General features: G+C 53.7%; 39 protein-coding genes. 25 read left to right on the forward strand and 14 right to left on the reverse strand.

Annotated elements, in window-relative coordinates:
* Positions 1 to 66: 66 nt before the first annotated feature.
* The gene (locus ACFPOF_RS19535; protein ID WP_378135681.1) at positions 67 to 330 is read right to left on the reverse strand and encodes a hypothetical protein; all 264 of its coding nucleotides are present in this window, start codon (positions 328 to 330) and stop codon (positions 67 to 69) included.
* A gap of 393 nt (positions 331 to 723) precedes the next feature.
* Here ACFPOF_RS19535 and ACFPOF_RS19540 point away from each other — a divergent pair, with 393 nt between their 5' ends.
* From ACFPOF_RS19540 to ACFPOF_RS19560, 5 genes are all read left to right on the forward strand, one after another.
* Positions 724 to 1,251 carry a sigma-70 family RNA polymerase sigma factor gene (locus tag ACFPOF_RS19540; RefSeq protein ID WP_378135683.1) on the forward strand — a complete coding sequence of 176 codons (528 nt, stop codon included), beginning with the start codon at positions 724 to 726 and terminating at the stop codon, positions 1,249 to 1,251.
* Positions 1,214 to 1,570 (forward strand): hypothetical protein, encoded by a 357-nt coding sequence (locus ACFPOF_RS19545; RefSeq protein ID WP_378135685.1) that lies wholly within the window; start codon positions 1,214 to 1,216, stop codon positions 1,568 to 1,570. The genes ACFPOF_RS19540 and ACFPOF_RS19545 overlap by 38 nt, the downstream gene beginning before the upstream one ends.
* A complete protein-coding gene (locus tag ACFPOF_RS19550; RefSeq protein ID WP_378135687.1) occupies positions 1,548 to 3,824 on the forward strand; it encodes a hypothetical protein in 2,277 nt (758 codons plus the stop codon). Before ACFPOF_RS19545 ends, ACFPOF_RS19550 begins: the two co-directional genes overlap by 23 nt.
* Before the next feature lie 73 nt (positions 3,825 to 3,897).
* Positions 3,898 to 5,133 carry an MFS transporter gene (locus ACFPOF_RS19555; protein WP_378135689.1) on the forward strand — a complete coding sequence of 412 codons (1,236 nt, stop codon included), beginning with the start codon at positions 3,898 to 3,900 and terminating at the stop codon, positions 5,131 to 5,133.
* Positions 5,134 to 5,237: 104 nt separating this feature from the next.
* Positions 5,238 to 6,374: a response regulator gene (locus tag ACFPOF_RS19560; RefSeq protein WP_378135691.1), complete on the forward strand. Its 1,137-nt coding sequence runs from the start codon at positions 5,238 to 5,240 to the stop codon at positions 6,372 to 6,374.
* A 69-nt stretch (positions 6,375 to 6,443) separates the two neighbouring features.
* On the opposite strand, the gene ACFPOF_RS19565 is transcribed toward ACFPOF_RS19560, so the two are convergent.
* Both ACFPOF_RS19565 and ACFPOF_RS19570 read right to left on the reverse strand, forming a co-directional pair.
* Entirely contained in the window at positions 6,444 to 7,775 is a 1,332-nt protein-coding gene (locus ACFPOF_RS19565) for an ABC transporter permease (RefSeq protein WP_378135693.1), read from the reverse strand.
* Positions 7,762 to 8,478, reverse strand: a complete 717-nt coding sequence (locus ACFPOF_RS19570) for an ABC transporter ATP-binding protein (protein WP_378135695.1) — start codon at positions 8,476 to 8,478, stop codon at positions 7,762 to 7,764. Before ACFPOF_RS19570 ends, ACFPOF_RS19565 begins: the two co-directional genes overlap by 14 nt.
* A 226-nt stretch (positions 8,479 to 8,704) precedes the next feature.
* Between ACFPOF_RS19570 and ACFPOF_RS19575 the strand changes: the two genes are divergently transcribed.
* Entirely contained in the window at positions 8,705 to 9,529 is an 825-nt protein-coding gene (locus ACFPOF_RS19575; protein ID WP_378135697.1) for a hypothetical protein, read from the forward strand.
* Between the two features lie 100 nt (positions 9,530 to 9,629).
* Here the strand turns inward: ACFPOF_RS19575 and ACFPOF_RS19580 are convergent, their stop codons facing one another.
* A complete protein-coding gene (locus ACFPOF_RS19580; RefSeq protein ID WP_378135699.1) occupies positions 9,630 to 10,499 on the reverse strand; it encodes a VOC family protein in 870 nt (289 codons plus the stop codon).
* Positions 10,500 to 10,678: 179 nt separating this feature from the next.
* Here ACFPOF_RS19580 and ACFPOF_RS19585 point away from each other — a divergent pair, with 179 nt between their 5' ends.
* From ACFPOF_RS19585 to ACFPOF_RS19610, 6 genes are all read left to right on the forward strand, one after another.
* Positions 10,679 to 11,602, forward strand: coding sequence for a S66 peptidase family protein (locus ACFPOF_RS19585; protein WP_378136060.1), 924 nt, complete (start codon positions 10,679 to 10,681; stop codon positions 11,600 to 11,602).
* Positions 11,603 to 11,669: 67 nt separating this feature from the next.
* The gene (locus ACFPOF_RS19590) at positions 11,670 to 12,233 is read left to right on the forward strand and encodes a LemA family protein (RefSeq protein WP_378135701.1); all 564 of its coding nucleotides are present in this window, start codon (positions 11,670 to 11,672) and stop codon (positions 12,231 to 12,233) included.
* Between the two features lie 2 nt (positions 12,234 to 12,235).
* Positions 12,236 to 13,027, forward strand: coding sequence for a TPM domain-containing protein (locus ACFPOF_RS19595; RefSeq protein ID WP_378136062.1), 792 nt, complete (start codon positions 12,236 to 12,238; stop codon positions 13,025 to 13,027).
* A gap of 154 nt (positions 13,028 to 13,181) precedes the next feature.
* Positions 13,182 to 16,232, forward strand: a complete 3,051-nt coding sequence (locus ACFPOF_RS19600; protein WP_378135703.1) for a hybrid sensor histidine kinase/response regulator — start codon at positions 13,182 to 13,184, stop codon at positions 16,230 to 16,232.
* Positions 16,229 to 17,380, forward strand: coding sequence for a response regulator (locus tag ACFPOF_RS19605; RefSeq protein WP_378135705.1), 1,152 nt, complete (start codon positions 16,229 to 16,231; stop codon positions 17,378 to 17,380). The genes ACFPOF_RS19600 and ACFPOF_RS19605 overlap by 4 nt, the downstream gene beginning before the upstream one ends.
* Before the next feature lie 98 nt (positions 17,381 to 17,478).
* Positions 17,479 to 17,841: a response regulator gene (locus ACFPOF_RS19610; RefSeq protein ID WP_378135707.1), complete on the forward strand. Its 363-nt coding sequence runs from the start codon at positions 17,479 to 17,481 to the stop codon at positions 17,839 to 17,841.
* 101 nt (positions 17,842 to 17,942) lie between these two features.
* Here the strand turns inward: ACFPOF_RS19610 and ACFPOF_RS19615 are convergent, their stop codons facing one another.
* Positions 17,943 to 18,827, reverse strand: coding sequence for an AraC family transcriptional regulator (locus ACFPOF_RS19615; protein WP_378135709.1), 885 nt, complete (start codon positions 18,825 to 18,827; stop codon positions 17,943 to 17,945).
* Between the two features lie 141 nt (positions 18,828 to 18,968).
* Here ACFPOF_RS19615 and ACFPOF_RS19620 point away from each other — a divergent pair, with 141 nt between their 5' ends.
* Together ACFPOF_RS19620 and trxB are read left to right on the forward strand one after the other, a co-directional pair.
* On the forward strand, positions 18,969 to 21,617 hold the full coding sequence (locus tag ACFPOF_RS19620) for a family 78 glycoside hydrolase catalytic domain (RefSeq protein ID WP_378135711.1): 2,649 nt from the start codon (positions 18,969 to 18,971) through the stop codon (positions 21,615 to 21,617).
* Between the two features lie 151 nt (positions 21,618 to 21,768).
* Complete coding sequence (gene trxB / locus ACFPOF_RS19625) at positions 21,769 to 22,698, forward strand: thioredoxin-disulfide reductase (protein WP_378135713.1); 930 nt, start codon at positions 21,769 to 21,771, stop codon at positions 22,696 to 22,698.
* A gap of 430 nt (positions 22,699 to 23,128) precedes the next feature.
* On the opposite strand, the gene ACFPOF_RS19630 is transcribed toward trxB, so the two are convergent.
* Positions 23,129 to 23,830, reverse strand: coding sequence for a response regulator transcription factor (locus tag ACFPOF_RS19630; protein WP_378135715.1), 702 nt, complete (start codon positions 23,828 to 23,830; stop codon positions 23,129 to 23,131).
* Positions 23,803 to 24,204: a Fur family transcriptional regulator gene (locus ACFPOF_RS19635; protein ID WP_378135717.1), complete on the reverse strand. Its 402-nt coding sequence runs from the start codon at positions 24,202 to 24,204 to the stop codon at positions 23,803 to 23,805. Before ACFPOF_RS19635 ends, ACFPOF_RS19630 begins: the two co-directional genes overlap by 28 nt.
* Before the next feature lie 156 nt (positions 24,205 to 24,360).
* Between ACFPOF_RS19635 and corA the strand changes: the two genes are divergently transcribed.
* Positions 24,361 to 25,317 carry a magnesium/cobalt transporter CorA gene (corA, locus tag ACFPOF_RS19640; protein WP_378135719.1) on the forward strand — a complete coding sequence of 319 codons (957 nt, stop codon included), beginning with the start codon at positions 24,361 to 24,363 and terminating at the stop codon, positions 25,315 to 25,317.
* A 78-nt stretch (positions 25,318 to 25,395) separates the two neighbouring features.
* On the opposite strand, the gene ACFPOF_RS19645 is transcribed toward corA, so the two are convergent.
* Positions 25,396 to 27,075, reverse strand: coding sequence for a hypothetical protein (locus ACFPOF_RS19645; RefSeq protein WP_378135721.1), 1,680 nt, complete (start codon positions 27,073 to 27,075; stop codon positions 25,396 to 25,398).
* A gap of 199 nt (positions 27,076 to 27,274) precedes the next feature.
* Between ACFPOF_RS19645 and rfbF the strand changes: the two genes are divergently transcribed.
* Together rfbF and ACFPOF_RS19655 are read left to right on the forward strand one after the other, a co-directional pair.
* Positions 27,275 to 28,054 (forward strand): glucose-1-phosphate cytidylyltransferase, encoded by a 780-nt coding sequence (gene rfbF / locus ACFPOF_RS19650; RefSeq protein ID WP_378135723.1) that lies wholly within the window; start codon positions 27,275 to 27,277, stop codon positions 28,052 to 28,054.
* Positions 28,033 to 29,862, forward strand: a complete 1,830-nt coding sequence (locus ACFPOF_RS19655; protein WP_378135725.1) for a thiamine pyrophosphate-binding protein — start codon at positions 28,033 to 28,035, stop codon at positions 29,860 to 29,862. The genes rfbF and ACFPOF_RS19655 overlap by 22 nt, the downstream gene beginning before the upstream one ends.
* 26 nt (positions 29,863 to 29,888) lie before the next feature.
* On the opposite strand, the gene ACFPOF_RS19660 is transcribed toward ACFPOF_RS19655, so the two are convergent.
* Positions 29,889 to 30,383, reverse strand: coding sequence for a YcxB family protein (locus ACFPOF_RS19660; RefSeq protein ID WP_378135726.1), 495 nt, complete (start codon positions 30,381 to 30,383; stop codon positions 29,889 to 29,891).
* A 29-nt stretch (positions 30,384 to 30,412) separates the two neighbouring features.
* The gene (locus tag ACFPOF_RS19665) at positions 30,413 to 30,601 is read right to left on the reverse strand and encodes a hypothetical protein (RefSeq protein ID WP_378135728.1); all 189 of its coding nucleotides are present in this window, start codon (positions 30,599 to 30,601) and stop codon (positions 30,413 to 30,415) included.
* 154 nt (positions 30,602 to 30,755) lie between these two features.
* Here ACFPOF_RS19665 and ACFPOF_RS19670 point away from each other — a divergent pair, with 154 nt between their 5' ends.
* Together ACFPOF_RS19670 and ACFPOF_RS19675 are read left to right on the forward strand one after the other, a co-directional pair.
* Entirely contained in the window at positions 30,756 to 31,301 is a 546-nt protein-coding gene (locus ACFPOF_RS19670) for a hypothetical protein (protein ID WP_378135730.1), read from the forward strand.
* Positions 31,301 to 31,648, forward strand: a complete 348-nt coding sequence (locus ACFPOF_RS19675) for an Ig-like domain-containing protein (protein ID WP_378135732.1) — start codon at positions 31,301 to 31,303, stop codon at positions 31,646 to 31,648. The genes ACFPOF_RS19670 and ACFPOF_RS19675 overlap by 1 nt, the downstream gene beginning before the upstream one ends.
* A gap of 39 nt (positions 31,649 to 31,687) precedes the next feature.
* Here the strand turns inward: ACFPOF_RS19675 and ACFPOF_RS19680 are convergent, their stop codons facing one another.
* The 3 genes from ACFPOF_RS19680 to ACFPOF_RS19690 form a co-directional block, all read right to left on the reverse strand.
* Positions 31,688 to 32,491, reverse strand: a complete 804-nt coding sequence (locus ACFPOF_RS19680) for a DUF4367 domain-containing protein (RefSeq protein ID WP_378135734.1) — start codon at positions 32,489 to 32,491, stop codon at positions 31,688 to 31,690.
* Positions 32,484 to 33,059: an RNA polymerase sigma factor gene (locus tag ACFPOF_RS19685; protein ID WP_378135736.1), complete on the reverse strand. Its 576-nt coding sequence runs from the start codon at positions 33,057 to 33,059 to the stop codon at positions 32,484 to 32,486. The genes ACFPOF_RS19680 and ACFPOF_RS19685 overlap by 8 nt, the downstream gene beginning before the upstream one ends.
* Before the next feature lie 427 nt (positions 33,060 to 33,486).
* On the reverse strand, positions 33,487 to 34,410 hold the full coding sequence (locus ACFPOF_RS19690; RefSeq protein WP_378135738.1) for a hypothetical protein: 924 nt from the start codon (positions 34,408 to 34,410) through the stop codon (positions 33,487 to 33,489).
* A 227-nt stretch (positions 34,411 to 34,637) separates the two neighbouring features.
* On the opposite strand from ACFPOF_RS19690, the gene ACFPOF_RS19695 reads away from it, so the two are divergent.
* The 6 genes from ACFPOF_RS19695 to ACFPOF_RS19720 all read left to right on the forward strand — a co-directional run bounded on the left by ACFPOF_RS19695 (position 34,638) and on the right by ACFPOF_RS19720 (position 41,019).
* Positions 34,638 to 35,678: a LacI family DNA-binding transcriptional regulator gene (locus tag ACFPOF_RS19695; protein WP_378135740.1), complete on the forward strand. Its 1,041-nt coding sequence runs from the start codon at positions 34,638 to 34,640 to the stop codon at positions 35,676 to 35,678.
* 127 nt (positions 35,679 to 35,805) lie between these two features.
* Complete coding sequence (locus ACFPOF_RS19700) at positions 35,806 to 37,158, forward strand: ABC transporter substrate-binding protein (protein WP_378135742.1); 1,353 nt, start codon at positions 35,806 to 35,808, stop codon at positions 37,156 to 37,158.
* 295 nt (positions 37,159 to 37,453) lie between these two features.
* Entirely contained in the window at positions 37,454 to 38,347 is an 894-nt protein-coding gene (locus tag ACFPOF_RS19705; protein ID WP_378135743.1) for a carbohydrate ABC transporter permease, read from the forward strand.
* Entirely contained in the window at positions 38,337 to 39,164 is an 828-nt protein-coding gene (locus ACFPOF_RS19710) for a carbohydrate ABC transporter permease (RefSeq protein WP_378135745.1), read from the forward strand. Before ACFPOF_RS19705 ends, ACFPOF_RS19710 begins: the two co-directional genes overlap by 11 nt.
* 26 nt (positions 39,165 to 39,190) lie before the next feature.
* On the forward strand, positions 39,191 to 40,291 hold the full coding sequence (locus ACFPOF_RS19715) for a Gfo/Idh/MocA family protein (RefSeq protein WP_378135747.1): 1,101 nt from the start codon (positions 39,191 to 39,193) through the stop codon (positions 40,289 to 40,291).
* Entirely contained in the window at positions 40,288 to 41,019 is a 732-nt protein-coding gene (locus tag ACFPOF_RS19720; RefSeq protein WP_378135749.1) for a ThuA domain-containing protein, read from the forward strand. The genes ACFPOF_RS19715 and ACFPOF_RS19720 overlap by 4 nt, the downstream gene beginning before the upstream one ends.
* Here ACFPOF_RS19720 and ACFPOF_RS19725 read toward each other — a convergent pair.
* Positions 41,020 to 41,451: hypothetical protein (locus ACFPOF_RS19725; protein WP_378135751.1), on the reverse strand; the 432-nt coding region annotated here is incomplete at its 5' end.

Consider the following 41,451-nt stretch of genomic DNA (forward strand, 5'->3'; position numbering starts at 1 on the left):
CATGTGCGCCGAAAGGCGTTCATGGCTGTTTTTTGCAAAATTTGGCTGCGTGAGGCTATCAACTTTTTACAGCTTAGCGATGCCCGCTGGAACGTCCGCCAGATTTACCGCAAGAGCGTCCTTTGGAATGCCCGTCTGATTTGCCGCAAGAGCGTCCTTTGGAATGCCCGTCTGATTTACCGCAAGAGCGTCCCTTGGAATGACCTCCTGATTTACCGCAGGAACGTCCCTTGGAGTGTCCGCTGGAGTGACCTTTGCTGTGATTGCTTTTGTGCTCGTTGCCGTTTTTCTTATGGTCGCATCCGCAAGAACTGCTTTTTTTGCATTCACAATTGTATGTTTCGTGTTTGACGCAGTAAACCGGGCTACAATGTTGGGACTGTCCCCAGAAACCGCCCCAATATTTCGTTTTCGCGACCATGCCTTGGGAAGAGCTTGAACGACGTGGGCTTGTACTCATTTTATCAACACCTCCCATGCAGAAGATGATTTAGTGTATGACAAGAAGTTGAAGATCGTTTGAGACAAGCATAGCGGCCATCGAAAAAAGGCTAGTACTTGGTGGTTCAGCCCGCATACAGACCACGGACTGTGTTTATTCATACATGACTGGAAAATTTTCTGTAAAATGCAACCGCAACTCCTGAGCAAGCATCTTAATGTTGGAGGGGAGGGAGCCGTCTGGATCTTTATAGCGGGTTATTGAACGGAGAAGAGGCAGCATTGCGAACGCTGATGGAACGTTACGGCGATGAATTGACGCGAACCGCCTATTTGCTCACCCGCGATCGACAGGCTGCGGAAGAGGCGACAATGGATGCTTTTGTTCAAGCATTCGGCCGCATTCGTCAGCTTAAACATCCGGATAAGCTTAAAAACTGGCTCCTGCGTATCGTCGTTAACCGATGTCGGATGAAAATGAGAACTTGGAACTGGCGGCGTGTGTTTCCTTTCGCAGACGTTGATCGCTTATCGGGCGCGACGGCAACCGATCCGGAAAACTTGCTTCTGGAGGAATGGCGCAACGAACGTTTGAGCGAAGCGATCCTTCGGTTGGACTATAAATATCGGGAACCGATCGTATTGCATTACTTTAACGAGATGACAGTCTCCGAGATTGCTGAACAGACATTCGAGAAGGAAAACACAATTAAGTCGAGGCTAGCGAGGGCCCGGGCGAAGTTGAAGTCATTGCTGGAAGAGGAGGACGGGAATGAATCCGGAGAAAACGCTGGAGCAAACGCATATTAGCCAACGGTTGGACGAAGAGCTGAATATCGTAAAGTTTACGAGAGCAGAGGAGACGATTAGGCGGACTCACCCCCGCACGCGCCGAGATCGGCTTCACGCTTGGTGGAACAAGGAACTCCGCGTTCCTCTTCTCCCGATCGGCGTTGGCTTCGTCGTCGCGATGACGTTGTTCGTCGGCATTCGACTGAAGGAGATTTCGATCCGGGGCGAGGTACCGCTCTACGAGCGGCGAGAGCTCGTGCAAGCGGGCGGCAATATGTATTGGAAAGACGAATATGAGAAGGCGGTGGCGTTCCGTGACGGCAACACTCAAGGTTAAGCATCTCGTATTGCTCTTCGGTGCACTTCTCGCCGTCTTTCTGTTGCTTCAATATTGGATCGTTCCAAAGGTGCAAATGTCGAACGTGAAGAAGGAATTCGTAAGCGGAGCCCCGACGGGCAAAGCGGCTATGAAGCGCGCGATCGATCGTGCTTCAGGCGGCGAGAAATGGTCTCTTATTCGTAAGTATGTCATCGAGAACGGGAACGATTTCAATCTGGCCAGCTTCGACGTTACGGTCGGCGGAGGATGGTATTACGCGGGAGGCGTTACGACGCTTCCCCACGCGCCGCGTTGGACCGAAGAAGAGAAGGTCGAATTTTTGAAAGCATACGTCGACGGAGGCCCAGTCGACGGTTACCTATCCCGGGCGGCGAGGCAACTCGGATTCGCATTCGAGAAAATGGGACGCGATGACGACGCTTTGGGCGCACTCGAAATCGGGGAGAAGAGACTCGAAGAGAGCGCAGATGGCACTGCACAAGCGCGTGTGCTGAAGCTTGATCGGGCGAAAATCCATGCGCGGAATTTCGAATATGCCAACGCGACGAAGTTACTAGACGAGTTGGCGGCCAGCGCGGACTTGGAGCATCCGGATAACGAGACTGAGATTGCAAGGCTTCGAGCTCGAATCTTATTGGAACTAGGTGAAGCGACCGAAGCCTACAAGCAAATTGCCGTACTTCGGGAAACAGAGATCAAACAAGGCGAAGAAAAAAAGAAAAACTATCCTGAACTCGAAGAAATGAAATCGGTATCGCTCATGACTTTGACAGAGATGGAAGCGCTGCTCGCTGGAGCAACGGAGAACGAAGGATCATCGGCGATCGTTTCCGGCGTTGCCCAGAAGAGCGACGGGAGCCCGCTAGTCGGCATCGGTGTGTATTTACGGCAAAGCAGCGATAGTTCGCATAGCTTGCTGGAGAACGAACCCTATCAGACGCTGACGGACGCCAAAGGCCGTTATTCCTTCAGAGGGGTTGTGTCCGGCAGCTATCAACTCGCAATCGGCGTGTCCTACGAGCAGATTGACGGTTGGACGTATCCGGTGATGAACAACGATTGGATAGATATCCGTGCAGGGCAAACGTTGGAGCAAAACATTACATTAAAGCCGTTAATCGGCATTCAGTCTCCTGTCAACAATCAAGTCATTAGCGGGGGGACGATCAAATTCAAATGGGAGCCGGTCGGAGGCGCGGCCTATTACGCGCTGAACGGCACTTTTCCGTATGAAAGCGGCGGATTTTCGAACCCTCGAATCGTTTCTCACATCAAGGGTTCCGAAGCGGACATCCCGCTGGAGCAAATTTACGAATCGTTCGGAGGATTTAGTTATCGGACGATCGATGGTAAGAACGTGCCTGACCCTACGGGACTATTAGGTTTTGCGAATCCCGAGAGCCGACTCTCCTGGTACGTGGAAGCTTATGACAAGAACGGCAGGCTAATCACGAGAAGCAATGGATACAGACTGGACGAGAAAACGATGGGTCCGCTGCCTTTTTTCTATTTGAAAGCTCGCGTGTTAACGGCAGCGGATCGACTGTTGTTGGACGGCAAGCTGGACGAGGCGCTGGCCTCTTACAAGAAGGAATACGAATCCAACTCAAGCGACCGGTATAGCTTGCAAATGATTATACGTTTATATGATGTGGACGCGTCGATCAACCGTACGGGGAAATGGCCAGAAGAGGCTTTCGGCTATGCGGAAAAATTGATCGGGCAAGACGACACGGGAAAGTATGCCTTAATGCTTTTCATGCAGAACTTCGAAATCGAAAATTGGAAAAAAGCCGAGCAGTACTACAGCATGTACCGACAATCCGAACTTGGACAGGCGGATGAGGGTTATGCGCAATCCATGTACGCGAAAGCTCTATTGAAGCAAGGCAAGTTTAAAGAAGCGTACGAACTATTTGCGCAAGCGCTGGAGGCGGATTACTCTCACCGATTCGTCGGTTATTCGATCGCGTTACACCTCGTCTTTTCCGATACGTTCGACTCGGCGATCGCGATAGCCGAGAAGTACCCGGAACGTGATTATTATGAAAGCAGTAAGTCGGATTGGAGCAAAATGACGAAGGCATTGCAGGTCGAAGAGGCTAGGGAAGGCGGCGATTATCGGGATCAATTGAGGAAAGCGATCAGGCTTGCTTTTGAGGGTGACCAGAGACAAGATGAACTTGGAGTGCTGATGGCTTCTCATCCAGCCATGAAATCGTTTGTTCAGGCTGTCGAGAACATCCGTTAATCCGGTCTTTCTTGACTTCGCCAAATAGCATATCTACACTGATAGGCAGAAGAAAGAATCGGAGGGTGCGCCATTGGCTTCGTTCGCGGGAACGTCAAAGGCGGCATCGGATTCGGCCACGAAAGTTGCCTTGCCCGTTTTGCTCGCCATCAGTTTAGTCCACATGCTCAACGATTCGATGCAGGCCGTCGTGCCCGCGTTATATACAATCCTTGAGGATTCTTTGAAATTGTCTCTTACGCAAGTTGGTTGGATCGGGTTCATGCTGAATATGACCTCATCCGTCATGCAGCCCGTTGTAGGCGCATATTCCGATAAGCGCTCGCGGCCTATGATGCTGCCAATCGGAATGGGGTTGAGCCTTGTCGGGATGTGCGGTATCGCTTTATCGCCCGGTTTCTGGTATTTGCTGCTGTCGGTCGTTTTCGTCGGACTAGGGTCGGCTATTTTCCATCCAGAAGGCTCACGGGTCGTGTACTTTGCCGCAGGAGGACGACGCGGGTTCGCCCAGTCTGTCTACCAGGTCGGGGGCAACGCGGGCAGCTCGCTCGCGCCGCTTATGACGATTTTCGTGTTTGTGCCCCTTGGCCAGTTCGGTGCGATCTGGGGCACGCTGTTCGCAGCGCTTGCGATCGCTGTCCTTCTTGGCGTAGTGCCGTGGTACAGACGTAAGCTTGCAGAATGGGACGCATCGCGTGGCGCCGCCGTCAAGTCAGGACGCTCTGGAGTAGCGGTGCAGGAGATGTCGAATCATCCGCGGGTTAAGTTCGCGATGGGATTGCTTGTTTTTCTAGTGTTCGCGCGCTCCTGGTATCATACGGGTGTAAGCAGCTTCTACCAATTTTACTTAAAGGACGATTACGGTTTAACGAAGCAGCAGGCGCAAATTCCGGTGTTCCTGTTCCTCGCGGCCGGTGTGCTTGGCACGTATTTCGGAGGCGTTCTTGCGGATCGTTTCGGCATGAAAAAAATGATCGTTTTCTCGATTCTCGGAGCGTCGCCGATCGCGATTGCATTGCCGCATTTGCCGTTAATGTGGGTGTATCCCGCAATTACGCTGCTCGGTTTTGTTATTCTATCGGGATTTTCCGTCGCAGTTGTGTATGCGCAGTTCCTAATGCCCAGAAGCGTAGGCATGGCTTCAGGCTTGACGACGGGACTTGCGTTCGGAATGGGAGCGATCGGCGGCGTGGCGCTTGGGAACGCCGCAGACGCCTATGGCCTGCATGCGGTCATGTTGGCGTGCAGCTTCCTGCCGCTGTCCGGCTTCCTGGCTTTCCTTCTGCCATCGGACCGCAAAAGGCATTAATCCGAAAACCCTTTAAACAACCTCTTCTGCAACCGAAGTAATGGAAGAGGTACTTCCGACAAGGCGGAAGAACACGATGTCGCGAGAGAAGGAGGGGGAGACGGATGAGATTGATTTTGTTGGATGACGAGCCGCTGGCGCTTCGCAGTTTGGGGGCGCAATTGGGCAAGATCGACGAAATCGAGATCGTCGGCAGCTTCATCAATCCCGTAGAAGCTCTTGCGCAAGCCGAATCCCTCAAGCCGGACGCGGTGTTCGTTGATATCGACATGCCGCAGCTAAGCGGACTCGAATTCGCTGACAGGCTGCTCGCCATGGATGATTCAATCACTGTCGTATTCGTTACTGCCTATGACGACTACGCGATTAAAGCTTTCGAGCTTAACGCTCTCGATTATTTACTGAAGCCGGTTCACCCTTCAAGATTGGCCCTGACGGTATCAAGATTACAGAAGCAGATGGTTTCAGGGACGGTTAGCTCCGGATTGCATGCAAAGCCGTTATCTTTTAAAACAGCCATACAAACCTGTCCATGCCTTGTCGTTGAGGACAAAGGCGGCGAGCCGCTCTCCTGGAGAACGGTGAAAGCGAAGGAACTGTTTGCGTACATGGTTCATAAACGCGGACAGCCGGTACGCAAGGAAACGCTTCTTGAACTGCTATGGCCCGACGTCGATGAGAAAAAAGGTTACGCGCAAATGTACACGGCAATCTATCAGCTCCGCAAATCTTTCAAAAAATCGGACCTTGGTATCGATCTTGTCAACAGCGGTGACGGTTATTTGCTCAAAGAAGACAGCGTGACGATCGATGCGTTCGAGTGGGAGAAGGAACTGAGGGCACTTCAGGAATTGGACGCCGATACCGAGGAACGCCATGCTTCCGTTTTCTCGTCGTATCCTGGAGATTACTTGTTGGAACATGATTACGATTGGGCGGAAGGAGAACGCCAACGACTCCGTAACTTGCGTTATCGGCATGGTCTGGCATTGTGCCGTTACTGGTCCGAGACCAATCGGGGCAAGGAAGCCGCAGACGCCTACGAGAAGCTGCTTACGGAGTTCCCGTACGCGGAGGAGATTTATGAGGCGCTGATCGTACTATACGATCGGGAAGGTTATGGTTCTTTGGCTATGCGGCAATACGAAGCACTGGAGATCATGCTGCACTCCGAGTTCGGCGAGGCGCCATCCGAGGCAGCCCGGAAGCTGTACGAGCAACTGCGTGACAAGCAGCAATAATAGAATCCGAGATAAATCGATAAAGCCGGACGCACGCGTCCGGCTTTGTCTTTATTTCTTTTAACCTTGTCACACGTCTCTGCGTAAGGCGCGAAGAACGTCGACCCGGGTCGCTTTCTTAGCCGGGCGTGATCCCGACAGCAGCGCGACGATCAGCGAGATGGCGCAGGCAGTCAGCGCCAAGTACGGCGGAATCCAAGAGAAGCGGAAATCTTCGGGAACCTTCTCGTTCATAAAGCTTTGAATAACGATGGGCAATCCCAAATTTACAGCTGCAGATACAATATAAGCGACGATGGTGCCGATGCAAGCGCCGAGCAGGCCGATCATGCTGCTCTCCAGCAGGAAAATGCGGCGGATCGAAGACGGATGCGCACCTATCGCTTTCATAATGCCGATGTCCTGGGCCCGTTCGGTGACGGCCATCGTCATCGTATTAAATATGCCGATCGAGGCGATGAGAACAGCGATCGTACCGATGAAACCGAGTCCGATTTTCATGATCAAGAACACCAGATTCACTTGTTTCAGTTCGTCTGCAATCGAATGGCTATAGTAACCTTGTTTGCGAATTTCTTCGGCAATGCCTTTCACATGGTTTACTCCGTCCGCAATAACCTGAACTTGATTATAATTGCGCGGATCTTGCAAGCCTGGCGGCTCTTCTACCGAAGCGTCCTTCCCTTTCGAGGGAATGCGCTGCGCACCCCATTGCGTTGCTGTAAACGCCTCGATCTCCTTGAGCAACTCATTACCGATATAGACCGCAGAATCCGTCTTCCATTCCCGGGTCGGCTTCTCCGTGACGCCAACGATTGTCGCTTCGAAAGTTTTTTTCGTCTCTTTGCCGTCCTTGTCGAACTGGCTCCCTTGGAGCTTGATTGACTTGCCGATCCATGCTTTAGCAGCAGGCGGCTCATCTGATGGTTTCGCATCGGGAGACTGGCGGATGTTATATCCGATAACGACTTCGTTGCTCGCAGCCGGCAAGCGTCCAGCGCTCAGGCTGAAACCGGCTTTCTGCTCCGCGTTAAAGTCAACGTTGATCGTTGCGCTTGCACTCGCTTCGGTACCGTCAACGGTTACTTGAATGGATTGCTGAATGTAATTGCGGTAAGTGACGGTTTTAACGTGTTCAACGGAACGCAAGTAGTCAATATTCTTATCGCCTATCTGTTGGTCGATCCGGTTACTCGCTTCGATGCCGTAGATATCGATGGCGGTGACCATACGATCTCCGACGACTTTGTCCACGATGCTTTTTTGCAGGCCGAAACCGACGGAGGCGAGCACGATAAGGAAGGAGCAGCCCATGGCAGTGGCAAGGACGGTCATGAACAGCCGCGTTTTGTTTTTCTTCATATTTTGCCGGACGAACCGGAACTGGTCAGTGAACTTCATGGGCGTACAAACCACCTTTCTCCTTGGCATGCATTAAATAGCCGTCTTTTAATGTTAATGTACGGTGGGCGACGGAAGCGACTTGATCGTCATGGGTAATAAGGACAAACGTCGTGCCGCGCTCTTTGTTGAGTCCGCGAATCGTATCGAGCAATTGCCGTTCATTATCGCTGTCCAAGCTGCCTGTCGGTTCGTCCGCCAGCACGATTGGAGGATTAAGCATGAGCGACCTTGCGACGGAGACGCGTTGCTGCTGTCCACCGGACAGTTCGCCCGGGTAATGATCAGCGAATTCGGCGATGCCGACCTGCTCCATCAACTCCATCACGCGAGCTTTGCGCTTGGAGACGGGGGTTCCGCGCAGGACGAGAGGGAGCTCTGCGTTCTCGTAGGCGGTCATGCCCGGGATAAGCTGAAAGCTTTGGAACATGAAGCCGAGGTGGGCCAGACGAAAGTTTGCCCATTCTCCTTCGCTTAATCCGGTTACGTTGCGGCCTGCAACGTGGATTTCGCCTGAGGTGGGACGAATATAACCGGACATCAGATTTAGTAAGGTCGATTTGCCGGAGCCGCTTCGCCCGACGATCGCGACGATTTCTCCCGGCTCGACGCGGAGGTCGATATCGTGCAACACCGGCACGACGCGTTCTTTGCCTTTTTTGCCGATCGCGAACCGGTGGTTAATTTGATGAAGCTGGATCAAGGTATTTCCTCCATTCGGGTTCGTTGAATAGTGATGATTATACAAGCCGGTTTTTAATAAAAGGGTAACAACTCCTAAAGAAATTCTTAAGATTGCCTGGTTGGCGGCGTTCAGCAAGTTTTCAGCGCATCCTTAGCTGGAATTAAGCTTCGCCTCATCGGCGGTTCAGTTTTCATGACCATACTGGGCTTGTAACACTATTTTCCTGCCAAGGAGGCATAACGAAATGAAAAACAAAGCGAGAACTTTAGGCGCAACGGCAGTGTTGGCGCTAATGATTCCGATGTCCGCTTATGCGGCGACGCTTACCGGCAGCACCGACTCTTCATCGTCCGCTGACAAAAGCAAAGCAGCGCTCACGCAAAAAGGCGAAGCAGGCTGGGCGAAAGGCGCGTTCGGACGCGGCGGACAGGCGATTGGGCAAGAAGTGCTTGATTTACTTAAGCTGGATAAGGCGGCATTCGAGGAAAAAGTAAAGGCGGGATCGACGCTTGCCGAAATCGCCGAGCAACAGGGAGTAACGAGGGAGCAACTGAAGGCGACGTTGACTGCGGCGTTCGATAAGCGTCAAGCGGAACAGAAGAAGGAGTTCACCGACAATTTGGACAAGCAGATCGACGGCAAGCTGCCGATTGGAGCGGAAGGAGGCCATGGCAGAGGCGGCATGCGGGGCGGTGCTGCCTTGGACTTGACGGCAGTGGGAAAAGTGCTCGGATTGACCGCGGACGAACTGAAGACGCAGCTTGAAGCGGATAAGTCGCTGGCGGACATCGCCGCGACCAAGGACGTAGACGTGCAAAAGCTGATCGATGCGCAAGCGGCAGCGATCAAGGCGTCTATTCAACAAGAGGTGAAAGACGGCAAGCTGACGCAAGCTCAGGCTGACGAACGGCTTCAAGACGCGGCCGCGATCGCCGAGAAAATCGTGAACGGCAAACACTTTGGCGCCGGTTTCGGTGAAGGCCGCCGGCATGGCGGGCACGGGGAGCGTTCGGGCGCCGCTCCGCAGTCGGATGCAGGAGAATCGACCGGCTCAAGCACTAACTCTTAAGCGAGTAGGGTTATCCCTATTTACGTGCGAAAGGACTTCAAAATCCACAACAACGTGGAATTTGGAGTCCTTTCTTTCGTAAGAATTCAGTTCCAAGTGTTTAATTCCCAGCGGCGCTCAATCGCACGGAGTTGCCGGCGGGATCTTGTACGAGCCAGTATCCTGCATGCTCGGAGACAGGGATGCCGACTTTGCCGAGTCGATCTAAAGTGGTTTGTAATTGTTCGGCGGACGGCAGCACAATCGTATAGTAAGCAAGTCCAGTACCGTTCTCCGGCGGGCGAGGGGCTCCGGCGCCGGCCCAAATATTCATGCCGATATGATGATGATAACCGCCGGCTGAGACGAAGTTAGCGCCCATGCGGCGTGACATGTCGGCGACAAGGTCAAAGCCGAGCACATCGCAGTAGAAAGCTTTTGCAGTTGCCAGATGGTCAACATGAAGGTGGATATGTCCGAGTATCGTATCTGCAGGTAACCCGGTCCAAGGCTTGTCGCCCGCAAGAGCGAGCAGCCCCTGAATATCGACCGCTTCCGTTCCCATTTCAATGTTGCCGGCTTCATCTGTCCTCCATTCCGACCGCGGGCGATCACAATAAATTTCAATTCCATTCAGATCGGGGTCGGACAAATATAGCGCCTCGCTGACAAGATGGTCGCCCTGACCGATGCGGATGCCGGATTCTGCGAGCTTGCGAAGCGTAATGCCCAGCTGTTCTCTCGTCGGTACGAGAATCGCGAAATGGTACAACCCTGTTGCCGATCTCTCAGGCACGAGGATGGCATCCGGGATCTGTTCCAGTTCGAGGAACACGTTGTTCCCGTCTACCGTTAGCTGAGCGACGTTCCCTTCCCGCCCCAATACTTTAAATCCGATAACGTCCGTGTAAAATTTCACCGACCGATCCAGGTCGCGCACCTTCAGCTTTAATTTCCCAAGCTTCGTATCTGCATGAATGGAATAGGACATCGAACCATTCCTTCTTTCCCTTTAAGTTTATTACTTATTGTAAGTAACAATACATAATTATTGGGGCGAAGTAAAGCATGGAAAGTGCAGATGTTGATTTAAATCGGTTCGAGCTGATATTCTTCCCTGATTTCACATATAAATAGCGAGAGCGGAAGCAACCGGGCGGGGGGATTCATCTGGCGATCAAACCTATGGCTTTAAAGCGAGGCGATACGGTCGGTATTGTAACGTTGGGCAGCCCACTCTCCCGGGAGACGATCGATGAAAGGGTTGCGTATTTGGAGGCGATGGGGCTGAACGTTGTGCTTGGTCAGTACGTGTACGACGAGAACGGTTTTTTGGCTGGTACGGACAAGCAACGTGCGGACGATCTGATGAACATGTTCTCGAACGACGACGTCAAGCTGATTTTGCCGGCGCGCGGCGGCGTAGGCGTGGCTGGGATATTGCCGTACCTTGACTACCGTTTCATCCGATACCATCCGAAAATCGTCAGCGGCTACAGCGACGTGACTGCATTGCTCAACGCGATCGCGCAATTGTCCGGCGTCATAACACTGCATAGCCTGCTGCTGATCGACTTTCAACCAAGCACGCCTTCGTACAACTTTGAACAATTTTTCGAGGCGGCGTCATCAGTCCAAGTTCCCCGGCCATTACTTAATCCCGAAGGTACGCCATTACAAGGAAAAGTGAAAGGAATCGCCAGCGGGCCAATCGTCGGCGGAAATTTGACGTCTTTTACGGGCACTCTCGGCACGCCGTTCGAAGTGGACACGCGGGGAAAAATTGTGTTGCTCGAAGAAGTGCACGAGCCGATCAACACGGTGTATCGGTATTTCGAGCAATTGAAGCTGGCGGGTAAGTTCCGCGATTGCAACGGTATTCTTATGGGACAGTGCACGAACTGCCAAGAGGCTTACGGCAAATCTTACGATGCTTTTATCGACGAGTTTATCGTACCGCTCGGCAAACCGCTGATCACGAATTTGGCGTCCGGGCACGGGAAGTATAAAATGGCTATCCCGATAGGCGCATATACGACGATGAACGCTTATGAAGCGACGATTACGCTGCTGGAGCCGGCAGTTGGCTATTGAGTTATGAAACCCGGCAGAACCTTTTTCCGTACAGGATAGAAGTAAGCTATTTAATGGAGGGACAAGCATGAAACGTTCAACAGTTATCGCTTTAGTGATCGGAGCGCTCGCGATCATCCTTGTCATGTCTGCCGTGAGCTCATATAACGGGCTCGTCTCGTCTGAGACGGCGGTCGACAACAAGGAAGCGCAGATCGATACGCAGCTGCAGCGCCGGGAAGACGTCATCCCGAATTTGGTCAGCACGGTCAAAGGATACGCCGCGCATGAGAAGGAAGTGTTCCAATCGATCGCGGACGCCAGAAGCAAGCTGGCAGGCGCGGGAACGACGGAGGAGAAGTCCGAAGCGAATGCCGAGCTTGAAGGGGCGTTATCGAGATTGCTTGTCGTCGTGGAGAATTACCCGAACTTGAAGGCTGACGCTCAGTTTACCCGCCTGATGGACGAGCTGTCCGGCACGGAGAATCGAATCGCGGTCGCTCGCCAAGATTATAACAATTCGGTTACGACTTACAATACGAAAATCAGGAAGTTCCCCGCTGCTCTGTACGCTTCGATGTTCGGGTTCGAAAAGAGAACGTTCTTCAAAGCGGCTCCCGGAGCGGAAACCGTTCCGGAAGTTAAGTTTTGACGATGATCGCTTATCGCCGCGGATTTAGTGTCGCCGTCTGGCTGTTACTGCTGCTAACGTCGACAGGCGCCGCATTGTTCACGGAAGCGCGGTCGGTGATCGCCGCTTACGATTACGGCGTATATGTGCAAGATGATGCAGCCATTTTGTCGCGTCAAGCGAAAGACGAGCTTTATGGCCGCGCTGTATGGCTGCACGAGCAGTCGGGAACAGCTCAAGTCGGGGTTGTTACTGTCAAATCGCTAAAAGGAAAAACGCTGGAAGAAGTCGCGGTCGACCGGTTCCGCGCGATGGGACTCGGAGGCAAGGAGCGGAACGACGGCGTGTTGCTGCTTTACGATGCCGAAACGAGGCATGTTCGGATCGAAGTCGGTTACGGGTTGGAAGGACGGATTCCGGACGGCAAGGCAGGGGCGATTCTCGATCAATATTTCGTCCCGAATCGGGACGAAAATCGATTGGAAGAGGCATTCTTGCAAACGCAAGGTGCGCTCATCGGCGAAGCGGCGGCAGAGTATGGGCTGGACGCTTCCGGTGCGGTAGAGGGCATTCCGCCTCTTTCGTACGGCAACGGCGATGGCGGTGTTGGGGACTTGTTCCAGGGTGTGCCTGGTTACGTGAAGTTTTTGGTTGGCATCGGAGTCGTATTGCTGATCGTGCTCGATTTTAAGCTGACGGGCGGAGCCTTTACTTTTTTTCTGCTGAATATGCTCGGCAGAAGAGGAGGCGGCAGTGGCGGCGGAGGCGGTCGGGGCGGCGGCGGATCCTCCGGCGGTGGCGGCGCGAGCAGGTAAGGCGAGGAACCTCAATTTCCACTAGAAGTGGAGGTTGGGGTTTTTTCATGCCAGCGATAAAGCTTACTTGGCAGGAACATTCGGAGCCACGTAGAATTGCAGTGTAAGAAACGCTAGAACAATGTCGCAACAGCGTATGACGGAGAAAAGGGACATGAAAAACAAATGGTTGATGATTGCAACCGTGCTCGCGGTATTCTCGATCGTTCGATTGGCATACATGTCGGTTGATCCTTCAGGCCGGTACGCCGTGAAAGATGGTGTGCTGGATCTGTCCGGATGGGACCCCGCGGCAAGTAAAGTGATCGCATTGCGCGGTGAGTGGACGTTCTACCCGGGAGTGCTGCTGATGCCGGAGCAAGGGGAGCCGTTAATTCAAACGGGAGCGGCTGTTCAGTCGCTGAAAGTGCCAGGAGGCTGGGATCGCGTCATTTCGCCAGGCAAGCAAACCTCGTACGGTTATGGTACGTACAAGCTGTCGATCAAACTTCCGCCAGGCGAGCATCATACTTACGGCATCCGGGTACAGGTAGTTAGAACGGCGCACAAACTGTACATTGACGGCAAATTGGCCGGGCAACGGGGCGTCCCTGGCATAAATCGGCAAACGACGGTTCCTGAAGTCGAGCCGTATACGGTAAGATGGACGCCGGAAGGGGATAAGACGGAAATTGTCATTACTGCCGCCAACTTCGACTATGGCAGATTAGGAGGCCTTTTCGAAGATATCCGGTTTGGCGAAGCGGTGGCGTTGGATCGAGAAACGAAACTTCGGTCTATCGGCAATTTATTTTTTATGGGCTTTTACGCAGTAAGTGGACTTTTCTTCTTTACTTTGTACGCCTATCGCCGAGAAAGGAAGGAATTGCTTTATTTCAGCACTTTTTTCTGGTTTTCGTTGCTTTTCTGGGCGACGCACGGGGAACGACTGTTGTTTTGGATGCTTCCGGGTATCAACTACGATTGGCAGACGAAAATGCAGACGTTATCGTCGCTCGGTTTGTACGGATCGCTTTTCTTGTTCGCATGTGCGATGTTTCCGGAGTATGGTCGAGCCCTGACGCAAAAAACGCTGTTGGCGATATTGGCGGCGTCCATTATTTTCACTTTAGTGACGGATGTGTCGGTGTTTTCACAGTTTGAGCATTTGCTGATGCTTTCGGACGTGCCTCTTTTTTTCTATGCCTTCGCTGCGCTTGTCTCCAGAAGCTCCGATCGGGAGGGCGGCGCCGTCTACACATGGATCGCGGCAGCGTGTATTCTGATGGAAAGTTTACTGCAAGCCTTAAACTATTGGGGGTATTCCCCGGGAACGCCCGTGCCGCCTCTTGAGAGGATCGTTTTTATTGTTGCGATGGGGCTGTTTATTGCACATCGATTTTTCACGGGCATGAAACAAATCGAAGTGATGTCGCAAAAGCTTCTCGTCGCGGACAGACTCAAAAACGATTTTCTCGCGAATACGTCACAGGAGCTTCGGTTGCCTCTGCACGGAATGATTAATCTTGCGCAGCTGATGATCGAAGAAGGGGAATCGGGTTCACGCGACGCGGGCACGCAAGATCGGCTTGCACTGCTCGTGACGACCGGCAGAAGACTCGCGCACATGCTGGATGACATTCTCGATTTGTCCAAGCTGAACGACGGAGAAGTAGAACTGAAACTGCGTGCGGTCGATATTCGGATGGTGATTAACGGCATACTGGAAGCGATGAGATATATGGCCGACGGTCGAATCATCTTCGCGAACCGGACGGAATCGGGTGTTCCCCATTTACTTGCGGATGAACGCCGGTTGATGCAGATTTTGTTTAATTTGCTCCACTACGCGATTAAGGCTGGCGCCAAAGGTACTGTTTCCGTTCGAGCGGAGCCGGCTGCGGACGAACGTTCCGTCCGGGTGATCATGTGCGCCGCTCGCGAAGGAACACCGATGCGAACGGAAGTTTCGGAGATTAGCCTTGATATTAGCCGAAAGCTGATCCAACTGCTTGGCGGAGAGCTTGAGCTTGGAGACGATGCTGCCGAAAGCGACATCGTTATCGCGTTTGTGCTGCCGTCGGCACCCACAGTTGGAGCGGTGGAGGAAAATGAAGAACTGGACTGGCGCAGCGAGATCGCTGCGGCGAAGAGAGCGGATGCGCTCGACTCGGCAAGTCCGCGGGCACGCACGACGCCGACACCGATGGACACTCCGAAAGCGCTCATTGTAGACGACGATACGGTCGAGCTCCGCGTGATGATGAATTTGCTAGAAAAGGAAGGATTGCAAGTCGTCGTCGCGACTGACGGGCTCCAAGGTTTGCGGGAACTGGAAAGCGGAGGCGACTGGGAACTCGTCGTGCTGGACGTCATGCTTCCCGGCATGTCCGGCTACGACTTGTGCCGCCGCATTCGAGCGACTCGTTCCTTCTACGATTTGCCGGTCTTGTTTCTTACGGCGAGAAGCCAGCCCGCAGATTTACTTGTTGGATTCGATGCGGGAGCGAACGACTACGTCACCCAGCCGATTGATGCTTCGGAGTTCCGTGCACGCGCCAAGACGCTTCTGAAGATGAAGCGGTCGATCGGCGAACGGCTTCATATGGAAATGGCGTTTATTCAGGCGCAAATCAAGCCCCATTTTCTATACAATACGCTGAACACGATCGCCAGCCTCAGCGAGACCGACCCTGATAAAACGCGGGAATTGCTCGTTGGATTCGGCAATTATTTGCGAAGCAGCTTCGACTTGAGAAATTTGGACAAGCGTGTGCCGTTCTCCAAAGAGTGGGCACTCGTGCAGTCGTATTTGCAGATCGAACAGGCTAGGTTCGGGGACAGGATGCAAGTCGAAGTCGAACTGCCAGAGTTCGCGGATTTCCAGTTACCTCCGCTGTCCGTTCAGCCGCTAGTCGAGAACGCTTTAAGGCACGGTATTCTGCCCCGATTCGAAGGAGGACATCTGACGATTCGGGTGAGCAAAGAAGAGGAGGGTTACCATATTCGGGTGATCGACGACGGAGTCGGATTTCCGCCCGGCAAGGCGGAGGCTGTATTGGAAGGCATCGCTCGCAGCGATGGTATCGGGCTTAGAAACGTGCATCGAAGGTTGATTAACGTGTACGGAGCGGGATTGAAAATATGGAGCGAACGCGGTGTCGGAACGGAAGTCATGTTCACCGTTCCGACGGAGATACGAACGAACGAGGAGGAAGCACAATGAAAGCGATCGTAATCGACGACGAAAGCCCGGCACTGGACAGTTTGACGCGTCTGCTGGAACGTAACGGAGTCAGTGTAGTTGGAGCTTTCCGCGATCCGCGCGAGGTGCTGGCGAAGCAGGAACAGCTCCGCTTCGAGGTCGCCTTCGTGGACATCGAGATGCCGGAACTAAGCGGGCTGGAGCTTGCCGCACGGCTACAGACGGCAAATCCCGAACTGCATATCGTGTTCGTAACCGCTTATGAGCAGTACGCCGTCGAAGCATTTGAACTTGATGCCGCCGATTATTTGCTGAAACCGGTTCAACTCGGCCGGTTGGATATGACGCTCAAGCGTCTGCGCGCGAAGCTTGCAAAAGGAGAAGCTTCCGATGATAAAGCAGCTTCAATGCGCATGCTTTGTTTGTTGCAACGACTCGCTATTCACGATGAGCATGGACGCTCTCTCGATATTCAGTGGCGAACGGCAAAGGCGAGAGAATTGTTCGCCTATTTGGTTCACTGCGGTGACAGGTCGCCGAGCAAAGATGAGCTTATCGATACGTTGTGGCCGGACGGTGATGTCGATAAAGCAGCGACGTTGCTGCATACAAGCCTATATCATATCCGTCAGACGATGAAAAACGCGAACTTGCCGCTGAAGATCGAATACAAAGAAGGGCGGTACCGGCTCGTGCTTCCGGATTCGGCGATCATCGATGCTCTGCAATGGGAGCATGCTGTTGCGGCAGCTGCCGATCATGTAGACGTTGATAAGTGGCAGGAGCTTCTGCTGGAAGGGTACCGAGGGGACTATCTGGAGGCAGAAGGATTTCTGTGGGCGGAGCAAGAGAGGGAGAGAATGCGCGCCTTCTGGCTGGAACACGCCTTAAGACTTGCAGGTGCGTACGAAACGAACGCGCCTTCCGCCTCCCTCGAGGCGGGAAGCGCCAAAGCAATCGCGATCTACCAGAAGGTGCAAAGCCGGTTCCCGGAAATCGAAGATAGCTACTTCGGGCTTATGCGCCATTACGATGCGCTTGGACAGTCTGCCGAAGTCTATCATCAATACACCAGTCTCGTGAGTATGCTTGGCGAAGAGTTCGGGATGCGTCCGAAGCCGGATATTCAGACTTGGTTCGACGAATGGTATAACGGCAGGCTTGCGTAGACTGTTCAGATTTTGTTAAGTCCTCTTTGGTATGATTCGGATGAGGCGCCGCGTTGGCAGCGGTCATCTTGAGTGAATGCAACACGGAGGTCATACCAATGGCAAAAATTATGGTCGTGGACGATGCCGCGTTTTTACGTATTATGCTGAAGGACATACTTGTCGGAGCGGGTCACGAAGTCATAACGGAGGCAGCAAACGGACAGGAAGCGATTGATAAGTACAGGGCGATGCGTCCGGATCTCGTAACGATGGACATTACGATGCCGATTATGGAAGGGCTGGAAGCGGTAAAGGAGATCCGTAAGTTCGACCCTGAGGCGAGTATCGTGATGTGCTCGGCAATGGGACAGCGCACGCAAATTATCGAAGCCATCCAAAGCGGCGCTAAAGATTTTATTATTAAGCCTTTCCAGTCGGCCCGTGTGCTCGAAGCGGTAAGCCGGGCGCTGGGCGGATAATGGAATAGACCGAGCGATTTGGATTCCTCTAACCTCGTTGCCCGTTTGGGTGCGCCGAGGTTTTTTGGAATGAACGATCGAATCTTACGGCTCGTTAGACATTACGTGTTACAGTTTGCGCTTGCCGCCTTTCGGTAGGCGCTTGGCGTTGCACCGGCATGCTTTTTGAACGCGGACAAGAAGGAGGCGATATCTTTGTAACCGACTTCTTCGGCGATGACGGAGATTTTGAGCGGTGTATGGCGGAGCAATTCGCAGCTTCTGCGAATGCGTGCCGACTGCAAATAGAGGTGATACGGCTGATCGGTATGACGGCGAAACAATCGTTGCAGGTGGCGTTCGCTCCACTGGCTCACTTGGGCGAGATGGGAGAGAGTGAGCGCTTCGGACAGATGGTTATCCGTATAAGCAAGCAGTTGGTCGAAACGATCGAACTTGCGGGCATTTGCAGCAGTCGCTGTTCCCATTCTGGCGCGCAAGACGACGATGAGCAACTGAAGCAGCAAGGAGCATTGAAAGTCTTTCGTTGCCTGACGGGGCAACGAATGCTCACGGTGAAGCTGAAGGAACAGCTTGCCGATTGCATCGTCCGAGTCCTGGAGCGTGAAAGAGGGGACTTCGCCGTCCCGCATCAGGCGTAAATCGACAAGCAGCGCCGGATCTGTGGCAAAGCCTGAAAACTTGTCCAACAGGTGGGGAGAGAACAGGCAGTTATAGACGATTAACGACATCTTATCCGGGTTGGTCGACGCCGGACGGAAGACGTGCGAGGCTCCGATCGGAATAAAAACGAGTTGGCCCTTGGCGGCTTCGCTCACCTCTCCGTCGATATGATGAAAGCCGCTGCCTTCGGCGACGTAGGCGAATTCAATAAAATCATGATTGTGAAAAGGAACTTGGAACGTCTCCGTGGCGCGGTTGACGTAAAGAGGAAACTCCTCGTCGAAAAAATGTTCGGACTTAAGCGTCTCAAATGACCGTTTCATCTGCATCACCCCGTTATTGTAAGCCATTCGTACAAAATGTCCGTTCATCCGCAATGAGATGTCCGAATGACCGCAATACTTCGTATGCTGTCCATTATATCATAGACGTAAATTCCGAATATCCGAAAGGAGCTTTTGTTTATGATCGAAGTTACGGCATTACGATGCGAATACAGGGACCGTCCAATAGGCATCGACGTCAGAAGTCCTCGCCTGAGCTGGCAAATCCAATCCGATCGGAGAGCGGTAACGCAATCTGCTTTCGAAGTCGAGGTTGCGGATAACGAGGCTTTCGACACACTTATCTGGTCGTCGGGCAAAGTGGCTTCAGCCGAGTCCGCGCATATAGAGCTTACGGGTTTAACCGTCGCTTCCCGCAAGCGTTATTACTATAGAGTGCGGGTATGGGACGACGAAGGGACAAGCTCCGCACGGATTTCTTCCTACTGGGAGATGGGCGTACTGGACAAGGAGGAGTGGCGGGCGAGTTGGATCGCGGAGCCGCTTGCGCCCGGAGATGCCGAGCCGGATAGAAGCCCGTTGCTGCGCAAAAAGTTCGAGACGAAGGGCGGAATCAAACAAGCCCGCATCTATGCGACTGCGCAAGGGGTGTATGAACTGGAGCTGAACGGCCGCCGAGTCGGAAGCGACTATTTTACACCTGGTTGGACGAGTTACAAGACTCGGCTGCAGGTGCAAACGTACGACGTGACTGAGCTGCTGAACGAAGGCGGCAACGCAATTGGCGCCATACTCGGCAATGGATGGTTCAAAGGGAATTTGGCATGGCAAGATCAGAAGAATGTATATGGGGATAGAAGAGCACTATTCCTTGAGCTTCATATTGCCTACACAGACGGCTCGGAACAGGTCGTGCTGTCCGACGAAAGCTGGCGTTCCGCAGGCAGTCCGATTTTGTTCTCAGAAATCTATCATGGCGAGACCTACGATGCTCGGCTAGAACTAGAAGGATGGAGCAGCGCCGGCTTCGACGACAGGCAATGGAACCCGGTCGAACTTATCGCACGTTCGAACGATGCGCTTATCGCCCAAGAGAACGAGCCGGTAAGGAAACAGGAAGAGATTAAGCCGATCGCGGTGATCACGACTCCGAAAGGCGAGCAAGTACTCGACATGGGACAGAACATGGTCGGATGGCTGAAGTTTACGGTTACCGGAGCGGCCGGCAGCGAAGTGGAAATTCATCATGCGGAAGTGCTCGACGCAGACGGGAATTTCTACATCGATAACTTGCGCAGCGCCAAGCAGACGATCCGCTACATGCTGAAAGGCGGGGCGCCGGAGACGTTCGAGCCGCGTTTCACGTTCCAAGGCTTCCGCTACGTTCGCTTGATCGGCTTCGGCAAGGCAATTTCACCGGACGATTTTACGGGTATCGTATTGCATTCCGATATGCCGCTCACGGGAAGCTTCTCTTGCTCCGATCCGCTCGTCAATCAGCTTCAGCACAACATCGAATGGGGGCTGAAAGGCAATTTCCTCGATGTGCCGACCGATTGCCCGCAGCGCGACGAGCGGCTCGGTTGGACGGGCGATGCGCAAATGTTTATCCGTACGGCGACATACTTGCGCAATGTGGCTCCGTTTTTTACGAAGTGGAGCCGGGACTTGAAAGCCGATCAGCGGGAAGACGGTGGTGTTCCTTCTGTTGTTCCGCATGTGCTGAACGAGGATTCGTTCTCGTCGGCGGCATGGGGAGACGCGGCGGTCATTTGTCCATGGACGATCTACTTGAGCTACGGGGACAAGAGGATTTTGGCCGAGCAATACGAAAGCATGCAAGCTTGGGTCGGTTATATACGGAGCCAAGGGGATAACGAATTTTTGTGGAATACGGGTTTTCACTTCGGCGATTGGCTTGGGCTCGATTCGAAGCCGGATTCGTATATCGGTGCGACGGACAGAGACTTTATCGCGACGGCGTTCTACGCCTACTCGGTTTCGCTGGTACGGAAAACGGCTGAAGTGCTCGGGAAAGTGAAAGATGCGGAAGCATACGGCGAATTGTACGAACGTATTATAGAGGCTTTAACCGAGGAGTTCGTGACGCCTTCGGGAAGATTGGCCGTACCCACCCAGACCGGTCAAGTGCTCGGATTGATGTTTGGATTGTTCGAAGGGCAAGCGGAAACCCGAGCGGCAGATAAACTGATGTCATTGCTGGAAGAGAGCAAGTTCCATCTGACAACCGGATTTGTCGGTACGCCTTACTTGAATCACGTGCTTAGCAATAGCGGGCATAACGATGCAGCTTACAAACTGCTGTTCCAGCAAGATTATCCTTCGTGGCTATATCAAGTGACGAAGGGGGCGACGACAATCTGGGAGCATTGGGACGGCATTAAGGAAGACGGAAGCTTCTGGAGCCGAGATATGAACTCGTTTAACCATTATGCGTATGGAGCGATCGGCGACTGGTTGTACCGTGTCGTTGCGGGTATCGATACGACCGAAAGCGGTGCGGGATACAAACGGATTACCATCCGTCCGCAGCCGGGCGAAGGGCTGAACTGGGCGGAGGGACGCCTCGAGACGATGTACGGGGAAGTTCGCTCCAGGTGGGAGAAGGAAGCGAGTGGAATCATGCGGCTCGAAACGACGATTCCTGCGAACGCTTCGGCAGAAGTTCGTTTGCCTGGAGCCAAGCTGGAGACGGTGACGGAGAACGGTGTTGCGCTGTCGGCATCGGGAGGTATTCAGGCGGCGATTCAGACGGAAGGCGCTGTCGTGCTTGAAGTAGGATCCGGTAGCTACTCATTCCGCTGGTAGTAAGAACGATAGCGGAGCTCCTGCGATGATTTCTACAAACCTTCATGTAACGTTCATCATACCTTCATCATACCTTCATGCAGTTTTGGCTAGCATGAGATATCATTAGGGGTAAACTTGGAACATTCACATAGAAGGAAGTGTTTCGCATATGCGCAAAACGATTATTATCGGCACCGGACCGGCGGGACTGACCGCTGCGATTTACTTGGCTCGCGCCAATTTGAACCCGCTTGTCATCGAAGGTCCAGAACCGGGCGGGCAATTAACGACAACGACCGAAGTGGAAAATTTCCCGGGTTTCCCGGAAGGGATTATGGGACCTGAGCTTATGGCGAACATGCGCAAGCAAGCCGAACGGTTCGGCGCGGAGTTCCGCACGGGCTGGGTGAATAAAGTCGATGCTTCCAAACGCCCGTTTAAGCTGGAAGTAGAAGGTCAAGGCGAACTTGAGGCGGAGACGCTGATCATCTCCACGGGCGCTTCGGCGAAATATCTCGGCATTCCGGGAGAGCGCGACAACGTCGGCCGCGGCGTAAGCACATGCGCAACGTGTGACGGGTTCTTCTTCCGCGGCAAAAAAATTATCGTTGTCGGCGGCGGAGATTCGGCCATGGAGGAAGCGCATTTCTTGACCAAGTTCGCGTCCGAAGTCGTGCTCGTAAACCGTCGAAATGAGCTACGCGCCTCTAAAATCATGCAGGATCGCGCTCGCAACAACCCGAAAATCAGCTGGAACTTAAACCGGACACCGCTTGAAGTCGTCAGCGGACCGCTTGGCGTTACGGGCCTGAAAGTGCGAAACAATGAGACGGGGGCCGAGGAAGTCATCGAGACGAACGGACTGTTCGTGGCAATCGGACATACGCCGAATACGAAATTCCTCGGCGGTCAGCTCGACACCGACGAGACGGGCTACTTGATCGTCAAGCCCGGCACAACGGAGACGAACGTTCCCGGCATTTTCGCTTGCGGCGACGTACAGGACAACAAGTACCGCCAAGCGATCAGCGCCGCAGGTACAGGCTGTATGGCTGCTCTCGACTGCGAACGGTTCCTCGAGGAGTCGGAAGTTCACTAATGCTCTGAGTTATGATAGGCTACTCTCAACCGAATAATCGGACGTGAAGCACACGCCGCTCATTCTCTTTTTACCGGAGAATGCAGCGGCGTTTTGTTGTTTTGCGGCCTTCCGGCCGAAGACATTGATCGGCTGAAGCGGGATAAAGTTTGACGCTATTGCTAAAAGAGCCGTACAGGCCGATGGGGTTCATCGGCCAAATACGGCTCTTTCTTGATGTTGTTAATAATCGGGTTGGTTATCGCCGATCCTAGTCATTGCCCGAATTGGCATTGTTGCCGTGACTTTTCTTGTCGGACGTTTTTGTTTTCGTGTTTTTCCTCGCCTGACCTTGCTGTTTGGACATCGGTGACCCTCCCTTCGGAAAGCGGATAGCCATAATGTGCTTCCGAGAACGGAGATCCATACGGGAATAACAGTCCGTGTCCGTTTATTGATCCGCCAGTCGGTAGCCGACACCGCGGACTGTGGCGATATAACGAGGTTCCTTCGGATCGTCACGCAGTTTGTTACGTAAGCTGCGAATGTGGACGTCGACCGCGTTGCTGCCGCCGAAATAAGATTCGCCCCACACTTCGTTCATTAAAGCTTGCCGGCTCATTACTTTGCCGCCGCCGGCCATAATGGCGCGCAGCAGGTCGTACTCCGTTTTCGTCAAATCAACGCGCACTCCTGCACGCGATATCGTCATCCGCTCGGCGTCGAGTGAGAGCTCCTTAAACTGGAAGACCCGTTGTTCCCCGGGAATGAACGCGGCGTCCGAAGCCAGCCGTTCAATGACGGCGTAGACGTCGTCAATCGATCCCGGCCAGACGACTCGTTGTTCGCCTTCGGGAATGACCGCATCCATCGAAGAAACGAGAGCGAGAACGGGAGACGTTCCTTTCGCGGGCAGCGCGGCCGTCATCGATTGAGGCAACTCCGTCGTCCGATCGATAACGATGATGTGCCCTGGCACCATGCCGAGCAGCGGATCGTCGGCATGATGAAGCAGCAGAACGTCATAACAGCGGTTGGCTAATTCGGCGACCAGAGAACGAAGCGATGCGGGTCGCGGGCTCACGATTAATATTCGATTTGTAATGACGCAATAACCTTGCTCGTTCAAGATATTGTCTCGTTGCTGCTGCATGAGCCGCACACCCCCTTGAATAAAATACGTTCTTCCGCAATGGCGAATCCAGTCTGTTTCGCCACGGCGCGGAGCCATTCGGCTGGCGGGGGCACGCATGTCTCTTCGACTTTGCCGCAAACGGTGCAGACGACGTGCTGGTGCTCATCCGTCCGGGCGTCGTAACGGCAAGCGCCGTTTTCGAGCTTCAGCTCGTGGATCAAACCTTCTTCGGTCAAATATTTCAATGAATTGTATACGGTCGCGTAGGCGAATTGATGGCCGTCGGCCTTGAGTCTCTCGATAATGTCGGAAGCCGTCGGATGATCGCCTGCGGAGGTGAGCAGGTCGTAAATTTTTTTGCGTTGCTGCGTCATGGCACCCGCTTTTCTCATGCTCATTCACCTGGCTTCATTATTTAGAATTAGTTTAAGTTTAATAAATTGCTCTCGAACAGTCAATCCCACGTGACGCTAGACCGCTCGAGAGTTATGACCAAAGGTTGCCAACGCCATTTCGTTCGGCGCATAATGACGATAGAGGTGAGCGGAATGCTTCGGGCAATCGCCGTAAATGATAAAAGGCAGTATGAGGAAAATATATCGTTAGATCGTTTGAACGACAAGGACATCGCATGGTATTGGATCGATTTTGACAGTCCGACTGAGGACGAGATTCGACTGCTGGAAGAGTTTTTCGGCTTTCATCCGCTTGCGGTCGAGGATTGCCTGCATTTCTTACAGCGGCCGAAAGTCGATCATTACGACGACGACGTTCATTTCTTCGTTCTGCATTCGTTGAATCAAGAGACGCTCGAAGTGGACGAGGTCGATTTTTTTCTTGGACCTCGCGGAATCGTTACGTTTCATTTGGCTTCTTCGCAAGAGATCGAAGAAGTTGGCGAGGCGCTTGAGAAGATCGTCACGCGCGACGGGATCGATCAGGCATACGTAGCTTATATGCTGCTCGACAAACTCGTCGATCATTATTTTCCGGTGCTGTATAAAATCGAGGACCAACTGAACGATCTGGAAGCGCTCGGAGAGAAAGATGCAGACATTCAGTCGCTAACGTCGCAAGTGTACGACATTCGTTCTGACTTGCTGCGCATCCGTAGGACGGTATTTCCAATGCGAGACTTACTATATCGGATCATCAATTCGAATAAAATTCCGGGAGTTAGCCAGCGTCTCGCCTATTTCACCGATATTTACGACCATCTGCTGAAATTGACAGAAATGATCGAGTCGAATCGTGAAATGACTGCGGATCTCCGAGACAGCTACAATTCGCTCAGATCGAACCGGATGAATGCCATCATGAAGACATTGACGGTCATGACGACGATTTTTATGCCGCTGACGTTTATCGCAGGGGTGTACGGCATGAATTTCATTCATATGCCGGAGTTGCAATGGCGATGGGGTTATTTCATCGTACTTGGCATTATGGCGCTGCTTGGAGCAGGAATGTACGGCTGGTTCAAAATAAAAGGGTGGTTCGACTAACCGTCCAATATCGAAAAAATAAAAAATCGCCCGAACCGCGCTCTCCGCTAGGAGCTTGGTTAGGGCGATTATTTGTTGTTACCGATACTGTCCGTAGTGGCTCCCGTCGCTTGGCGGCGATGACGCTTGATCGTTGTATGACGGCGCGTAACCTCGGTCGATGATATCTTCCATAACGTTGCCGCTACCGCCGCCGTCGTCATCTTCGTCGTAATAGCTGTCTTCGCCGTCTTGGAAACCGGGCAACCGCCCGTTCTCGTCGGCATCTACATAACCGGCATCGGTTGGGAGATTATGAACGTCGAAAATGTCGTTGTTGCCGCGATATTGTGCGGACACATCGGGCACTTGCGGCGTAGGAACGCTCTCGGACGTCGGAGCGGTCGGCTTACGCGTGGCGAGCAGCTCTTGCATGACGGCGTCTTTCTTGTCGCCGGGGCCGGATATCGGCTCGACACGTTTGACTTTGCGTAACAATTCTTGCATCACGCTGTCCTTCTTGCCGTGCATGGCGCGCATTTGCTCTTCCGCGGTGTCCGGGGAGTGGTTCTCGTAGCCGAGCAGCTCCATTGCGGAAGCTTGCATGTTCTTCGTCGAGATGCCGCGCCCTTGGGCATCCCGCTGCATGATTTTCCTCCCATGTTCGTCTTTCTTGTGAATTCTCTTCCCCGTCGCCTCGTCCCGAGCGTGTTCGCCGGTATCCGGGTCGGTCTCGTATTCGAATTGCGGCTTACCGATAAATTCGACGCCGAGTTGCTCGACGGACACTTTGTTTTTCTGAAGCTGTTGGACGGTTTGCATCATCTGCCTGGATTCGGGCATGTAATGTCCGCTTGCATCGGAGACTAGCTCGACCTGCCCATCGCGCACTTGCAATTCCCCTGCCCCGGCAACGTCTTGTCCAGCCAGAAAACTCGTATGATGGAACCGTTCCATGTTCTGAAGCTTCTGGTTGCGCAGCATCGCTTGTTTGTCCGGTTCGTCGGCTAAGCTAGCGATCTCGGCTTTTCGGGCGTCCTTGATCTGACTGGAACGCTCGCGGTTTTCCTTGACCGCATCGTTAGAATGGAATCCGCCCTGCTCGTCCATGACGAAAATATGACGGTCCGGCTTCGCGCCTCGCACCGCGCCCCGCTCGGAGCCGATCGTATTCAAGGTGCTTCCGTCCGTGCTTTTTTTCATTTTGCCGCTCTCGTCGAAGCTTCTTCCGTATTTGGCCCGTTCGCACTCGCCGGCGTAATAGGTCGTGGAATCAATGTCGACGCCATGGATCGTTCCTTTGGGAATGACGGCTTTATCGAGCTCGACTTCCTTGTTTGGTTCCATCTCGAAGCCGGTATCCGATTGTCGCTTGGGCGCGAGGGAAGGTTTCGGTCGCGGCGGGGCCTCGTCCGTGTAAGTGCCGCCATACCAATCTCCTGAGGACGAATCGTCCGCTCCGCCGCCGTTTTCAGGTTCAGAATAGCTGCCGTAGCTCGAGCCCGATTGGATCTCTGGAATTCCCGATTCGATCTCCGAGTACATAACAGGAGGTTCCTCGGCAATCGGATTGTACATCGTATATTGCGAACCGAGCTCTTGCGTCGCCTGATTGCCGATCGATTGCTGCAAGTCCAGCGACGGCTCCTGTTGGGGCACTCTATGCCCGCCGATCGATGGCCTGTCCCGGTGCGCCCCGATCGTCGGCGCTTGCGAAGGTCTGGCTCCGATGAACGGCGCCCGTCCGCCAGAAATGGCGTTGCTACGCGGTCTTGTCATGGAAATCGTCTCCATTAATCAACGTTGTTTCCATCGTACGATGTTTCGACCTTTTGCGCAATATATTTGACGTTGCCTTGCCGCCCTGGAACTGGACTTTCGGGACTTTTGCCCTCGCTCTTGTCCACACGCCGAGCCGTTGCCGGGAATATTGTAGCAACATAAAGGTCGGCATCTGAGCCGGGCAGGAGGAGAACGCTTGAAAGTCGTCATTCTCGCCGGAGGTTACGGGACCCGTATCAGTGAGGAAACGGTTTTGCGGCCGAAGCCGCTGATTGAAATCGGAGACAAGCCGATCCTGTGGCACATTATGAAAATTTATTCGGCGTTCGGGTTCCGCGAGTTTATTATTCCGCTAGGTTACAAAGGCGTGCTGATCAAGGAGTATTTCGCCCACTATGACTTGCACGAATCGGACGTCACGTACGACTTCAAGGAGGGAGGCGGAGTGACGTTTCATCGGGGAAACAAGGAGCCGTGGAAAGTGACGCTTGTCGATACGGGTAAAGACACGGCGACGGGAGGCAGAATTCGCAGAATCAGCCCTTATTTGGAAAACAAGCCGTTCCTGCTGACTTATGGGGATGGGGTAGGAAACGTCAATCTTGCCAAGCTAGTGGCGTATCATCAAGCGCACGGAAAGTGGGCGACAGTAACCGCCGTGCAGCCAGGCGGGCGATTCGGCGCGCTGCAGCTCCGCGACGACGGCGCTGTGGAAAGCTTCCGGGAGAAGCCGCGCGGCGACGGCGGATGGATGAACGGAGGGTTCTTCGTATTCCAGCCGGAGGTGCTCAATTATATGGGAGGAGACGACACGATGCTGGAGAAAGAGCCTCTTGAAGGGCTCGCGGCGCTTGGGCAATTAAAGGCGTTCCGGCATGAGGGGTTCTGGCACCCGATGGACACGTTGCGCGACAAAACGGCGCTGGAGACATTGTGGCAGTCCGGCAAAGCGCCATGGAAAACGTGGTCCTCATGAAAGCGGCCGCATACGTTGTCGACTTTCTTGCCAAAGCCGGCGTTCGACACGTGTTCGAGATGGCCGGAGGAGCGATTGCCCATCTGTTGGACGCGTTGGCCGAACGGGAGGATATCGTCGCCGTGCCGGTTAGGCACGAGCAGGCGGGGGCGTTCGCTGCGGAAGGCTATGCCCGAGCGGGCGGCAGCATCGGGGTCGCGATGGCGACAAGTGGTCCCGGGGCTCTTAACCTGCTGACGGGCATCGGCAGTTGTTACTTCGATTCCGTTCCTTGCCTGTTTCTGACCGGGCAAGTGAACACGTACGAGTACAAATTCGAGGATCCGGTCCGACAGAACGGTTTTCAAGAGACGGACATTGTCGCAGTCGCCCGGCCATTAACGAAATATGCGACTCTCGTGACAGATGCCTCGAAGCTTCGGTACGAGTTGGAGAAAGCGGTGCATATTGCAACGTCTGGCCGACCGGGACCAGTGCTGCTGGATATCCCAATGGACGTTCAGCGGGCGGAAGTCGATCCAGATCAACTGATCGGCTTCTTCGATGGAGAAGCGTTGACGGCGGCTCGTCTTGAGAAGGAAGCACTTGTTCCAGAAGAAGACGATGTGAAGATGACGGTCAAGCTGTTGCGGCAAGCCGTCCGTCCGCTTATTCTCGTCGGCGGAGGGGTTCGCGCGGCAGGCGCGGATGAAGAACTGCGCTCGTGGCTGGCCGCCTCGGAAGTGCCTACCGTTTGCTCATTGATGGGGCTGGACTCGGTCGGGACGGATTATCGCTGGAATCTTGGACTGATCGGCTCATATGGGCACCGTTACGCGAATCTCGCTCTCGCGAATTGCGATTGCTTGCTCGTGTTAGGTTCGCGTCTAGATACGAGACAGACTGGGACACAGCCGGAGACTTTCGCGAGAGGAGCGAAGATCGTTCATGTTGACGTAGACAAGACGGAGCTCGGGCGAAAAGTAAAAGCAGAACTGACGGTACGGGCGGATGCCAAAGCATTCTTGCAGCGGCTCGCAGAGGCGTGGCAGGCCACAGAGGGAATATCGGCTTCGATCTGGGAAACGTGGAAAGATCGTCTGGCCTACCAGCGTATTCGTTATCCGTCGGGAGCTTTGACCTCTAAAGAGGTAGAGGAGGGCATCGATCCGAACCGGCTCATGGAGAAGCTGGGCGAAGTCGTGGGCGGGGATGCCGTCGTTTGCCTGGATGTCGGTCAGCATCAGATGTGGGCGAGCCAGTCGCTCCCCCTTCGTTCAGGTGCGCGACTGTTGAATGCAGGGGGAATGGGGGCGATGGGGTTCGGCCTGCCGGCGGCGATAGGGGCCGCGTTCGCGCGTCCGGATGCGCGTATCTTTGTTCTGGCGGGAGACGGAGGTTTGCAAGTGAACGTGCAGGAACTGCAGACGATTGTCCATTGGCATTTGCCGATTGCGATCATCGTTGTGAATAACCGGTCGCTCGGCATGGTAAGGCAGTTCCAGGACTTATACTTTGGCGGTCGACGCGTCTCGACCGTCGACGGCTACAGTTGTCCTGATTTTGTTCGCGTTGCCGAAGCATACGGCATACCCGGACGGCGGATTGCAACCGTGAGCGAGTTAGAACAATGGTTGGGAGGAGGAGCGCCGTTTCCGCCGGACGGCCCGTCGCTGACGGAAGTCGTTGTTGCGTCTTCGGCCGGCGTCATCCCCAAGCTGGGAGTTGGTCGTCCAATCGAGGACATGGAGCCGCTGCTGGACCGGAAGGAACTACGAAGGCAACTTCTCGTCCCACTCAAAAAGGATCGTCCCCCTGAAGCCGACTAACGGACAGGAGGGCGATCCTTTTTTGGTTAGCGGATAAGGCCGCTGCGGATGACTTGGCGTTCGCCGACGATCCGGCGGAAATGCTCTTGCTCTTCAGCATTCGCGAATCGGTCGCGCGGAACGACCCAGAACTGCTTTTTGCTTAGGAAGATATAGTAGAATGCCTTGGTCTCCCATACACTTTGGACACGGTCCCAAGTTGTTTCCGAGTTCACGTCTTCCGAGCTGAGACGGATGTTGTCCTCGCTGACGGTTAATGTAAACGTCTTGTGGTACGTCGGATCGGTCGACAGCTTCGCGGGCTGCCAGAAGACGGACGCGACGTAAGAGAGCCCGAGAATGACAAGAACGAAAAAGGCAATCCAGAGCAAAGATTGGTTCGAAGTGGAGAGATAAGCGATGATTTCGAGCAAGACAATAGCGATACCTAGGCCGTTGGATAGCCAGAAACGCATCGAATGATAGTGATAGCCTCGCAATGCCTTGGCCAAGTAGTCGCTATATTTGTAACTGATATTCAATGTTTTTCCTCCTAATGTCGGTCCTTGCTTTATAAGAGAACGGATCTAGCGCTTTGTAGCGCGTCGATGATTCGATCGAGTTCGGCGGCGTCCTCGACGAACAAGGAGACGTACTTCGGCCGGTATCCACTCGTGGATAATTCAATATGGACTTGTTTTTTGTCATTGTCGGCGCGAATGTCGATAAATTCGGAAGAATAAATCATTTCATTGGGCATAGTCGAACCTCCGGAAATCGTTATTCAAACTATACCATAATTCGGCGAGTTGATGTTAATCGTGAATTTGCTTAGGAATATGCAATATTTTGTCGAAAATTGTTGCAACCATTTGCGATTTCCGTTGTGTGTATTCATGAGTTCAATTTCGACGATGGGATGGTGGATGGCAATGGTAGGCAAAGTATTGGGTGTTATATTAAAGGCATGCAGCATGACATCTCTCGTGGTTTGTGCATCGATCGGATTGGTTGCAGGGGCGGCGTACGCGCAGGAGAACGGATCGGCGGGGCCGACGGGGCAGGAAGCAACCTCACCTGCCGCCTCTCAGGCATTGACTTTAGCACCGGACGTGGAGCCGTACAGCATCTTTAATCCGAACCACCTGTATTTGGATAGCGGCTCGGTGAATGCGTCTTTATCCGGCAGCACGCTAACCGCATTGGCAACGACGAGCGCGAATACTACGGTCGATACGATCGGAATTACTTTTTATTTGCAAAAATGGAATGGGACCACTTGGGATACGGTGGGCGCGGGAACGATGAAAAGCGATACTTCGAAAAGCACGTATTCGTCCAATCAGTCTTATTCCTTAACGGCAGGATACTACTATCGGGTGCAAACGACCCATTGGATTATCAAAGGTTCGGTGTACGAGGAAGGGACGCGAACAAGCAACACGGTGCTGGCAAGTTGATGAGACAATGGGAAGATTGGATTGACGAAACTCACCCTCAGCCGGACGCGACGGACGTGCCCGAATCGACGCTCGTCTCGATCGCGTTTCGGAAAGAAATGAACCGGCTTACGCTGAACACGCGTAATATTCTTGTTCTGGACGGGAACAACGGAGGACGTCTGATTTCGGATCGATTTCTATACCGTTACGAGGCAGCTCAGCGAAAGTTGTTGATTTACCGGAAGGAAGATTCGGAAGCTCTAGGTCCGAGAAACACGATCGAAATTATTTTAACTAGCAGAATTGCCGATTCGCAGAATGAAAAGATGAGCATTCCCTTCCACCTCAGGTTTACGACACGATAAACGAAGAAGAGACCGACTGGTAGGCGGTCTCTTCTTCGTTTAGTCCCACATTCCTTCGTACAACCGGATGGCCTGATCGCGGGTTATCAACCCGCTTATCATGATATAAAGCCCATCTTTGTTCAGTAATTCAATACTGCTCGATCGCCCCGACGTTGTTAACGTTGCGGTAGCGTCGCCTATTTTGATTAGTTCGACGTTTACGCCTTCGGCGGAAATACTCGGGTTGCTGCCAGAATTCGGCTGAATTTGACGTAACGTAACGCTAATCATTTGGCCTTTTTCGTTCTCGAACGTATAAGTAGAGGCATCCGCGATTTCTTTTTGATGTTCGAAAATAAGTACCGCTTCGTTCCATGTATATCCGTCCGGAACGTAACGGAACGTCGGAGCGGGAAACGATACCAGCTGGTTGGCCTGCTGCCGCGTCGCGTTCGCATAAACATAATCGCCATCCACGCGTTCAATCTTCAAGCCTTCCAAATAATCAGGAGGCGGCGGTGTCTTCGCTTTAACAGCTTTGTCGTCGCTGTCGCGGCCGAAGAAGTAAGCAATAACCCCCGACGGATAAGTTTTGATTTTCGTATAAACTGGGTCGATCGCTTTAACGGCTTCGGTATTGCCGAAAATAAGCGCTCCTGCGGTTAACGAAATGACAATGATACCGAGCTTCGTTAATGCTGAGCGTACTCTGGTTTGATTGCGCCTTGCGGTAAGCCGCTTCTGCACGTTGTTCCACGAAGCGGAATGGTCGGGGATCGCAAATGCGTTGTCACCCGCAACGTTCTCGAACGCGGCATCGAATGAACCATCGAACGCCTTCTCGAAATTTGTTTTACTCATCGCGATTCCCTCCTTCCCAGTTCAGCATTCTCCGCAAGTAGTTGCGAGCCCTATGAAGCTTATATTTAACCGCCACTTCAGAGTCTTGTACTTCGTCGGCGATTTCTTTGTAGGACAGGCCTTTTTTCCACTTCAGCTCGATCAATGTTCGTTGTTCCGGCTTCATGTCCAGCAAGTGGCGGGAAATCTGCTCTTCGAGCGACTTTGCGACAACCTCCTGCTCGAACGACGGCATCGCGTAGGAAGCTTGTCCGCCTTTGTCCCAGTTTAACTCGAGACTAATATCGTTTCGGGACTTTCTCCGTTTGCGTATATGGTTAATCGTATAATTTCTGGCGACAACTTTAATCCAGGCTTTCATATGTTCTTCGTTCTCGACGGTTGGACATTTTCTTAAAGCGATCATGAAAGACTCCTGAATGATGTCTTCTGTCGCGGAATGGTCGTTCGTCATCGAATAAACCGGACGGTACAGGAATCGATAAAATTCGCGGTAGATTTCCTCCTGCAGCGAGCCGTTCAGCGCTTCGAAGCTCGATCCGATGAGAAGGAGCAAATTGTTGCGCATCCGAAAATCACCTAATTTCGACAAATGTGGAGCATGAAGCGACTCCGCTGTCTTCAGTGTAGTCGAAATGGCAGGCCTAGAGAAGTAATTTCTTCACGGGGCTTGCCATCGTTGCTTATAGATGACCGATTTGTGTACGATACTGAGTTGTAGCATGGCAAAGTTCGGCGAGGACAGCAGAAGGAGGCGCTTCGGATAGACCGGTCGTTAATGCGGAAAATCGCGCTGATCGCGATCGTCGTAGCGATGTTGCTAGGGTACGATTATTGGCTCGCTTCCGTGAACGTTCGCCTATAACTTCCTGGGCGCGAGCTTCTCGAAGGGGAAATGGGAGGACGTCGCCATCGCGTGCGCAGTATTCGCCGTGGCGCTCGCCGTTCCCTTCCTGTTCCGCCGCAAAGCGGAACAGGAGAAGGAGGAGAATGGATCAGAGCGGAATCGGAACGGCTCCGGTCAAGCCGTAGAAGAGTTCGAGGGTAATGAAGCTGCCGGGCTCAGCAGGCGCGTTGAGCACTGTCTGAGGGATGACCCTTCCGTTGTAACTGACTCGTACTTCCGTATTCCCGCCAATCGTGATTCCTGCGACGTTCCGGATGAAGCCTAACGGCCCAAAGTCAACGAGCCCGGTGGATTCCAGCGCTTGACGAATCGTGATACCGGGATAAAACGGAATGTAATTCGTGTAATTAACTAAAGGGAACGCGACTCCGCCAAAAATGCTGACTGTAAGGAAAGCGGGAGGAGGCGGCACAGGCTGGGGCGGGAACACCGGCGGAATCGGAATCGGAATCGGAATCGGGATTGGAATCGGAATAGGGAACGGTCCCGGCGGAAAAGGTCCTGGCCCCGGTGGAAAAGGTCCGGGTGGATGAGGCAGCGGGGGCGGGAACGGTCCTGGATGAGGCGGCGGAGGCGGGAATGGTCCGTGGCCAGGTCCGCCCGGATTGCCGGGTCCGCCGGGGCCGTGGCCAGGTCCTCCAGGATTTCCAGGTCCACCGGGTCCGTGACCAGGCCCCCCAGGATTTCCAGGTCCACCAGGTCCGTGACCGGAACCGCCAGGACTGCCTGTGCCTCCGGGTCCTCCGGGGCTATGGCCATGTCCGCCTGTGCCACCATGCAGGCTGCGTTCTTGCGGGAATACCCACCAAGGCACGTGGCGAACGACGGGAGTTGCAAGCTCGCCGCTGTGGTGAAGATGGACGATGTCGTCTTTGACAGCGTCTTTTTTATTTTTACCGGAAGCGGCTTTCGCCGCTGCGGGCGGAGATTGGCGGGACGAGAGCTTCGCTTTCGGATCGGCGGACATTTTGCGCACAAGCGGCTTCGATTCCGGGGACCGTAACTTCGACATGCCTATTCACTCCTTTGATGTAGGCGAATGACGGATAGTGCAGGATATGCGCCCGCCCGCTTTTTGTGCGAAGGTTAACCGATTAATCTTAGTTAACGAAATTAACCTGACATTTTACGTAAAAACCATCTTGTAAACGCTTCATTTTCATCATATAATCGCCTCATGAGGTTAAGCGTTTAAGTAAAATCTCGATATGCACCATACTTCTAAGCAGGTGACAAAACATGAAAAGAGTAACCATACGGGACGTCTCCGAGAAAGCCGGGGTGTCTACGGCAGCCGTGTCCTACGTTCTGAACGGACGAGAGGGCAAAGTATCCTCCGAGACGGTAGCGAAGGTGCGGAAGGCAGTTGAGGAACTGAATTACATTCCCGACTTCTCTGCACGGAGCTTAGCCAACAACAAGTCGAAGCTGATCGGGGTCGTTATTCCCCAGACGGAAGAGCGCAAGCAACTGCTGCTGCAAAACCCATTCTACTCCGAACTGGTATGCGGCATCGAGGCGCGACTGAGGCAGTCCGGCTATCATATGATTTTGTCCGGAGTCGAGAAGGGCGAAGGTTATTTGGATACGTCGATGCAGCGCAATCTGGACGGAGCCATTATTACGGGAATTTATCAGGAGAGCTTCTACGAGGATCTCAAGAAAGTACGTATGCCGATCGTGCTGATCGACAGCTATATCAATGACAGCTATTTCGATTCCGTAGGCATCGACGACGAACTTGGCGGTTATATGGCGACGAAGCATCTCATCGACAACGGGCATACGAACATCGCGCTCGTGACCGGGCTTATCCGCAAAGATGGGGTCGTCGAGAAGCGCTTTCTCGGCTACAAGCGCGCGTTAAAGGAAGCCGGACTGTTCTATAATCCGGATTATGTTTTCGAACATTCCGTCACGTACGAATACGGCCGGGAAGCCGGTAAGCTTATCGCATCGAAACAGATGGAAATTACGGCGGCGTTCGCGACCAGCGATCTGATGGCGATGGGCGTCATGCAAGGCGTCAGGGACGAGGGGCGGGAAGTACCGACGCATATTTCGGTCATCGGCTTCGACGACATTTCCGTTGCGAGAATATCCACGCCGCCGCTCACGACGATCCGGCAGGATGCAGTCGCCAAAGGGATTATGGCCGCGGAACGGCTGCTGTCGGCAATCGGGCATACCGAAGCGTACCGGTCTTTCGAACCGCTGGTGATGCCGCTTGAACTGATCGATCGGCGGTCCGTGCTGAGAATAGGCGGATCGGCGGAATAGCAATGACCGACAGGCAACGGAGCCGCATTTCTTTAGGGAGGTGGTTGGGTCGCGACAGCGCGGATATCAAATCTTGACGTATTAACGGAAGGGCCTGAATACGACAAAACATAAGGAGAGGGTTCGAATGTTCAAGAAAAGCGGGGTTATCCTGCTGGTAGCTGTCATGACTTTCATGAGCGCATGCGGCTCGGGCAACAAAAATAACGGAGATAGCAGCCCGGCATCACCGTCCGAGACGTCCACGCAGCCGGCTTCCCCGTCCGAATCGGCGTCCGAGTCTTCGTCGCCGACCAAGGAGCCGGTGACGATCAAGCTGATGATGTACACCGCGAACGGCCAGGAAGAGACGTTCAAGGGCATGGTGGACGCCTTCCAGAAAGCGAATTCCGACGTGACGGTCGATTACGAGATCGTACCTTACGCTGACTACGATACGAAACTGACGACGCTGCTTGCGAGCGGCGGAGAACCTGATCTGTTCGAAGTCGGCTACGAGAACTTCCGGACGTACGCTTCCAAGGACTTGCTGCTCGACTTGACGCCGACGATCGCGGCGGATGCGTCGTTTAAGCCGGAAATCTACAAGAAACTCGCTTACGATGCTTTTAATTACAATGGGAAGCAGATGGGCGTCACCGAAAGCTTCTCCGACGTCGTCCTATTCTATAACAAAGATTTGTTCGACGCCAAAGGCGTCAAATATCCGGACGCTTCGTGGACGTGGAAGGAAGAGTTGGAAGCGGCGCAGAAGCTCACCGACGCCAAGCAAGGCATTTGGGGCACTTACGCTCCGCTGCAGTTTTACGAATTTTACAAGACGATCGGGCAAAATGGCGGCGGCATGTTCGACGCGGGCGGCAAGCCGACGGTGAACAGCCCGGCCAATGTGCAGGCGCTGCAATGGATGATAGACAAAGCGAGCAAATACAAAGTGTCCCCGGCGTTGAACGACGATACGTTTAATCAACCGGACGCTGACTTGAACGCCTTCAAGGAAGGCAAAATTGCGATGGCCCGTTTCGGCATTTGGAACTTCGGCAACTTCAAGGACCTTCCGTTTAAATGGGATATCGCTCTTGAGCCCGGCTCGACGCAAAAAGCGCATCACTTCTTCGCGGACGGTCTCGTCGCTTCCAAAAACACGAAAAACGCAGAAGCCGCCTGGCGTTTCATGAAGTTCATCTCCAGCGATCCGGCCGCGATAAGCTTGCGCATCAACGCCGGATGGAGCGTCCCGGCCGTCGCGGACGACTCTGTAATGGAGGCATACTACAAAATCACGCCTCCCGAATCGAAGAAAGTCGTATCCGAGGCGCTCGATTCACTTGTGCTTCCGCCTGTCGGACCGAAGCCGGAAAAGTGGAACGAACTCAAAGCGGCGGTTGGTGACGAACTGGATAAAGCGAAGCTCGGCAGGGAGTCCGCGCAACAGGCGCTCGACAACGCGCAGAAGAAAGTCGAAGAACTGCTGAAGTAAGTGACTGTTACGAAATAACCTTTCGTCTATCCCTTGTCTTTTGCCGGATTACTGCGTCAGCTTCAACCTTGCGTAGCTCTGCTACGTGGCGGTTTCGCTTCCTTGTACTCCGACAAAATCCTACGGGATATCCTTCGCGTTATTTCGCAACAGTCCCTAACGGTCCGCCGGGAGTGGATTATCCAGTTCGCGGGTTGGCGGGGCAACCGTATTGGGGTACGGTTGCCTCGTCCTAAATTTATTGTAAGTTCGAGCCGGAATTTCGTATAGAGGTTTTTGAGAAAGGAAAATGGACATGGTAGGACAACGCAAGTGGAATCGCCGCATGGCCGTCGTCGTTTTCCTGCTGCCCGCGCTCGCCTTGCTGCTCGCCTTCCAACTGGTGCCGATGATTTCTTCCGTCATCATCAGCTTCACGGATTGGGATATGCTCGGCAAGTGGACGAATCTTCATTTTATCGGCTGGGACAATTACGCCAAAGTTTTCGGAGATGAGAAGTCGCTGACATCGCTTCGGAACGTTGTTGTGTTTCTCGTTGGCTACATGCCGTCCATCACGCTGCTCGGAATGCTGTTCGCCGTGTTGCTCAACCGGGGAATCATAGGCATCAAGATGTACCGCGCGGCAGTATTCGTTCCAGTCATTACGTCATGGGTCGCCGTATCCATCGTCTGGCGCTGGCTGCTGAACGGGCAAAGCGGTTTGTTGAACTATCTGCTCTCGATGATCGGCATTGACGGGCCGGTCTGGCTGCAGGATGACCATTGGGCACTCGTCGCGATTATCGCGGTCACGATATGGAAAGACATCGGGTTCGTCTCGATTATTTTGCTGGCGGGGCTGCAGGACATCTCCGACGATTATTACGAGGCCGCCGATCTCGACGGGGCTTCCGCCTGGAGCAAGCTGTGGCGGGTTACCGTTCCAATGCTGTCGCCGACGCTGTTCTTCGTTGTGACGATCTCGCTTATCAATTCCTTCCAATTATTCGATCAGGTGCTCATTATGACGAACGGCGGACCGGCAGGGGCCACGAGCACGATCGTCGAGCAAGTGTACAAGAACGCGTTCCAATTCAATAAAATGGGCTTCGCGGCCGCGCAGTCATGGGTGCTTTTCCTTATCATCTTCACGGTTACGATGGTTATGCAAGGATTGCAGCGGAGGTGGGTCGTCTATGAAAGATAGCAGCCATGCGTTAAAAAATGCGCTAACGCATCTTTTCCTGGCCGCCGCCTCGATCGTGCTCGTCTTCCCGTTCGTATGGATGGTATCCGGCGCGTTCAAGGAGAAACTGGAGGCGGTCCGGATGCCTCCTAAGCTGCTGCCGTCCCATTGGAACTTCGATAATTTTAAGACGATCGAGCAATTTTTCCCGCTATACCGGTTCCTGCTCAACAGCGCAGTCGTTGCCATCGCCACAACCGTGCTGCAACTGCTTGTTTGCGCGATGGCCGCATACGTGTTCGCCAAAATTCCTTTTCGCGGGCGCCAAAGCATTTTCGTTTTGTTCCTGACGACGATGATGATACCAAGCCAAGTCACGCTCGTACCGCTATTTATTTTATTTTCGCAGACGAACTTGGCCGACACTTACGCGGGTCTTATTCTTCCCGGCTTGTTCAGCGCCTACGGCACGTTTCTGATGCGCCAGAACATCATGACGATCCCGAACGAGCTGATGGAGGCCGCTTTCATGGACGGGGCGACGTATTACCGGGTTTTCCGTAGCATTGTGCTGCCGCTTGTCAAACCGACGCTGGCGGCGCTGACGATATTCGCGTTCATGAGTTCATGGAATGGCTTCCTATGGCCGCTCATCGTGACGCATAGCAAAGAACTGATGACTTTGCCGCTCGGCCTGAGCCGCTTGCAAGGCAAATGGTCTACGGATTGGAACCTGCTCATGGCGGGCAACGTCGTCAGCTTTGTTCCGATTTTCGCCGTATATTTGTTTGCGCAGCGTTATTTTATTAAAGGGATGACGATGACGGGCATCAAGTAAAGAAGAGAGCGATTGGAGGAGCGAAAATGAAACAGATCAGATTGGGTTTAATCGGTCTTGGCGGTATGGCTTCCGTGCACGCGGAGCAGGTTGCGGGGATCGAGGGAGCAGCCATAACGGCGATTTGCGACCGCGACGCCGCTCGGGTAGCGGAATGGGGCGACAAGCTCGGGCTCGATGCTAGCTCGCGATATTTCGAGCCGGAGGATTTGATCCGGAATGCGGATGTCGATGCGGTCATGTCGATTACGCCAAACAACGCGCATTACGAGATAATTCGGCTTTGTCTCGTTCACGGCATGCCGATCATGACCGAGAAGCCGTTCACGCGCACGTTCGCAGAAGCGAAGGCGCTGATGGAGCTTTCCGTGCAGCATCCGTCGCTCTGCATGGTCGGTTTCTCGTACCGCTATACGCCATCGTACCGGTTGGCGCGCGAGATGATTCGGGATGGCAAAATCGGGACGTTGCGGCACGTCTTCCTGCAATATTTGCAGCAATGGGGAGGCCCGCTGTTCGACACGAAAATGAACTGGCGTCTTGATCGCACGATTACGGGGACGGGGACGCTCGGGGACCTCGGTTCGCATATGGTGGATGCGGCGCGTTTCCTGATCGGAGAGCCGACGGAAGTGTCCGCGCTCATGAGTAACCTGATCTCCGAGCGCGAAGATCCGGTAACGGGTCGCTCGGTCCCGGTCGACATCGATGATTTCGCCGCGTTCACGGCGCTGCTAGAGCCGGGCGTGCCTGCCGTATTCCAGACATCGCGCAACGCTTACGGCAGCAACAATCAGTTCGAAATATCGGTGTACGGAGATAACGGGACGCTGCGTATGGGCTGGGAGTACGGCGAAACGCTCATATGGACGCATCCCGGTCCGGATGGGCAGCCTTTGGTCGAGGAGCTTCAAGTGCCGGAGTCATACAAGTTGAAGCAAATGCAAGACTTTGTTGACAGGGTACGGGGGACGATGCGTGAAGAGACGGGTACTTTGCGCGACGGTTACCTGAACCAACTCGCCTTGGAAGCGGTCGAACAGTCGTATTTGGCACGTCGTGCTGTTAAACTGTCGGACATCGAAGCGGGCTTTACTGCTCCAAGCGTTGCGGGGGTGAAGGAGTGAGCGATCGAGTCAGGGTAACGGTATGGAACGAATTTCGGCATGAGCGCCATAATGCGGAAGTCGCGAAGGTATATCCGGAAGGCATTCACCGCGCGCTTCAGGCAGGGTTATCGGCATACGGTTTCGACATCGGCACCGCAACGCTGGACGAACCCGAGCACGGCTTGACGGCGGATAGATTGAACGATACGGACGTGCTCGTCTGGTGGGGCCATCAGGCGCACGACGAAGTAGACGACGCCATCGTCGAGCGGGTGCAACAGCGCGTGCTGCAAGGCATGGGATTGATCGTTCTGCATTCCGGGCACTATTCGAAAATATTTCGTAAGTTGATGGGCACGTCTTGCGCGCTAAAATGGCGGGAAGCGGACGAGAAGGAGCGCCTGTGGGTTGTAAAGCCTTCCCATCCGATCGCCGCCGGCCTCCCCGAGTATTTCGAGTTGGAGCGAGAGGAAATGTACGGGGAACACTTCGATATCCCCGATCCGGACGAGCTTGTCTTCGTCAGTTGGTTCGAAGGCGGCGAAGTGTTCCGCAGCGGAGCGACCTTCTCCCGTGGACAAGGGAAAATCTTCTACTTCCGCCCAGGACATGAAACGTATCCGACGTATTACAATGAGCCGGTTCTGCGTGTCATCGCCAACGCCGTCCGCTGGGCAGCAAGCGAACGGGGAGCGGCGCCATTCTATGGCAACGCGCAGCCTCTGGAACCGATAGCGGGGAAATGATTAGCAGAGATGGATTGAGCGGCTTTGGTTCAGAATTCCGCCGAACCGAAGCCGCACCTGTCCCGCGCGTTCCCGTCCCAAGTGGCTGCTTACGGCCGAATTAATGTGTTCCGCGAAGTAACTCCCGCCCCAGATGGTTGCTGACGATCGAATTAATGTGTTCCGCGAAGTAACTTCCGCCCCAAGTGGCTGCTGACGGTCGAAATAATGCGTTCCGCGTAGTAACTCCCGCCCCAAGTGGCTGCTTTCGGCCGAATTAATGCGTCCCGCGTAGTAACTCCCGCCCCAGGTGGCTGCTGACGATCGAATTAATGTGTTCCGCGCAGTAACTCCCGCCCCAAGTGGCTGCTGACGGTCGAAATAATGCGTTCCGCGTAGTAACTCCCGCCCCAAGTGGCTGCTTTCGGCCGAATTAATGCGTCCCGCGTAGTA

The sequence above is a fragment of the Cohnella soli genome (genome assembly GCF_042655525.1).
Taxonomy (GTDB): domain Bacteria; phylum Bacillota; class Bacilli; order Paenibacillales; family Paenibacillaceae; genus Cohnella; species Cohnella soli.

What these genes read in the sequence shown, in the direction of transcription:
- ACFPOF_RS19545 (WP_378135685.1), top strand. Translation starts at nt 1,214, where the DNA reads ATGAATCCGGAGAAAACGCTGGAGCAAACGCATATTAGCCAACGGTTG.
- ACFPOF_RS19560 (WP_378135691.1), top strand. Translation starts at nt 5,238, where the DNA reads ATGAGATTGATTTTGTTGGATGACGAGCCGCTGGCGCTTCGCAGTTTG.
- ACFPOF_RS19565 (WP_378135693.1), bottom strand. Translation starts at nt 7,775, where the DNA reads ATGAAGTTCACTGACCAGTTCCGGTTCGTCCGGCAAAATATGAAGAAA.
- ACFPOF_RS19575 (WP_378135697.1), top strand. Translation starts at nt 8,705, where the DNA reads ATGAAAAACAAAGCGAGAACTTTAGGCGCAACGGCAGTGTTGGCGCTA.
- ACFPOF_RS19580 (WP_378135699.1), bottom strand. Translation starts at nt 10,499, where the DNA reads ATGTCCTATTCCATTCATGCAGATACGAAGCTTGGGAAATTAAAGCTG.
- ACFPOF_RS19590 (WP_378135701.1), top strand. Translation starts at nt 11,670, where the DNA reads ATGAAACGTTCAACAGTTATCGCTTTAGTGATCGGAGCGCTCGCGATC.
- ACFPOF_RS19595 (WP_378136062.1), top strand. Translation starts at nt 12,236, where the DNA reads ATGATCGCTTATCGCCGCGGATTTAGTGTCGCCGTCTGGCTGTTACTG.
- ACFPOF_RS19600 (WP_378135703.1), top strand. Translation starts at nt 13,182, where the DNA reads ATGAAAAACAAATGGTTGATGATTGCAACCGTGCTCGCGGTATTCTCG.
- ACFPOF_RS19605 (WP_378135705.1), top strand. Translation starts at nt 16,229, where the DNA reads ATGAAAGCGATCGTAATCGACGACGAAAGCCCGGCACTGGACAGTTTG.
- ACFPOF_RS19610 (WP_378135707.1), top strand. Translation starts at nt 17,479, where the DNA reads ATGGCAAAAATTATGGTCGTGGACGATGCCGCGTTTTTACGTATTATG.
- ACFPOF_RS19615 (WP_378135709.1), bottom strand. Translation starts at nt 18,827, where the DNA reads ATGAAACGGTCATTTGAGACGCTTAAGTCCGAACATTTTTTCGACGAG.
- ACFPOF_RS19620 (WP_378135711.1), top strand. Translation starts at nt 18,969, where the DNA reads ATGATCGAAGTTACGGCATTACGATGCGAATACAGGGACCGTCCAATA.
- trxB (WP_378135713.1), top strand. Translation starts at nt 21,769, where the DNA reads ATGCGCAAAACGATTATTATCGGCACCGGACCGGCGGGACTGACCGCT.
- ACFPOF_RS19630 (WP_378135715.1), bottom strand. Translation starts at nt 23,830, where the DNA reads ATGCAGCAGCAACGAGACAATATCTTGAACGAGCAAGGTTATTGCGTC.
- ACFPOF_RS19635 (WP_378135717.1), bottom strand. Translation starts at nt 24,204, where the DNA reads ATGAGAAAAGCGGGTGCCATGACGCAGCAACGCAAAAAAATTTACGAC.
- corA (WP_378135719.1), top strand. Translation starts at nt 24,361, where the DNA reads ATGCTTCGGGCAATCGCCGTAAATGATAAAAGGCAGTATGAGGAAAAT.
- ACFPOF_RS19645 (WP_378135721.1), bottom strand. Translation starts at nt 27,075, where the DNA reads ATGACAAGACCGCGTAGCAACGCCATTTCTGGCGGACGGGCGCCGTTC.
- ACFPOF_RS19655 (WP_378135725.1), top strand. Translation starts at nt 28,033, where the DNA reads ATGGAAAACGTGGTCCTCATGAAAGCGGCCGCATACGTTGTCGACTTT.
- ACFPOF_RS19665 (WP_378135728.1), bottom strand. Translation starts at nt 30,601, where the DNA reads ATGCCCAATGAAATGATTTATTCTTCCGAATTTATCGACATTCGCGCC.
- ACFPOF_RS19670 (WP_378135730.1), top strand. Translation starts at nt 30,756, where the DNA reads ATGGGATGGTGGATGGCAATGGTAGGCAAAGTATTGGGTGTTATATTA.
- ACFPOF_RS19675 (WP_378135732.1), top strand. Translation starts at nt 31,301, where the DNA reads ATGAGACAATGGGAAGATTGGATTGACGAAACTCACCCTCAGCCGGAC.
- ACFPOF_RS19680 (WP_378135734.1), bottom strand. Translation starts at nt 32,491, where the DNA reads ATGAGTAAAACAAATTTCGAGAAGGCGTTCGATGGTTCATTCGATGCC.
- ACFPOF_RS19685 (WP_378135736.1), bottom strand. Translation starts at nt 33,059, where the DNA reads ATGCGCAACAATTTGCTCCTTCTCATCGGATCGAGCTTCGAAGCGCTG.
- ACFPOF_RS19690 (WP_378135738.1), bottom strand. Translation starts at nt 34,410, where the DNA reads ATGTCGAAGTTACGGTCCCCGGAATCGAAGCCGCTTGTGCGCAAAATG.
- ACFPOF_RS19695 (WP_378135740.1), top strand. Translation starts at nt 34,638, where the DNA reads ATGAAAAGAGTAACCATACGGGACGTCTCCGAGAAAGCCGGGGTGTCT.
- ACFPOF_RS19700 (WP_378135742.1), top strand. Translation starts at nt 35,806, where the DNA reads ATGTTCAAGAAAAGCGGGGTTATCCTGCTGGTAGCTGTCATGACTTTC.
- ACFPOF_RS19705 (WP_378135743.1), top strand. Translation starts at nt 37,454, where the DNA reads ATGGTAGGACAACGCAAGTGGAATCGCCGCATGGCCGTCGTCGTTTTC.
- ACFPOF_RS19710 (WP_378135745.1), top strand. Translation starts at nt 38,337, where the DNA reads ATGAAAGATAGCAGCCATGCGTTAAAAAATGCGCTAACGCATCTTTTC.
- ACFPOF_RS19715 (WP_378135747.1), top strand. Translation starts at nt 39,191, where the DNA reads ATGAAACAGATCAGATTGGGTTTAATCGGTCTTGGCGGTATGGCTTCC.